Below are 57,671 nucleotides of genomic sequence, written 5' to 3' on the forward strand. Positions count from 1 at the left end.
TATAGGCTGACTCTGTCCATCGCGTTTTTGGCCAGCCCAGGCGGGGTTACCCTGACGGGTATAGACAATGGACTTGGCTAAATCATAGGTAAAGGCAATCGCTTTGCCTCCGTTGGTGCCCACATCGCGCAAGGTTACCGCTGGGTTGGAGGTGGCAGTGTTGGCGGCAGAATACAAAGTCGCCAAGGTTTTCGCTCCGCTTGAGGCAACCAAGGTATAGAGGTTCGCGGTACCATGAAACTGCATCGTTTCGCCCACAATTCCGACACCCGGCCCACTCGCCGTGTTTACCTTTATGTATTGGTCGGAGAGGGTGCCGGTGGCAGGCGCAATTCCTAGCAACGATGCCAGTTGTGCATCCGGTTTAAAGGCGATTAAAGTGCCCCCTGAGTTTACCCAGTTGGTGAGCATCGTCACCTGAGCCCCGGAAAGTGCCATCTCTCCGAGTATAACCACATCATAGCTAGCCAGCGCCGTGCTATTCACCTCCGAGATATGTTTCGCCGCAAACTCATTGAAGCCTTCTGCCCGTAGAATTTCTACAGCGTAGCGGCTAAACGGATTGCTGGAGGTGCTTAGCACCAGAATGGGGCCACCGGGGCCATCGTTAGGTGAAGGCGGTGGCGGTGGCGGTGTAGCACGGGTCGTAAACGACGAGGTAAAAGTAGTTGCCAGCGCATTGCCAGCCACATCTTTTACACGAGGGTCTGTGCTGCCTCCCTTTACCTCAATGGTATAGGTAGTTGAATAACTCAGGGCTGAGGAGGGATTGAGTGTGGCCGTGAGCGAAGTGGCATTGTATGCTACGGTTGCGGCAACTGCCGAGCTGCCTTGGAGCAGCCGAACGGTTGAACTGGTAACCGTGGCAGGGTCCATCGCTTCATTAAATGTCACGCTTACATTGGCCCCTTCGTTCACGTTGGCAGCGTTATTTTGTGGCACTGTAGAAGCAACGGCGGGTGGCGTAGTATCCGCAGTGCCTTGTGTGGTGAAGACAACATCGACAAAGTAGTTGCTGGACTGGTAATTGTCAGTCGGGAAGGTTGGTGAGGCAGCGTATTTATAGATGCCATTCAACCCGTCTTCCCCGTTTGCCAACGCACGCAAAGGACCATTTACCTTCGCCACATCGAAGTATGGATTGGTGGCGGAGTAATTGCCGGCGCTGCTGTGGTAAGAAATGACATAAGTAGTATTTGCCGTGATAGCAACTGGCGAGGCAAAGCCCACTTGCTGCCATCCCGAAGCTGACTCGTTCGTAAACGTAGCCTGTGCCAGCAAACTGCCAGTGTTGCTGTAAAGCTGGCCAATGTGGGTGCCAGTGTTCGCCGCCTGCTTGTAAAAACGCACCCCGGTAATGTACCCATCAGTGGTTGAGCGAAACCTCATACCGAGCTGAATGGCTTGCCCATCGTTGTAAAATGTACTGCCTGACGCATCAGTCGGCTGAAAAACAGAACAGGGGCATGCAACCGGATTGGGGTCCGTTACCGTTACTGCAGTTGTTTTTACCGCTGATATGTTTCCTGAATCGTCAAACGACCTGCTTTTAACGGAGGCTGCGCCTTGGGTTGTGGGGGTCCAGGCATACGTCCAGCTCGTGGTGCCAGAAGCTAAGCGCCAGGTGGTGCCGCCGTCTGTAGACACTTCTACCCCGGCCACTACGTTCGCGTCCGAGGCAGTGCCGGTTATGTTCACCGGGGTGCCGCTGGGAGTAGTTGCGCCGTTACCCGGAGAGGTAATGGTCACAGTCGGCACCTGCGCATCTGAAGACGCGGAGGCAGCCACCAGACCAGACTGGAGTGTGGTCGGCTGTACGCGCATATCTGCAAACAGATTGACCGTAGCCTGCTGCATGGCAGGACTAACCACTTCATTGCCACGGGCGTGATTACTGTCTAAGCCCCAGGCCCATTGTACAGTACCGGCCCCAAAAACTAAGGCGCCGCTGCTGTGCTTGTACAAGGTAAGATGATGCGTTTTCCCGTTGAGCACTGTCTCAGAAAGTATGATTCTGCCAGCTGGGTAAGTTGCGCGATACCCCTCCTGCTCCGGGTTCCATTCATATCCCAGTGAGTTTTGGGTAAGTGCTAAAGATTGTCCATTGCCCAAAGACGCGACGCTTGTGTTGCGCCAGAATCGAAGGTTTTTGTATACGCTAGGCACCTGGATGGTACCGACTGTACCGTCCCAACTTAGCTGCCCAGTCAACTCGTTTTCCGGGTCGCAACCGTCAGACGAGGGATACTCGCAGCCGCTTCGCCACAGTCCTGTCCATTCCGGGCTGGGATCGCATTTGCCGTTGCACTGGTTTTCCCCGAGGAGTCCTTCCTTGTAGCACACCAGAGTGCGGTAAGAGGTGTTGGATCCGTCAATGCTGTTCTCCCAGCGTGTTTTCCAGTATATTTCGTTGCCACTGAAAAAGGCTAAGTTTATACCTTGATCCCGGGCAGCGGTCACGTTGTCGCGCATGCCCTTCGACCAGTACTCGTCGTGCCCAACAGACATAAACACTTTGTGATTCTGAATGAGACTGCCACGGCGGTCCGTATCCGCATCCGTGGTGTAAGAAATATCATAGCCGTTTTTTTCGAGGAAGCGGATCATAGGGTACTCTGCATTGAACAGCCAGTCTTCTTCAGCACCGCCTCCGCCGCCGCCTTCGCGGGTATAAAACGGTCGGTTGTAGCTTACCTTAGAGGCTTTACCCCCTGCACCCGTGTATAGACTCTTGCCATTGTTCGCATCGCCGTACACGTTGTAGGCCTGCCAGGTAGCATCAGATGTCTTAAAAAACAGATCCGCCGTGCTGGCGTCATCCCGCACCACAAAGGCAATATGGCTGGATCCGCCGTTATCGGCTCTGGTGAGTTTGGCTAGGTAAACACCCGACACAGCGTCACTGGGAATCTGCCATTCGGCCGAATTGGCCCAATTGCCGCAGTCCAGCAATCCGGTGCTGCCAACCGTCATACAGGAGGGCTGGCTTTGGGGCAAAGTGGCCGTTACTATTGCGGAACCCACCAAACGAGCCCCTTTACCCTGATAGTAACCCAACCTATATACTTTTATGCTATAGTTTGTAGCGTTGCTTTTAATCTTGAAAAGGGCTTTTTGACCTTTGTTGTAACTGATATCAGTCGCATACCCTTGAATGGTCTTGTCACCAACCCCATTGATCTCCCACTCCGAAGCATCCGTTCCTGTTTTGGAGTTTTCGGTTTGTATAGCATTTTGCCCATATACAGGGGTAACACCATAGCTGCATATCGCGAGCAAAAGCAGCACTATTTTATTTCTAATTTGTAAATAATTTAACATATCGGGCTTGCTTACTTCTGGAATAGAACAAAATGCAAATAATAACACTATGCAGGCGGGATACCTGTGTGGAGGGGGATGTGTGGAGAGAGAAATAATTTAATTAATACAATATTTATTATTACAAATAATATATTATTTGCATATTTTGGCAATAAAATTCATCAAAGCCTTAATCGGCTCCTAAAATTTAACTCGGTCGGTTTTTGAATTATTCTACGTGAAACAAGTAGCAGTTGCAAGAGTCACTACCAATATTAAATTATAAAAATGAAGATAATTTCAACAAATAATTTAATCAGAATAAACCTTAACAGCACAATAAAAAATATTATGATGTTAATAGCATCAGTAGTATTATTAGTATACTTGTCCTACATTTTTTTGAATAGAAAAAATACCCCTAATCTGTAAAGGTGCAGATACGCAGGGTTAAATGTCAGAAAAACAAGTTTAAGAATAATTCTGGTAGTTAATTTTGAGGAGATACTAATTCGCCTAGAAAAGTGACGCTCAGGGTAATCCTGTGACAAATGCTGAATATAGGTTTGTAATCGATAAAACTACCTTGCCTACTCCCCGCAGCAACTTTACAAATCATTGCCTCAGTATGATGTGTATATTTAGTTGCTTAATAATAGACGGATGCGTAGAAAAGGATCTGAATGTGCGTAACTCCGCTGCAATGCCAGCGGTAAACGGTTAACGCAAAAAAGCCGGACCCATCTTCGCCAAAAAGCAAAAGCGGGTCCGGCTTAATAACAGCAGCGAATTCATCGGCTGCTTATGTTTGTTGGCTAAACATAGCTATACTTATATACTATTACTCTGCCATACGCTTACTCAGCCGTCCAGAGCACACGCTCCTGGTCTGCCAGGATCAGGAGCACGCGCGGCGGGTTGGCCACGATCACCACGCGCATCTCCACGCCCGGGAAAGAGTCAGACTCTACCCACACGCCTTCTTTCTCATCGTGCTCCAGATCCGCCTCAGGGTCCAGGGTGCTGGCCAGGTAAGCGGTTGGCAGCAGAATGTCTGCATCAGATTTCAGTTTGCCGTGTACGTCTTCCAGCACATCCTCCAGGTAGTCGCCATACTCCTCGTTGAAGTCATCTTCCAGGTCGTGCAGCGCTTCCTCCATATCATCGTAACGCGCATCGTTGTAGTCCAGGCCGTTTAATTCCTGTTTCTTGGCAAGTATCGCAACGATGGATTCGTTTAAGGCATTTACATTCATGGGATCGTATTTTTTACAAAGTTGACAACATGCGGTAGCAATTGCAAATAATCGGTTTGATAATTTGGCCCGGCGCATCTCCGGTTTTGATAAAGGCTTAAAAAGCGTATTTTTACAACAATCTACCTTTAACCCTTTAAAGCTATGGCTACAGACCTCCTGCCCCTAAACGGCACCGACCATATAGAGTTTTATGTAGGCAACGCCAAACAGGCCGCCCACTTCTACCAAACTGCCTTCGGTTTTAAGCTGGTGGCTTACGCCGGTCCCGAAACCGGGGTGCGCGACCGGGCCTCCTACGTGCTGATGCAGGACAAGATCCGGTTTGTGCTCACCACCTCCCTCGACCCGACCTCCGACATCTCGAAGCACGTGCTGCAGCACGGCGATGGCGTGAAGGTGCTGGCCCTATGGGTGGACGATGCCGAGAAGTCTTTCCAGGATACCGTGGCACGGGGCGCCAAGCCCGCCTTTGAGCCCAAAACCCTTACGGATGCGCACGGGGAAGTGAAGATCGCCGCCATCCATACCTACGGCGAGACGATCCATACCTTTGTGGAGCGCCGCAACTATACCGGCCCCTTTATGCCGGGCTTTGTGGCCAAGGAGTCTGTGCTGGAGGTAGCGCCCGTGGGCCTGAAGTATGTGGACCATTGTGTGGGCAACGTTGAACTGGGCCGCATGAACGAGTGGGTCGGGTTCTACGAAAAGGTGATGGGCTTCCAGTTGCTGCTTACCTTCGATGATAAGGACATCAGCACAGAGTATACTGCCCTGATGTCCAAGGTGGTGTCTAATGGAAACGGGTATGTCAAGTTCCCGATAAACGAGCCGGCCAAGGGCAAAAAGAAGTCGCAGATAGACGAGTACCTTGATTTTTACCGCGGTGCCGGCGTGCAGCACATCGCCGTGGCCACCGACGACATTCTGCATACCGTTTCGGAGCTGCGCAAGCGCGGGGTGGAGTTCCTGTACGTGCCGGAAACATACTATGAGACCCTGTTTGAGCGCGTGGGCACCATCGACGAGGAGATGGAGGCCCTGAAGGGGCTAAACATCCTGGTAGACCGCGACGAGGAAGGCTACCTGCTGCAGATTTTTACCAAGCCCGTGGAGGACCGCCCAACTGTTTTCTTCGAAATTATCCAGCGAAAGGGAGCTAAATCATTCGGAAAAGGTAACTTCAAGGCGCTGTTCGAGTCTATTGAGCGTGAGCAGGCGCTGCGCGGCAACCTCTAGGCAAAAAATCCGCACCAGGCGGTATAAATTGGTTAGAATTGCTTTATTTTGATATTACTATACATCACACCAGTTCCGTTGAACGTACTTCGGGTGCAGAGCGGACTGGTGTGCTGCATTCTATATAACATCGCACTAAAAATTAATCAGCAAGCATAAAAACATGGTGGAGCAATCTATACAGACTAAAATAGACCAGTGGCTTTCGGGCAATTACGACGAGGCCACGAAATCAGAGATCAGAGGACTCGTGGACCGCAACGAGCATGAGGCACTGGCCGACGCTTTTTACAAGAACCTGGAGTTCGGCACCGGCGGCCTGCGCGGCATTATGGGCGCGGGCAGTAATCGCATGAACCGCTATACCCTCGGTATGGCCACGCAGGGCCTCTGCAACTACCTGAAGCAGAACTTCCCGGACCAGAAAATCAGCGTGGCCATTGCCCACGACAGCCGCAACAACTCCGATGTGTTTGCCCGCGAGACGGCTGCCATTTTCTCTGCCAACGACATCAAGGTATACCTGTTCGAGGCGCTGCGCCCTACCCCGGAACTGTCTTTTGCCATCCGCCACCTGGGTTGCCAGAGCGGCGTGGTCATCACGGCCTCCCACAACCCAAAAGAGTACAATGGCTACAAGGCTTACTGGAACGACGGCGGGCAGGTAACAGCTCCGCACGATAAGAATATCATCGCTGAGGTGAACAAGATCACGTCTATCGACGACGTGAAATTTGAAGCCAAGCAGGAGAATATCGAGATGATCGGTACTGCGGTGGATGAGGCCTACATGAAAGAAGTGCTTGGGCTCTCGATCTCGCAGGAGGCCATCAGGCGACAGCATGACCTGAAAATAGTGTTCACGCCAATCCACGGAACGGGTATCACGCTCGTGCCGGAAATCCTGAAGCGCTTTGGCTTCACCAACGTAACCGTGGTGGAAGAACAGTCGGAGCCGAACGGCAACTTCCCGACGGTGGTATACCCAAACCCGGAGGAAAAAGAAGCCATGACGCTGGCCATGAAAAAGGCCGAGGAACTGGACGCGGACCTGGTGCTGGCCACAGACCCGGACTCTGACCGTGTGGGCATCGCGGTGAAAGACCTGCAAGGGCAATTCGTGCTCCTGAACGGAAACCAAACAGGCGCGCTCCTGATCAACTACCTGCTGCAGGCATGGCAAAACGCCGGCAAACTGACAGGCAAGGAGTATGTGGTGAAAACCATCGTGACCACCGACCTGATCAAGAAGATAGCGGACGCCTACAACGTGACGATGTACGAAACCCTGACCGGCTTTAAGTATATCGCTGAGATCATCCGCAACCTGGAGGGCAAGGAAACATACATCGCGGGCGGCGAAGAGAGCTACGGCTACCTGGCCGGCGACTTCGTGCGCGACAAGGATGCGATTTCCTCCTGCGCCCTGATTGCCGAAATGGCGGCGGTGGCCAAAGACAACGGGCAAACCCTGTTCGAGATGATGGTGGATATGTATACCCGGTATGGCTTCTACAAGGAGGAGTTGGTGTCGATCACGAAAAAGGGCATGCGCGGCGCAGAGGAGATTCAGCAAATGATGACCGAGATGCGCAGTATACCACCACAGACCATAGCCGGTTCCAGAGTGCTTGAAGTCCGCGACTATAAGGCAGGCACGCGCAAAAACCGGATCACAGGCGAGGAGAGCACCCTGGACTTTGAGAGCTCCAACGTGCTGCAGTATCTGACCGAGGATGGCAGCAAGATTTCTGCCCGCCCGTCCGGCACGGAGCCTAAGATCAAGTTTTATGTGAGCGTAAACGAGCCAATGGCCTCCAAAGTCGACTACAATGCCACGGCACAAAAACTGAACGACAAGATCCAGCAGACACTGATTGACCTGAGGCTTAAGTAGGTTGAATTGCTAAATTGTTTGATGGCTGCATGGTTGGAGGAAGACATCCCCAACCATGCAGCCTTTTTTATTCAGATCCTTGTGGTAAAAATCCCAACTGGTTCAGAGCCGTTTCGTCTCCTATTCCTGTTATACCACTATCAAATCTATTTTGCGCAGTTAGGTTTGCTCATCTGGGAGATGCAAAACGAAAACCTCCCCCTACCCCCACAATTAACATCAGCTTTCTCGTGAACTCGAGCATAGATATAGGTTAACCTGCTTTCAAATAAGTTTTTCTGCTTTGGAGAAGTATGGTTTAGCTAGATCAGGGCAAAATGATTCCCAGTTTTTCTGGGAGGCGCCGGGGGTAGGGGCCCTCTATTTGTAGATTTCCGGTGCCACGTCAGTGGCAGCCGTTAGGCAGGAAATGTACACAGCGCCGAGCGGGAAAACGCGCCCCAGCTTAAGTAGGGCCCCTACCCCAGGCGTGGAGCGCAAAGCAGGCTATGAAAAGAAGGCTGTTGAAGTTTTGAAATAACCACTATATTTCCGAGTTAACCTAGTTTTACCTCCCGAGGGTATAGGCCCTCTATTTATACCAGATTCCTCTACAGAATGACAAATAGCCTATGGTTTGGCTTGAATAAACCTGTTCCACTCCCATGAAAGATATACTTTCCAATAAGCAAAGAGTGGTATAAAATAGAAAAGCCACTGTCATGAATAACAGCGGCTAATCCTACCTTGGCTTATGGTTAAGTTTGTGTGTTCTCTTTAGAACGGAGGTTCTTCATCAAAATTGGATGACGGGAAACCGCCGCCGCTGTTTCCGCCGTCGTTCATGCGGCTGCCCAGGCGGATAGAGCCCGGCGCATCGGCGTCAAACGTGCTGTTTGGCAGGGCGTTAAAGCCGCCCATCGCATCACCGCTGAAGTCGTTGTCCAGGTTGGTGAATTTGGTATACTTACCGATAAACTTCAGCTGCACATTCTCCAGCGATCCGTTTCGGTGCTTGGCGATGATCACCTCTCCTACCCCAGCGGTCGGGTTACCCATTTCATCCTCTGTGATGCCGTAGTATTCCGGGCGGTAGAGAAAGAGCACCATGTCGGCATCCTGCTCAATTGATCCGGACTCTCGAAGGTCAGATAGCTGCGGACGCTTGTCGCCCCCGCGGGTTTCCACGGCACGACTCAGCTGCGAGAGCGCAATAACCGGCACGTTCAGTTCCTTGGCCAGCATCTTCATCGCCCGCGAGATCGAGGCAATTTCCTGCTCCCGGTTACCGCCGTTCTTGCCATCCGCGTTGCCGCTCATCAGCTGCAGGTAGTCAATGATGATCATCTGGATATCAAACTGGGCTTTCAGGCGGCGGCACTTGGTGCGCAGCTCCCGTATGGAAAGGCCCGGCGTGTCGTCAATGAAGATCGGTGCCTCGGTCAGTTTCGAGATCTTGTGGTTGAGCTGCGCCCACTCATAATCCTCGAGGTTACCTTTTTTGATTTTCTCTGAATCCAGCTCTGCCTCCGATGAGATCAGACGATTCACCAGCTGCAGCGACGACATCTCGAGTGAGAAAATCGCCACACCCTTTTTAAAGTCGACGGCTGCGTTGCGCATACACGAGAGCACGAAGGCGGTTTTACCCATCGCCGGACGAGCCGCCAGAATCACGAGGTCAGACTTTTGCCAACCGGAGGTAACGCGGTCCAGGGCAGCGAGGCCGCTCGGCACGCCCGTCAGGCCGTCTGTCTGCTTGCGCTTCTCTTCCAACTCTTTAATAGCCGAGTGCATCAACGAGCGCATGTCGTCGAAGTTCTTGCGGATGTTGGATTCGGACACCTCGTATAGCTTTGCCTCGGTCTTGTCGAGCAGGTCAAACACGTCGGTGGTGTCTTCGTAAGCGCTGGAAAGCACCTCCGAGGAGATAGAGATCAGGTCCCGCTTGATGGAGTTCTCCGTGATGATACGGGCATGGTACTCGATGTTGGCGGCGGAGTTTACGCGCGTGGTCAGCTGTGTGACGTAGTAGGCCCCGCCTGCCAGCTCCAGTTCGCCATTCTCGCGCAGCTCATGCGTTACCGTCAGGATATCGATAGGCTCTGATTTGTCGAACAGGCCGATAATGGCCTTGAAGATACGCTGGTGCGCCTCCTTGTAAAAACTCTGCGGGCGCAGAATGTCAATCACCGTGGTCAGGGCGTCCTTTTCCAGCATCAGTGCGCCTAACACGGCCTCCTCCAGATCGAGCGCCTGCGGTGGTTTTTTCCCCAACTCCGACACAGCAGGGGCCTTCTTTTGCCACCCGTTGCGGTTGCCCGCAGGCCGCACGTTCATTTTCATCTCCTCCATAGGTACAAATTTAAAAAACATGGCAGGCAAGTAATCCACATCCTCATCTGAGTAATCCACATTCCGGCACAAGATATCAACATATTAGTAGAGGCCTATTTTATATTTGCCGAGGACTTCTAACTTTGCCTGTTAGCAATTAGATATGCCGCGCATGGAGAAGAAGGAATTCCAGTATATACACCTGATAGCCGTTGGGGGGAGCATCATGCACAACCTAGCCCTGGCGCTGCATGACAAAGGCCTGAGAGTGACGGGCTCGGACGACGAGATATTTGAACCCGCCAAAGGCAGGCTGGCCAAGGCAGGCATTCTGCCCGCGCAGGAAGGCTGGTTCCCGGAGAAGCTGGACGCACGGCCTGACGCCGTGATTCTGGGCATGCACGCACGCCCCGACAACCCGGAGCTGAAACGCGCGCAGGAACTGGGCATCCCGATCTTCTCCTTCCCTGAGTTTATATATGAGCAGAGCCGCGACAAGCAGCGCATCGTGATCGGCGGCAGCCACGGCAAAACATCCATCACCTCCATCATCATGCACGTGCTGCAGCAACTTGGCCGCAAGTTCGACTATGCCGTGGGCGCGCAGCTAGAGGGTTTTGACCGGATGGTGAAACTGACGGACGATGCCCCGATCATCATCATCGAGGGCGACGAGTATCTCTCTGACCCCATCAAGCGGGTACCGAAATTCCACTTATACCACCACCATATCGGCGTGATCAGTGGCATCAGCTGGGACCACATCAACGTGTTCCCGACCCCGGAGGTATACCGCGAGCAGTTCAGGATTTTCGCTGAGATGACCCCGAAGGCAGGCACCCTGATCTATAACCAGGATGATGAGCAGGTGCAACTGGTGGCCGTGCCACGCAACCCCGCCGACATCGCCTACGAGGGTTATACCGTGCACGAGCACAGTATCCGCAACGGCAAAACCATCCTCCATACCAAGAAAGAGGGCGATGTGGAGATTCCGCTTTTCGGGGAGCACAACCTCCGGAACATCAGCGCGGCAAAAGAAGTATGCAAAAAGATCGGGGTGAAGGCACACGATTTTTACGAGGCGCTCCGCACTTTCAAAGGTGCCGCCAAGCGCCTGGAGAAGATCGGGGAAAAGGAAAACAGCATCATATTCCGCGATTTTGCCCATGCCCCCTCCAAAGTAAAAGCCACCACGCAGGCCGTGAAAGCCCAGTACCCGCAGCGCGAGCTAGTGGCCGTGCTGGAGCTGCATACCTTCAGCAGCCTGAACCGCAATTTCCTGCCAGAGTACGCCGGGGCGCTGGACAAAGCCGATGAGGCGCTGGTATACTTCAACCCGAAGACCATTGCCCACAAGCAGATGGAGATGCTGACGGAAGAAGAGCTGAAACAGGCGTTTGCCAACCCGCGCATAAAAGTTTATACCGACTCAGAGGCCCTGCAGCAGCACTTGACCAGCCGCAGCTGGCAAAACGCCAACCTGCTGCTCATGAGCTCAGGCAATTACAATAACATGAACATGGAGACGCTTACCAAGGCGGTTCTTTAACCAAAAAAACAGAAAAGCCATGAAGCTGAACCTTAAGCGTCCGCTCGTATTCTTTGACCTTGAAACCACCGGCACCGACATCTGCAAAGACAGAATTGTGGAGTATAGCCTGCTCAAGGTGATGCCCGACGGCCAGGAGATTCTCCAGACCCGCCGCATCAACCCCACTATCCCGATTCCGCTGGAGACGAGCCTGATCCATAATATATATGATGAGGATGTGAAGGATTGTGCGCCTTTCAAGCAGGTGGCCCGCGAGCTGGACCAGTTTCTGAAAGGCTGCGACCTGGGTGGGTATAACCTGCTGCGTTTCGATATTCCGCTGCTGGCGGAGGAGTTTCTGCGCTGCGGCATCGACTTCGACATCGACAACCGTAACGTGGTGGACGCCTGCCGTATTTTCCATCAGATGGAGCAGCGCACCCTGTCGGCCGCTTACCGCTACTACTGCGACAAAAAGCTGGAGAACGCGCACAGCGCCGAGGCCGACACCGTCGCGACCTATCACATCCTGATGGCCCAGCTGGACCGGTATGAGCACACTGCCGTGGAGACTGCAGCTGGTGTGGAGGAGTTCCCGATCCAGAACAACATGGAGCAGCTGCACAAGTTCACCGTGCAGAAATCAGCCGACCTTTCGGGCCGGATCGTGTACAACAACGTTGGCCAGGAGGTGTTTAACTTTGGCAAGCACAAAAACGTGCCCGTGGAGGACGTGCTTCAGAAAGAACCTGGCTATTACGATTGGATGATGAAAAGTGAGTTTCCGCTGCAGACCAAGAAAGTGCTGACGCGCATTCGCCTGCGCAAGGTGCAGCTCTCATAGCTTTTTCGTAGCCCACACGCAGCATACCCAAACACGAAAGCGGCTGCTAACCAAGGTTAGCAGCCGCTTTCGTGTTTGGGGGGAAATACAATAGGCTGTTATTCCCGATGATTTTTGAGTTTGACATCGCGCAGCAGGTTGTTGTTAGGCGCAACCACGTGCGTACACGTGTTGCCTGCGTTGCGCGTGTCGCATTCGCATCCGGTTATTTTGTTTCCGGAGAAGGCAAAATAGCAGAAGTTGCACCCTGCCGAAGCCTTGCAAATCTGCTTTTGGCCTTTACTGCTGAGGTATAAGCTGTTATCGGAGGTCCTGTCCAGAGTGAGGGCCATGGAGCGGAACTGCCCGTTCAGCATCCCAATGCCGACGAGGTAATAAGCGGGCTCATCCTCCTGCGTCTCCTGCACCTTCCGGATCACGACCTGGCTAACCACTGTGCCATCACCGAACTCACGGATAAAAGGCTGAAACAACTCCTGCCGGGCCACGATGTAATCCACGCTATCGAAGACAACCTGGGCCAGCAGCTTTCCATCGTATGCCAATGCCGGCACCTCTTCAATTCCCTCATCTATGTCCAGCAGTTCCATGTCGCTATCGTTGCTGATGGAGCCGGGACCCGAGCAGGCGCCGAGCAGCAACCCCGCTGTAATTATGGTATACAGACAGAGCGTCCGCATCCAGCTACGTGTACTTTTCATCATGTATGGTTGAGGCTGTGTTACCGCCCCTTATAATGTTGGAGCGCCTCAGGCATCCATTTGTTCAGGTCGCTCTGGCGTGTGCCTGAGCTTGGGTGAGTGGACAGAAACTCGGGTGGGGCCTGCCCGCCGCTTTTCGCTTCCATGCGCTGCCAGAACGGTACGGCCGCCTGCGGGTCGTACCCGGCCATGGCCATAAAGATCAGGCCCAGGTGATCCGCCTCTGACTCCTGGTTTCGGCCATACTTCAGCAATCCTAACTGAGAGCCTACCCCATACACCGACATGATCAGGCTGGAGGCGGCTCCGGGCTGTGCGCCTGCCAGCGCAGAAAGCGTCTGCCCGCCAAACTGCTGCGCCAGGGCCTGGCTCATACGCTCGTTGCCATGCTTGGCGATGGCGTGGGCAATCTCGTGGCCCATCACCACGGCAAGGCCTGTCTCATTTTGGGCAATCGGCAGAATGCCGGTATACACCACGGTCTTGCCACCGGCCATCGCGAAGGCGTTTACCTGATCGTCCTGCACCAGGTTAAACTCCCACTGAAAGCCGTTGAGCTCGTTGCTGAGGTTATTGGCGGCCATATACTGCTCCACGGCCCGCTGAATCCGCTGCCCTACCCGCTTTACCATGGCGTTAGCCTGCGCGTCGCGCGAGAGCTGCTTCTCTTTCAGAAACTGATTGTAGGCGGCGTAACTCTGCTGTTGCATCTCAGCATCAGAAACCAGGTTGAGCTGCCGGCGACCGGTAATGGGTACCGTGGTACAGGCCACCATCATGACCGCCACTATAGCGAAGGCAATTATTCTTCTATACATATACATCGTTTTAAAATTTTAGTGGACATGCGGGCTACATCAAAAGTTGAACCACTCTCATGCCCCCTGATCTGACATGCTTAAATTTACTAAAAACTATATTTAACCGACAGCGGCAGAGGCGTATCTTTTTTATCATTTTGAGGCATCCTCAACTTACCTGCCCGCCATTGCATGGGTTATACGTCAGCAATGCCGTAATTTGTTTTCCGGCCGTTCTGCGTACAATATATACCCACGAGCCGGGGTTATTTTATAGAGGGCTTCGTCTCTCCCTGTTCCGACTGAAGCAGAGCGTATACCGGAATAATTTTTAAATCTTTTGCTGCACAGCAACGTTAGAAACCCTATTTTTGGAATTCAGAAATAGCCAAAACAGCATGAAGATACTTGCCATCGGAAGGAATTACGCCGACCATATAGCCGAACTACAGAATGAGGTGCCGGACGAGCCGGTCATTTTCTTCAAGCCCGATACGGCCATCCTGCGCAACAACGAGCCTTTTTACTATCCGGACTATACCTCGGATGTGCACCACGAGGCGGAGCTGATCCTCCGCATCTGTCGGGAGGGAAAGGACATCGACCGCAAGTTTGCGCACAAGTATTACGATGGTATCGGGCTGGGTATCGATTTCACGGCACGCGACTTGCAGGCGAAAGCCAAGGCGAAGGGCCTGCCGTGGGCACTGGCGAAGGGGTTCAACGGCTCCGCGCCAGTCTCTGAGTTCCTTCCCCTCGACCTGTTCCCCGACTTGCGCAACATCAACTTCAGGCTGGACGTGAACGGAGAGACCAGACAGCAGGGAAACTCGAGAATGATGCTCAATCCATTTGAAGACATCATCGCGTACATCTCGCGCTTTATCACCTTAAAAACAGGAGACATTATATTTACCGGCACACCGCAGGGCGTAGGCCCGGTGCAGCTAGGAGACAGATTAGAAGGGTATGTTGAAGATAAAAAATTACTTGATTTCGAGATTAAATAGCAAACGCCTCACGCTGGCGGCACTCACACTGTTCACAGCCTTTGGCGCGGCGGCCCAAATCGCCCCGCAGCCGGGCTATTTCCTTTTCCCGATAAAACCCGGGGAACGCAATTTCCTTTCCGGCAGTATGGGTGAGATTCGCTCCAACCACTTCCACGGCGGGCTCGACATCAAGACCGATCAGCGCATTGGCCTTTCGGTGCACGCCGCAGCCGACGGGTATATCTCCCGCGTGAAGCAGTCGACGTATGGCTACGGCAACATCATCTTCGTCACGCACCCCAACGGGCTGGTGACTACTTATGCGCACCTGTCTGCGTTTGGGCAGCCGCTGGCAGACCATATCCTGGCGAAGCAGTATGAGAAGAAGACCTTTGAGCTGGAGCTCTTCCCGGAGGCGGGCAAGTTTCCGGTGAAGCGCGGCGACGTTATCGGCCTTTCCGGCAACACGGGCGGCTCAGGCGGTCCGCACCTGCACTTTGAGATCCGGGACGAGAAAGACCGCCTGTATAACCCACTGAAGTGCAAGTTTCAGGAAGTGCTGGACACCACGCCGCCCGACATCTACAGCTTGGGCATTGTGCCGCTCAGCATACACTCCCGCGTAAATAACGAATTTGGCCGCGCCGAGTTCCGGACCACCCAGAAGGGCAACGCCTATACCATTGCCGACACGGTGTACGCCAACGGCCTGCTGGGCCTCGAGCTCCAGACCATCGACCGCCTCGACGGGGCCGCCAACAAGAACGGCACGCAGGAAGTGACACTTTACGTGAACGGACAGCAAGTATACAGCCACTACATCGACCAGGTTCCCTTTGAGCTTTCGAGGCAGGTGTCGCAGCACATCAACTATAACGTGTACAAGCGCGAGGGCCGCACGTTCCAGAAAGCGTATGTGGACAATGGCAACGACCTACCCCTCTACAAATCTCCGAACGCGCACCAGGGCCGCATCAGCATCTTCCCGGACTCCACCTACCAGATCAAGCTGGTGACCCGCGACTCGTACGACAACAGCTCGTCACTCAGCTTTGTGGTGAAGGGCCGTCAGCCTTCCTTTACCAAGTCGTTGGCCAGGGATGTGAAAAAGGCCTCGCTGCGCTATGACCTGATCGGCAACATCCTGAAGATAAGCGCCACCGACACCAGCAGCACTCCGCAGAACATAGAACTGCTGAAAGGGGGCAAGGCCCTGATGCTGGTGCCAAGCTACATGAAAAACTCACAGTCGGTGGGCCTCTTCGACCTGCGGGCCGGTCTTCCGGACTCCATGCGTTTCTGTGGCCTCACGGTGCCTTTCGACATCAACAAGCTGGTGCCTCCCGGCCAGGAGATTTCATTCACCAACGAGTACCTGAAGGTGCTCTTCGACAAGCAGTCGCTTTACGACACTCTTTATTTCCAGACCAAGCTGGAGAACAACGTTTATACCGTCGGCGACTTCTTCACTCCGCTGCTCAAGGGCATCCAGGTTACCATCAGGCCAGACATGACGGCGGTGAAAGACAAATCGAAGGCGGCAGTTTACTTTTTAGGCACGGGGCGTGGCAAAGGCTTTGTTGGCGGCACCTGGGGCGAAAACAACACCCTCACCTTCTCCACCAAAAACATGGGTAAGTTTACGGTGCTGGAGGACACGCAGCAACCATACATCAAATTAGTGAGCAAGAGCCGCGACCAGATCCGGTTTAAGATATCCGATAACCTTTCGGGCCTAAACTCATTCAACGCCTATGTGAACGGGCAGTGGCTGCTGATGAAGTACGAGCACAAAACAGCAACCATTTGGTCTGAGAAACTGGACAAGAACACGCCATTGTCCGGTGAGTTTGTACTGAAGGTGAAGGACAACGCCGGCAACGAAGCCACTTATACCACCACTATCTGACAGAACGCATGGAACTGAACATCGGAGACAAAGCCCCGGAATTTGTGGGCAAAGACCAGAACGGTAAAACCGTAAAGCTGAGCGACTACCGCGGCAAGAAAGTGATCATGTACTTTTACCCCAAAGACAACACCTCTGGCTGCACGGCCCAGGCCTGCAACCTCCGCGACAACTACAGTGACCTGCAGCGGGAAGGCTACGAGGTGATCGGGATCAGCACCGACAGCGAGAAATCACACCAGAACTTCATCAGCAAATACGAACTGCCTTTCACCCTTATCGCGGACACAGACAAGGAGATCGTGACCAGCTATGGGGTATGGCAGGAGAAATCCATGTATGGCCGCAAGTACATGGGCACCATGCGCTATACCTTCCTGCTTGATGAAGCGGGCGTGATACAGGACATCATCAGGAAAGTAAAGACAGCAGAGCACACCAGCCAGATTCTGGAAAAATAATCCCCGCATGTCAAGCTGCCGCCATCCTCTGGCGGCAGTTTTTTTTAGGTATGCGCAACATGTTTTAGCCGAAAAGATTTTGGGGCTTCAATAATAAGTGTAATTTTAACTCTTATTATTGAAACGCGTATTGCCGCACCTTTTAATGTATTGTGTTTGCATTATTAGCACCGCCATAGTTGGCATATTTGCAAGGCAATCGTTTAATTGCAGATAAATTCTTAAATTGATAACTAATAACCTCCTATAAAGTGAATCCACACAACAAAAGTATCGAAGAGCTGCAGGAAATAGCATCACAGGTTCGCCGGGACATCGTGCGCATGGTGCATGCGGTTAACTCCGGCCACCCGGGCGGCTCGCTTGGCTGCACCGACTATTTCGTGTCGCTGTACTTCAAAGTGATGAACTACAGCACCGACTTTACCATGAACGGCGAAGGCGAGGACCTTTTCTTCCTGTCAAACGGCCACATTTCGCCGGTATGGTATAGCACCCTGGCGCGCGCAGGCTTCTTCGACCCGAAAGAACTGGCCACGTTCCGCAAGTTGAACTCACGGCTGCAGGGTCACCCCGCCACTGAAGAAGGCCTCGAAGGGATTCGCATCGCTTCAGGTTCGCTTGGCCAGGGGCTGTCAGTTGCCATCGGCGCTGCCCAAACCAAAAAACTCAACAAAGACAAAAGCCTGGTATATGTGCTGATGGGCGACGGAGAGTTGGAAGAAGGCCAGGTATGGGAGGCGACCTTGTATGCCCCACACAATAAAGTGGACAACCTGATTGCCACTGTAGACAGAAACGGCCAGCAGATAGACGGCTCCACGGAGGAAGTGCTTTCGCTGGGCGACCTGCGCGCGAAGTTCGAGGCCTTTGGCTGGCATGTGCTGGAGGCAGACGGTAACAACTTCGAGACGCTGCTTCCTGCGCTGGACGAGGCAAAAGCGGCTACTGGCAAAGGAAAGCCAGTGATGCTTCTGATGGACACGCAAATGGGCTATGGGGTAGACTTCATGATGGGCTCGCATAAGTGGCACGGTGTGGCCCCGAACGATGAGCAACTAGAGATTGCCTTGCAGCAACTGGCTGTAAAAACGGCATCTGACTACTAAATAAACATCTCTTCTTTTTCCGGCGGCGCAGATTGCTGCCGTAAAAAGCTTTTTTCTGGTTTTGCCTTACTTCCCTGCTATGGCCCCTTGGCGCAACCTGTTCGCGGCACTCACCTTGTTGCTGATACTGTCAGGGCAAGGCGCGGCGTTCGGCCAGGAAGACCAGCAGGCCCTGCCGAAGACCCGCATCCTTTTTTTGCTGGATGCCTCGGGCAGCATGCTGGCCAAGTGGGAAAACAGCGACCGCATGTCGGTGGCCAAAGATCTGCTGGCCCACCTTGTGGACTCGCTGGAGCGCTACGACAACGTGGAAGTGGGCCTGCGGGTATACGGGCACCAGTTTGGCAGGGAGCGCAACGACTGCAAAGACACGCGCCTGGAAGTACCGTTCTCAAAGAACAGCACGGAGGCCATCAAGAAAAAGCTGACTGAGATTGTGCCCCGCGGCAACACACCCATTACCTACTCGCTGCAGCTGGCGGCGAATGACTTTGAGGACGAGAAAACACGCAACGTCATTATCCTGATCACGGATGGGCTGGAGTCGTGCGGTGGAGACCCGTGCGCCATGTCGCTGGCCTTGCAGAAGAAGCGTATTTTCCTGCGGCCATTTGTCATCGGCATCGGCATAGACCCCGAGTTTGAAAAGCAGCTCAACTGCATCGGCCATTACTACAATGCGTCCGACGTGAACACGTTCCGGTTGGTGCTGACCGAGATTGTGATGCAGGCGCTGAGCAAGACAACCGTGAGCGTGGAGCTGCTGAACGACGACGGCCGCGCCGTGGAGACCAACGTGAACATGACGTTTCTGAACACCCTGACCGGTGAGCCGGAGTACAACTACGTGCACGCGATGGGAGAAGGCGGCAAACCGGACATGCTGGCTGTCGACGCGCTCATCTCTTATGATTTGGTTGTGAACACCGTTCCGGCCGTGGTGGAGCGCAATATCAGCATTGAGCCCGGCAGGCACAACGCCATCCGGGTGAAGGCCCCGCAGGGCATGCTATACCTGCGCCAGAACGGGCCGTCTCCGTACGGAAACCTGTCTGCCCTCGTAAAGCAGCAGGGTACAGCGCAAACGCTGCATGTGCAGTTGTTCGGGGAGCAGCAAAAGTACCTGACGGGCACCTATGACATAGAGATTCTGACACTGCCGCGCATCTATCTCAAAGCCGTGGAAGTGAAGCAGGGACAGACGAACACCATAACCATCCCGCCACCGGGCCAGCTGGCCGTAGCCTCGCAGATGAAAGGCTATGGCAGCATTTACCTGATGGAGGAGCATGGCGGGCAGCGCTGGCTGTGCAACCTGCCCGAAGAGAACAGCAGACTGACGATGGCCTTACAGCCGGGGAATTATAGAATGGTTTACCGCACGAAGTCCGCCCAGGCGAGTAAATTCACAGACGTAAAAGACTTTACAATTAAATCGGGCGCGACCACAACCGTAAAAATTTTCAACAGATAGATGAAAGAATACACGTATTCAGAGAAGAAAGACACTCGTTCTGGCTTCGGAGCCGGCCTGCAGGAGCTTGGCCGCACCAACCCTAATGTAGTAGCCCTTTGCGCCGACCTGGTGGGTTCGCTAAAGATGGCCGATTTTATCAAGGAAAACCCAGAGCGTTTCTTCCAGATCGGTATCGCGGAGGCGAACATGATGGGTATGGCCGCAGGTATGACCATAGGCGGGAAAATCCCGTTCACCGGCACGTTCGCCAACTTCTCTACCGGCCGCGTGTACGACCAGATCCGGCAGTCGATTGCCTACTCTGGCAAAAACGTGAAAATCTGCGCCTCTCACGCTGGCCTGACCCTGGGCGAGGACGGCGCCACGCACCAGATCCTGGAGGACATCGGCATGATGAAAATGCTGCCGCACATGACCGTGATCAACCCCTGCGACTACAACCAGACCAAGGCGGCCACCATCGCCATCGCCGACCATGAAGGCCCGGTATACCTGCGTTTCGGTCGCCCGGTGATTCCGGTGTTCACAGACCCGAACCAGAAGTTTGAGATCGGCAAGGCCTGGATGGTAAACGAGGGAACGGATGTCAGCATTTTCGCAACCGGCCACATGGTATGGAAAGCGATTCTGGCCGGCCATATCCTGGCTGAGAAAGGCATTTCCGCCGAGATCATTAACATCCATACCATCAAGCCCCTGGATGAGGAGGCAATCCTGAAGTCGGTGGCGAAGACCAAGTGCGTGGTGAGTGCCGAAGAGCACAACCGCCTGGGTGGCCTCGGCGACAGCATCGCGCAGGTACTCGTGAAAAACACCCCGCTCCCGATGGAGTATGTGGCCGTGAACGACACCTTCGGCGAGTCTGCCACGCCCGACGAACTGATGGAAAAATACGGACTGACCGAGAACGACATCGTGGCAGCCGCAGAGCGCGTCATCAGCAGAAAGCGGCAGTAAGCAGCTAAAAGCATCCTATACTAACGCCAGAGGCTGTACAAGAGAACGTACGGCCTCTCGCGTTTATACCCCATCCGTTTTGCTGCTCCCCCACCAGTGGAAGACAAGGAAATCCTAGACAAATTCGACCAGCCCGAGAGCCGAAACCTGGCCTTTAACCAGCTTGTCCGGAAGTACCAGCAGAAAGTATACTGGCACATCCGCAAGATGGTGATCGACCATGACGATACCGATGACCTGACACAGGAAGTGTTTCTGAAAGTCTGGAAGAACCTGGAGAATTTCCGCCGGGACGCCCAGCTCTATACCTGGATCTACCGCATCGCCACCAACGAGTGCCTCTCTTTTCTGTCCGGCAAAAAGCGCAGGTTCTTCCTGCCCCTCCACGACATTACCGCCGAGCTGACCGAAAAGCTCACCTCCTCCCCCGACATCGCCGGAGACGAAATACAGCTAAAGCTCCAAAAGGCAATTTTGCGCCTGCCCGACAAGCAGCGCCTCGTTTTCAACATGAAGTACTTTGATGAGCTGAAGTATGAGGAAATGTCTGAGATACTGGGAACCTCTGTGGGCGCTTTGAAGGCATCGTACCATATCGCGGTGAAGAAAATAGAAGAATATCTGCAACAGGATTAAACTATAGCACGCGTATTGCATCTAACCCACTGTAGGCAAAACCATGAAAAAGCACTTGAAACTAAGCGATATCCCGAAACACAACATCCACCGGGTCCCGGACGGCTACTTCGACCGACTGCCGCGGCGCATTATGGAGCGTACTGCTATGCAGGAAGAGGTTGCGGGTATACCAGCCTGGCTTGCCCATCTTTCCCGGCCATTGCGTTTTGCCGTTGCCCCGCTTCTGCTTCTCTTTGTGTTTGTGGGTGCTTACCTGTTTGGCACACAGCAGGCATCGCAGCAGATGGACTTTTCCATCGCCGCGCTCACTAACACCGAGATCATGGATTACCTGGACCTCTATGCTCAGGTAGAGACCTCGGACATGGAGGAGTTTGTGGATCTGAATCAAAACCTGACTGCCGAGTTCCTGAACGTGAGCCCTTCCGCCGCCGAAGAGGAACTGTATTACTACCAACTAGACGACCTAGACTATTAATTCACCCATGAAACACTACATCATACTAATCGCCATGTGCTGTGCCCTCACCTTGCCCGCCACTACAGTGCAGGCACAGAGCCACAAGCATGAGCAGCGGGAAAAAGTGGAGGCCGCCAAGGTGGCTTTCCTTACCGACAAAATGGGCCTCACGCCAGAGCAGTCGCAGAAGTTCTGGCCGATCTACAACGAGCATGAGGCCAAGCGCCGCGAGTTGGTCAAAGGCTACCGCATCGACTTTAAGCAGGACATCGACCTCCTGACTGACGCGCAGGTAGAGGCCCGCGTGGCCAAAATATTTGACTTGAAAGAGAAAGAGTTGGCGTTGGATAAAGTATATGCCGAGCGCTACCAGAAAGTCATCACCATCAAACAGCTCGTGAAGATGTACCGCGGCGAGCGGGAGTTTATGAAGCTGCTGCTGCGACGGCTCGACGACAAAAAGCAGAATCAGTAGCAACCTTGAATTCCCATTGTAGCCTTTTAGGTATGAAAGCAAGACAGCACCTCCTGTATGGCTGGCAGCAATGTCACCCATACAGGAGGTGCTGTCTTGCTTGACCATCTACGGCCCTATGCATAGATTGTGCTCAGCTAGGCTTGTTTACACAGAAGCACAAAATCCCCCTCCACTAACGCTACCAAAGCGCAGCGACGTGTCGTGCTCCTGCCTGCTAGAAGCGTGCCCATACCCTCACAAGTATAATTAGCTTAACCTCCGGGGGTAGGGTCCTCTATTTAAACCAAGGCAGCTTTAACACTTTCCTGACCTATAGGCATAGCCTAAACAATGGGATTATGGACTGCGACATCCAGCGGAATTTCTAAAGCCCTAATCGTATAACCGTAAAGCACACATGCTGCACGTATTATACGTTTTAATAGGCATCCAGCAGAAAACTGATGTCATCGCCCGGCTCGAACTCCATTGGCTTCTGGCTTTGCAGGAATACACGGGCAGAAAGCGGGCCTTTTAATTCGATCCGATCGCCTTGCACGCGCAGCATGCTTCCCTCACGCAGCCCTACCACGGGCTGGCGGTTGTGGTGATGGAACTCTGCAATCCGGGTTTCGCGGGTTTCGCCCATGTGCGTGGAACCGGCCACCGGATCCTGGTAATGCGGGTTGATGTTGAAAGGCACCAGTTGCAGCGCATCGAATGTTTTCACGTGCACAATGGGCATGTCGTTCGTTGTCCCGATCGTTTTGCCGGCCACGTTGGTTCCCGCGCTTGTTCCCATATAGGGCATGCCCTTCAGCACGCGTTGCTGCAGCGGCTCCACCAGTTTATGGAGGTATAAATTGCGCAGCAGCACGAACGTGTTCCCGCCGCCGATAAAAACGGCTTCCGCCTCGTTCACCGCTTTCGCGGCATTGTCGTGCTCATGCACGCCGCTAACGCTGATGCCCCATTTCCCGAAGGCCTCGCGCGCCGTGGCCGTGTACTCCTGATGCGAAATACCGCCTGGCCGGGCGTAGGGTATAAACAAAAGGCTGGACTTGCCTGCCAAAAGGGCGTTTACTTCCGCTTCGGCATGCTCGAGGTAGCCGGTGCCGTGCGTGGTAGAGGTGCTGATCAATAAAAGATTTCTGCTCATGCCCAAAATTAGAAATTTTGTTTGAGCGAACGCGAGAATAGCCGCGTAGATTTTGCTGGCTATTGCACAGAGCTTCCTTACTGTTTTTTATTCAGCCGCGCCAGTTGGAGCTTGATTGTTTCGAGGTATGGTTCGAGGTGGGTATAATCTGTGAGCGCACGAACGAGGCCTATACTTTTGAGGTCGTAGAGAAACCAGAGCTCCACGTAAAAGTCGTGCATCCAGTAGAGGTCTATCTTGCACCACCCTTTGATGCGATGGTGCAGATAGCAGCCCTGGGTCAGGACCAGTTCGGCCTGCTCGTGCGGGGGCAGTTTGTTAAAGGCTTGTGCACGTGTTATATCCATTGCTGCAGCGGCAAAAAAAAGGCTGCACGGGGCAGCCTTATACGTGAACGATCATTTTCTTCCTGCCTGCCCCTAGTTCAGGTGCAGGGTGTAGAGTTCAAAGCGCGTGGACGCGAAGCTCCAGTGCGATGACGATGGGTGAATCTCAACCCCGTCCTCGTCGATAATGGTGACGGCAAATCCTTCGCCCTGGTTGAGAGGCTCCGTGAAATGCTTGACAGGGTACACCTTCCCTTCCTCTATCCACTCTTCCGGGTCAAAGGCGGGCATGGTTGCGTCTACGCACTTTGCATAAACGGCCATGTAGCTTGGGGGTATAAATAAATTAACCATAGTAGAATAACTTTCCAGTAAGATAAATAATTCCTGCCAAACAGGAAATCATGTTCGCCCAAAATTTAAGAGCACGTTTAAAACTCAACTTTTTAACTGCAAAAAAGAAATTCAAACATGAGCTAAGCGGGTTAATGACCACCTGTCAAATAACATGCCTTACCTAAATAAAGGCATAAAATGTCAGATTCAAAACTACAACACCCAAAACTTTTCAAAGTTTTGGGATCGGCGCAAACTTTGGCAGCCGCTTTCGTACAGACGCCGTACGTTAAACACAGATTATACTCTCAAACTACAACCTTTGTATATGGAGGCCACTAAAAGCAACCACTACGCCAGCAAAAGAGATACTTTTGAGGTGGCGCCCCGCATCTGGGGACTGAAAACGATCTTCGTAAACATGTTTTTCATTGCGGAGCCCGACGGATCCTGGGTGCTGGTGGATACCGGCGTGCCGGGTTTTGCGGCGAAGATAAAGCGGGCCGCGGCTGCGCTGTTTGGCGAGGGTGCCCGGCCCAGGGCAATACTGCTCACCCACGGCCATTTTGACCATTCGGGCAACGTGAAAGAGCTGGCACGGCACTGGGATGTGCCCGTGTATGCCCATCCGATGGAGTTCCCATACCTGACCGGCCTCTCCAGCTACCCTCCCCCCGACGCGAGCGTGGGCGGTGGGGGCATGGCCTACATGGCCTTCACATACCCTAAACAGCCGATTGACATAAAGCCCTACCTCGAGTTGCTGCCTGACGATGGCTCGGTGCCCGGGCTAGCGGGGTGGCACTGGCTGCACACTCCCGGCCATACCCCCGGCCATGTTTCCTTTTTCAGGGAAGAGGACCGCGTGCTGGTGCTGGGCGATGCGTTTGCCACCCGCGACGCAGCCTCAGCCTTCGCCCTGATTACCGAGAAGCGGAAAGTGCACGGGCCACCCACTTTTTTAACTTCTGACTGGGCTGCCGCGCACCACTCCGTGGAGACTCTCTCGAACCTGAACCCGCAGGTGGCCGCCGCCGGGCACGGCATGCCCATGGTGGGCGACGAGTTGAGAAGGCAACTGGATGACCTGGTTAAGAATTTCTGGGTAGTGGCCGTGCCGCGCACAGGCCGTTATGTGCATGCCCCCGCCGTGGCAGACGAGCGCGGCGTGATATCGGTGCCACCGTCCGTAGACACCTCCATGCCCAAAATACTGGCCGCCGCCGGAGCCCTGGCCCTGGCGGGTCTGGCCCTTACGGCTATGCGCAAACGCAGGAAGGTGAAGGATTCCGCCGGGCACATTTCAGGCAACAGGCCATACTCGCATAACCGCGTGGCCCCGGGCTTGCCCCCAACCGTTGACCCGGACCATGATGACCCAAATGAGCATACCAACAATTACCCGTAAACAGAAAGCGGCCCGGAACTGATGCTCCGGGCCGCTTTCTGTTTACGGATTTTCGACCGCTACTTGTCTTTGTGGTTGGCCCTTCCGGAACCGCTCTTCTTGCCGCCGCCGTCTTGTTTGTTCACGGTGGCCCAGGCGCGTTTCTCAGCTTCCTCATGGTTCACGCCTTTGTCTTCGTAGCTGTCTTCTATGTGTTTTGCTTGTCGCTTCTGCTTATCGGTGTAAGCAGACTTATCTCCTTGTGGCATAATTCCTCCTTCTGCTAATGGTAAAACATATGATCGTTAAGAGCGCTTGCTCCAGCTTTTTCTACGTCCGTTCCCGAATTTTGCTTCCTATATTTCATCAATTTTTTGATCCGGCAAAGTACTCCCTTTGGGTATGTTTTCGGCGTATGTGTTTGCCCGTGCGCAGTCAGCAACGCGGGCCTGCAACAGGGTATACCCTCCCCCCGGTTTATACATACACACAAACTTTAAACCTTTTAACCGGTAGCTGCTTGTGTCTCTATACCCATGTTTTAATTTTGCTCAAACCCCAAAGACCAAAAGCCGATGAATACCCCGAGCGTGTTTAACTGGAGTGGCGGAAAAGACTCCGCCCTGTGCCTGCACCACGTGCTGCAGACCGACACCTACAGTGTGCAGAAATTGCTGACGACTTTGAGCGGCGAAACCCAGCGCGTGAGCATGCACGGCGTGCGCCAGGAGCTGCTGCAACAACAGGCCCTGCAGATCGGTTTGCCGCTGCAGCAGGTATTTCTGCCCGAGAACGCAAGCATGGAAGCCTACAACGCGCTGATGGCCCAAACCATGCGGGCGCAACGACAACAAGGCATCACCCATGCCATTTTCGGGGATATCAACCTGGAGGACCTGCGCCAGTACCGCGAAGCACAACTGGCTGAAGTGGGGATGCAGGCGGTGTTCCCGCTTTGGAACCGGCCCACTGGCGAACTTGTGCTGGAGTTTCTGGACCTTGGATTTCGGGCGGTGGTGGTCTGTGTAAACGAGCGTGTGCTGGACGCATCTTTCGCCGGAAGGCCGTTCGACGCGGACTTTCTGCATGACCTGCCCGCCAACGTGGACCCTGCCGGGGAGAACGGGGAGTTTCATACTTTCGTGTTCGATGGCCCTATTTTCCGGGAGCCAGTCCGGTATACCCTCGGTGAAAGCGTTCGCCGCACCTATACCCCTGCCACCGACGCCGACGACAACTGCTTTAAGCAGGATGACAAACCGGTCTACGACAACGCATTCTGGTTCCGGGACCTGCTGCCGCTGTAGCCCTTTTGCCAAGCGCTGATCTTCCGTTCCGGTTTTTCGTAAAAGAACACTTCAAGACCAATTAACACGCACAAAACTACCAAGCATGAAACAGCGAAGAATAGGACAAAGTGATTTAACCGTGTTCCCGATCGGCCTGGGCACCATGGGCATGTCAGAGTTTTATGGCCAGCCCGATGAGCAGGAATCCATTAAAACTCTGCATACCGCCATCGAAAAAGGAGTGAACTTTATTGACACGGCCGATATGTATGGCATCGGTAAGAATGAGGAGCTCCTGCACAAGGCACTCCACGACAGATGGGACAAGGTGGTGCTGGCCACGAAGTTCGGTTTCGAGCGAGAGCCGGGCACCGGGCGTCGCGTTGGTGTGAACGGCAAGCCGGACTATGTAAAGAAAGCCTGCGAGGCAAGCCTGAAACGATTGGGTCGCGACACCATCGACCTCTACTACCTTCACCGCGTGGACCCGGAAACGCCGATCGAAGACACCATCGGGGCGATGGCTGAGCTGGTAAAAGAGGGCAAGGTGCGCTACGTCGGCATTTCTGAAGCGTCCGGCGATACAATTAAAAAGGCGCATGCCGTGCACCCAATCACCGCGATCCAAAGCGAGTATTCACTGTGGAGCCAGGATGTGGAGGAGACGACCCTGCCCACCTGCCGCGCACTGGGTATCGGCTTCGTGGCCTACAGCCCGCTGGGGCGCGGCTTCCTGACCGGCAGCATCAGGCGCTACGAAGACCTCGACAAGGATGATTACCGCCGCAACTCCCCCCGCTTTATGGGTGACAATTTCCAGAACAATCTGGACCTGGTGAAAAAAGTGGAGCAGATCGCTCAGGAAAAAGGCTGCTCCTCATCGCAGTTGGCGCTAGCCTGGCTGCTGCACCAAGGCGACGACATCTTCCCGATTCCGGGCACAACCAAAGCGAAACACCTGCTCACCAATATAGACGCTGTGAACGTGAACCTGACGCAGGATGATCTGCAACAGCTTGGCAACGTGATGAAAGACATCCACGGCGATCGCTATGATGAAAACGGAATGCGCATGGTGAATGTCTAACGGCAAGCCAGTCCTGTATCCATTTAAAACGGCGGTATGGCAGCTTTCTGAGAGCTGCCATACCGCCGTTTATTTTGCTCCATTTCCCTGAAATCATACCCCTGCCCTGACCTGCTTCAACAAAGCGTCTGCTAATTTTTATACGGCGGTGCTTAATGGCGGTAACAGTTTATACCCATTGCTAAAAATGAAAGAAAGCAAAGCTCAGGCTGCTTTATATATAAAATTCTTTATATTAGCTGCCTCTTTCTTTCAACGAGTTATCCCCAACCAAACAAACTAAAGCCCATTCCATGATCAAGCACCTTATCGGCACCCTCCTACTGGCGGTTTCACTTACCCTTGCCGCCTTCGGGCAGGCCACTACCACTGACGATCTGCTGCAAAAAGGCATCGCACTTTATGATGCAGGGAATTATAAGGGTGCGCTGGAGCAGTATGCGCAAGCCCTCAAACTCGAAGCGAAAAACCCCACAGTCAATTACGAAATCTCGCTGACCTACTTTGCCCTGCAGGATATGCCCAACACAATCCGCTATAGTGATGTGGTGATTAAATCAAAAAATACATCACCCTCCATCAAGGCGCAGGCACTGGTCAACAAAGGCAGCGCTCTGGACATTACAGGCAAATCTGCCGAAGCAATCACAGCATATAGGAAAGCCCTTAAACTGGACCCCTCTTACCAGATGGCTTATTACAATCTCGGCCTGACGCTTTATAATCAAGAAGCATATCGGGAGGCTCAGAACAATTTGATAGAGGCGATACAGCTCAGGCCCAGCCACGCCAGCAGCCATCTTCTTTTGGCGTACACCATGCAGGCGCAACACAATAGGGTGCAGAGTTTACTGGCGTATTACAATTTCCTGTTGCTAGAGCCGAATTCAGAACGGGCCTCCACCGCCTTTCAGGATATGCAGCGCATGCAAAATGAGGGTGTATCCAAAAGTGGCGAAAACACCATACATCTCACGGTACGGCCCGACCAGTTGGAGAATAGCCCTTTTTCGGCGGCAGACCTGCTGCTTTCGGCAATGCAGGCCACCAATATTTCTGATGAAAAAAAGGGAAAATCAGAGGAGGAGCTCTTTTACAATAACACAGCGTCTTTTTTCAGTATCTTAAAGGAGCTGAAGAAAGAAGAACAAGGCTTCTGGTGGAGCTACTATGTGGATTTCTTCCATGACATGGATGCGCAGGGAAATACGGAAGCATTCTGCTACTACATTGGCCAGAGCGAGGCCGCAAAGAAATGGGAAGCCAAGCACCCTGAAAAGATAAATGAACTCGCCAGTTGGTATAAAACTTACAAAAGGTAAACCTTAACCCACAGTAGCCATACCCCACAAAGAGACAGTCAACTTTCACACACTGTCTCTTTCGGCCATTCTTGTTACCTTTGCACCATGGTTTCACAAAGACAGCTGTTCCTGCAGCACGTAGCGCAGACTTCGGATTTTCCGTTGATGATCGAGATTGAGAAAGCGGAAGGGGTATACATGTATGGCCAGGAAGGTCAGCGCTACCTCGACCTGATTTCGGGGATCGGGGTGAGCAACGTGGGGCACCGCCACCCGCGCGTGATCAAGGCCATACACGAGCAGCTCGACAAGTACATGCACCTGATGGTATACGGCGAGTTCGTGCAGGCCCCGCAGGCCCGATTGGCGCACGCGCTCAGCACCACCCTGCCCCCATCACTCAATAATACCTATCTGCTGAATTCCGGCACCGAGGCGGTGGAGGGAGCCCTGAAGCTGGCCAAGCGCTATACCGGACGGACAGAGCTCATTTCCTGCTTCAATGCCTACCACGGCTCCACACAGGGAGCCCTTTCCATGAACGGGAGCGAAAGCTTTAAAAACGCGTTCCGGCCCTTGCTGCCGGATGTGCGCCATATCCGGTATAACGCGCTAAAGGATCTGGAGCATATAACCGCGCGCACCGCTGCCGTTCTGATCGAGACGGTGCAGGGCGAAGGCGGGGTGCGGGTACCAGAGAATGACTACCTGCAACAGCTGCGCGCCCGCTGCACGGAAACCGGAACGCTGCTGATCCTCGACGAAATTCAATGCGGCTTCGGCCGCACGGGCACGTTCTGGGCGTTTGAACAGTTTGGGATTGTGCCCGATATTCTGGTATGCGCCAAGGGTATGGGGGGCGGCATGCCGATCGGTGCCTTCATCGCGCCGCAGGAAATCATGGCTGCCTTCAAAACCGAACCGATACTGGGCCACTGCACCACCTTTGGGGGGCATCCGGTAAGTTGTGCTGCCTCGCTGGCCACGCTGCAGGTGATACAGGAAGAAAACCTGACGGCAGGAGTGCACGAAAAAGCGGCTCTTTTCAGGCAGCTTCTCGTGCACCCGCGCATCAAGGAGATCCGGAACCAAGGGCTGCTGATGGCGGCCGAGTTCGAGTCGTTTGAGGTGCTGAAGGCCGTGATAGACCGGGCCATCGAAAACGGCGTGCTGACCGACTGGTTCCTGTTCTGCGACAACTCCATGCGCATTGCGCCGCCCCTTGTGATCACGGAGGAGGAGATAAAAGAAGCCTGCGCCATTATCCTGCGTTCGATTGACGAGGCGGTGGGCAGCTGAATCCGGTAGGCTGTTTCTTTCCGTCAGCGGAGCATGAACCTGCTTCCCTCATACAGGGCGCCTAACTGACTGGTGGTATACAGCACTATTTTTCCAACAATTGATCCATCCGTCTGCGCCACTTGTACGTAAAAGCCCGAAGCTGCACTTGAGCCAAAGGGTTGCTAAATCTGGACTTTTATGGAAATAGCCCTTGTGCTGACACTGCTGGTGATTGCAGTGGTACTTTTTGCGACAGAGAAACTCTCGATCGAAATTGTCACGCTGCTCATGCTCATCATACTGGCCAGCACGCGCATCATCACTGCCGAAGAAGCCTTTGCCGGACTCAGCAGCGACTTCATCATCATCATCGCCTCCATCTTTATACTGAGTGCCGCGTTGCAGGAAACCGGCATTCTCGATTTTGCCGTGGTCAGCCTTGTCCGGCTGGCGCACAGAAGCTCGCACCTCATGCTTTTTGTCGTGATGGTGGTAACAGGCATTGTCTCGGCGTTCATGAACAACACCACCGTCACGGCCATGTTTGTGACGCCGCTGGTTGGCTTGTCGAAGCGCATCAACACCAGCGCGTCTAAACTGCTGATGCCGCTCGCTTTTGCCGCGATCCTGGGTGGCACCTGCACACTCATCGGCACCTCCACCAACGTGGCCGTGAGCGGGTATATCGCCAAAACCGGCCTCGCCCCGATTGGGCTCTTCGAGATTTCCGGTATCGGCTTTGCCATTTTCGCTGTGGGCCTGGTGTATATGATGACGATCGGGCAGCGCCTGCTGCCCAACCGCGACGACCAAGAACTGACTGAGGAGTATAAACTGCAGAAATACCTGACCGAGATTGTGGTGCTGCCCGATTCGCCTTTGGTGGGACAGCTGGTTTTCGCCTCCGACCTGACCTCCCTCAACTTCCGGATCCTGAACATTATCCAGGGAAAGGATAACTTCCTGCCCGATTTCCGAACCCGTATCATGGCAAATGATGTGCTGCTGGTGGAAGGCGACCTGGACAACCTGATGAAAGTGAAGGAAACCAAGGGCATCCAGATCATGGCTGATGTCATCCTGAAGAAAGACCTGCAGACCGATGTCATCCGGCTGGCGGAGATGATGGTGGTGCGGCAGTCGGACCTGATCAACAAGACGGTGAAGGAGGCTAACTTCCTGCAGCGGTATGGCTTGGTGGTGATCGCGATCTCCAGACACGGCGAGACGCTGCGAACCAAAATCGGCAGCATCCGCCTGCAACTCGGTGACCTGCTGCTGGTGCAGGGCTCCTCAGAAAGGCTGAACCAGCTACGCAACTCCAGCAATGTGGCCCTGCTCGGCGAGTTTGAGCCGGTCCTGTTCAAAAAGCGGAAAGGCATTATCGCCATCAGCTGCTTTGTGGTGGCCATCCTGCTGGGCACACTCAAGCTGTTGCCGCTTTCCATCGCCTTTCTGCTGGCCGCCATCTGCACGATTCTCTTTCGCTGCATCAGCTCCAACAAAGCATACGCAGCCATCGATTTTCGCCTGTTGATCCTGATCGGGGGCATGACGGCCTTCGGCACCGCCATGGAAAACTCGGGCGCAGCCGACTTTCTGGCGCAGGGCATCGTCGACTTTTTGGGGCCGATGGGCAAAATGGCTGTATTGGCTGGCTTCGTTATCCTGACAGTGTTGCTCACGCAGCCCATGTCGAACGCGGCGGCGGCGCTGGTGGTGGCCCCCGTCGCTCTGCGGGCTGCCGTAGAGCTTGGCGCCGACCCAAGGGCTTTCGCCATTGCCATCATGCTGGCGGCCTCCGTGTCGCTGGTCACGCCCTTTGAGCCTGCCTGTATCCTGGTATATAGCCCCGGCAAGTATAAGTTCAGAGACTTTATCCAGATCGGCACGCCGCTCACCATACTGCTCATTGTCGTGATCCTGCTACTGGTGCCTGTGTTCTGGCCTTTGTAACCGCTATACCTGCATTGCAGTAGTATAAGGGACGAACTCATACCATAAAATGAAAAACAAGCTATACCTCCTTGCCCTGGCCTGCGCCGCCTTTTCCTGTGGTCCCAAAAACGAAGAAGTGACGGAAGAGCAGGTTACACTCAGCCCGACCGACGAAGCGCTGGACTCTATTGTGGACACACGCAAGGATGCCTTGCAGACTGACGAGAACGAAACGAATCCTACCCTGCCCCTTCCGCCAGAAGTGATGGGATTGCTTACACAGCAATACACCGGCTGGGCACAACCGGAGCTGACCAGCGAAGCGAAGGAACAGGCTGAAAACCACGAGCAGGGCCCCATGATCGTGCGCGGCGACTTTGACGGGGATACCCGCCAGGACGTGGCGCTGCAACTCAGCCAAAACGACCAGCTTATTATTGTGGCTGCGCTCCAGCGCCAGGAAGGCATCTATACCTTACAGAAACTAAAGCAGGATATCCTGTTCAATGACCGGGGGAAACTAAAGAGCATGTATTACCTCTATGCTGTAGAAGAAGGGGAAAAACTGCGGAACGAGCAGACAATGACTGAAACGGAGGCCCCTTACAAAGCGATTGGAATTGGAATTGAGGGAAACGACACCGTCTACCTATACGACAACGGCACATTTGGCACATTCAGCCGTGTGGAGTAGCCTTTTTTACAAAGTATATAACGTGACCTCGGGAATATAGCGGTTATTTCAAAACTCGAATCCCGTTTTTTTATAGCTTGCTTTGCGCTCCACGCCTGGGGTAGGGGCCCTTCTTAAGCTGGGGCGCGTTTTCCCGCTCGGCACTGTATACATTTTCTGCCTAACGGCTGCCACTGACGTGGCACCGGAAAGATACAAATAGAGGGCCCCTACCCCCGGTGCCTCCCGGAAAAACTGGGAATCATTTTGCCCTGATTTAGCTAAATTATTTATACAAACCAGAAAACTTATTTGAAAGCAGGTTAACGTATAGCGATTAACAGGTTCACGTTATGTAGGTCAGTAAGTATAACGACCCTATCTATACCTTTATGTCGGTGCGAGGCGGATTGAACCCTTGTTACGAATGCCTTAATATTAGGGTCATACCGTTTATATCCCCTTATACCCACCCGGTAAACAGGCGTTTTGTTAAGTTGATTAGGAACCTGATGCCTGAATGGCACTAAGTTGACGATACGCCGCTACTGCTTTTAGTTAATAGAAATAGAGCCCGTCCCGTAAAAAAACGACGTACAGCGCCACAAAGAACAGTATCAGTATGCCGGCTCCAAAAGCCAGCCTACCCGTAAACACTGTGTAATAGCGAGCGAGCGGGAGTTGCACCTTGTAGCGGTGCGTGTAGAACATAAAGAAGGAAAGTGTAAACAGCAAACTGACGAACCAAAAAGCGCCAAAGCGAATCAGGAACTGCAATGGCAGCCTGTGGCGCATGGTATGCATGAGGTATTCTTCCCGAGCCAGGAAATAGAAACTCAGGAACATGAGCAACGCGGCATGCAGCATTAACAGGCACAGGCTGTAGTACCGGGTGTTCTGTGTCATAGGTTAGTAGTTCAGGAACGACTGCGCTTCCTGCTTGATGTTGTCGCGGCTCAGGCCGTCCTTCACGCCCATCGAAATTTTACGCACCAGCACCCCTACAATTGTCTTCTTGAAACCGAGCCGGGCCGCCATGTTGATACAGAAGTCCATCTCGTTCTCATCCACGATGCCGTCAGCCAGCATCATCTCCACCAGGTCGTAAATTTGGTCGAAGCGCTCCGAGTCGTTGGCAGGGAGCTGCGGCTCTACGTTGGCCGAATTCGAGACCAGGTTCCGCACATCGGCTGCCTTCATGCCATACCTTTTGCCAATCGAAACGATGTAATTCATTTCCGTTGGGTCCAGGTGCCCGTCGATTTTAGCCAACGCGCCCAAGTTAGTAATGTGGCTCTTTAGCCTCTTTGTTTCTTCGCTCTCAAAAAAACCGAACATATGCTGCCAATAAATTATAGATTATTTAATTCGCCTGTTATTGTGCTAAAACTTTACTTTATGCTAAATTGCGATCTTATGCGCACCGTGTAAGGACAATTGTAATGCGTACCGCAAGAAGTAAAGAGCTGTGATTCGCTATTGCATACGATTTTCTGTTTTTAAGGTCGTGCTTTTGGGGCTTTTTTTAAAAGGCCGCGCAAAGCATTGCTCCAGCAAAAAATAAACCTCCCTCACTAAGCGTAAATTAACAACGACACGCTTGAAAAACAACAGTAAAAATTTAAACCTAACACATCACTCCTCCATGAAAAAAATTGGCGTATTCACTTCCGGCGGTGATGCTCCAGGCATGAACGCCTGTATCAGAGCAATTGTCAGAACTGCTGTATATCATGGTATAGAAGTATACGGAATCAGACGCGGCTACAACGGCATGATAAAAGGGGAGATCTCTAAACTAGAGTCTTACTCTGTAAGTAACATCATCCAGAAAGGCGGCACGATCCTGCGGTCGGCCCGCAGCAAGGAGTTCATGACGAAAGAAGGACGCAAGGCGGCTTACGACCAGCTCAAGAACCTAGGCATCGAAGGCCTGGTAGCCATTGGCGGGGACGGTACCTTCACCGGGGCCAACATCTTCTTTGAGGAGTATGGCATCCCGACCATCGGCGCGCCCGGCACCATCGACAACGACTTGTACGGCACGGACTATACCATCGGCTACGACACGGCCGTGAACACGGCCCTCGACGCCATCGACAAGATCAGGGACACGGCGGACAGCCACGACCGCGTGTTCTTTATCGAGGTGATGGGCCGCGACTCGGGCTACATTGCCATACCCTGCGCCATTGGCGGCGGGGCCGAAATCGTGATGATCCCGGAGACAGACACCAGCATCGACTACGTGGTGGACACCCTGCGCACCGGCTGGAGCCGCTCCAAGACATCCTTCATCGTGATCATAGCGGAGGGGGACGAAGAAGGCAGCGCCACCGAGGTTGCCAGCAAAGTGCAGGAGGCATTGCCCCACATGGATGCGCGCGTAACCATACTCGGCCACGTGCAGCGCGGCGGTTCTCCCACTGCGGCAGACCGCATGCTGGCAAGCCAACTTGGTATCGCCTGCGTGGAAGGACTGCTGGCCGGGCGCCAGAACGAGATGGCCGGCATCATAAACTCCGAGCTGATCTATACCCCTTTCATCGATACCATTACCAAAGACAAGCCGATCAACCCGGAGTTTATCAATATGGTGAACATCCTTTCCAGCTGATACTCTGTCCGAGACAAGGCTCTCCTTTACCCTTCTCTTAAATTTTATACTTCTGTGGCTTAATGGCCCAGGAGTATAAAATAAAACAATACTATCTCCCTTTTCTGCCACATGCTGGCAAGAAAATACTCCTGATTTTTGATTTTACTTAATCATTTCAAAACATCCTATCTATCTCAGGGTATTTGCGTAAAAGCAGAGCGAACTAAAGTTGCACTGCTATCAATTCTACAAGTCATACAGCACGTCTCATCTTGAAAGTCATCCTATGGCCGCTAGCGATCATAGTCGGACTTCTCATACTTATTATCATTGCCCTGCAGTTTCAGCGGGTACAGACATTCCTGGCACAGAAAGGCGCGGATTACCTGGAGAACACCCTGGGTACCCGCGTGGATATCGGGGGATTCACCACCGACTGGCGCAATACCCTCGTGCTAAAGGGCGTCTATGTGGAGGATCAGCAGCAGGACACCCTCTGGTATAGCGAGCGCCTCGGCGTGGACATGGCCATACTCTCGCTGATAAGCGGAGAGGTGAACATCAGCAAGGTAGACCTCGACAACGCCACCCTCAAGCTGCACATCCGGGAGGACAGCACTTCCAACTTTGATTTTATCATGGCCGCATTTGCCACCGACACGGCCGCTGTTGCCGCCCAACCAGCTGACACCGCCGCGTCTATGCCCATCTCACTGGGCATCATCAACTTCGATAATGTGTATGTTGTGTTTCAGGATGAGGCAGGCGGTAATTTTATTAAAACGCGCGTGGGCCAACTCACCACCACCATGGACGAGATGGACCTGGACAAGCAGCGCTACCTGATAGACGAGATAAAGCTGGCCAACACCTGGGTGAATTACGAGCAGACAAAACTGCCGCCGCCAGACACTGCCGCCACAGAACCCCTCGACATGGACTTTGGGCTGAACCGCCTGGCCCTGGAAAACATTCGCGTGAAATACCTCAGCCGCCCCGCAGATCAGCGCATCGAACTGGAACTGGGCGAGGCAGAAGTAGTTTCTGACAACATTGACCTGAAAGCGGCACGCGTGGACCTGGCGAGCTTTATGCTCCATGACACCAACCTGAAGTACGTGCAGGATAAGTTCAAGCCCGTGGACTCCCTGGCCGTGAACCCGGCCCGGACTGTGGAGAACCTGGACAAATCTGTGGAGGAGACGGCTGGCCAGCCCATGGACTGGGTGGTGACGCTGGGCGAACTGGACGTGGCCCAACTGGCAGTCGCGTTCGACAACTTCAACGCTGCGGCACAGCCCAAGGGTATGGATTACGACCACCTGCTCTTTAAAGAGATTAACATGCAGGCGCAGGACATTAAGTATAGCCTGAACCAAACCAGGATGGGGCTGAACCAGCTGACGCTGCAGGAGAGAAGCGGTTTCCGGCTGGAGAACTTCAAAGCCCTGATTGCCTTTGACTCCACCAGCGCCAGTCTCCGCAACCTCGACCTCAAAACAGGCAACAGCCAACTGCAGAACGGCATCGCCCTGACCTACCCTTCCATCGACGCCCTGACCGAAAACCCGGAGCAGGTCGGGCTCGATATTGATATCAACAACAGTTACATCGGTATGCAGGACGTGCTGTATTTTGTTCCCGATCTCACGCAGAACCCGTCCTTTAAAAGTATTGCCAACTCCACCGTAAACGTGACGGCCCGCGCTGAGGGCAAGCTGGACAACGTGCAAGTGCGCACCCTGCAGCTAAAAGGCCTGCAAGGCACCAACGTGGATGTCAGTGGAACGGTGCGAAACGGTATGGACCCCGATAACCTGTATCTTGATCTGGATATAAACCGGTTTGCGACCACCCGCACCGATATACTGGCCCTCTCGCCGGCTGGCACCATTCCACCGGACTTCAGGGTGCCGCCCCAGCTTAGCATGACGGGCAACTATACCGGAAGCCTGACCGCCTTTGACGCCACCGCAGATCTGCGCACCTCGTTCGGAAACCTGAACGCCGTGGTGGACATGGGGGCCAACGAGAGCTTTAACGCTACCGTGAAGTCTGGCGGGTTCGACCTGCAGCAACTGTTCACCGACAGCCTGGGCCTGGGCAAAGTGGCGCTCGTGGCAAAGGCCAGCGGCACCGGCCTGACACCGGAAACCATGCGAGCAAACATACAGGCGCAGGTGCAGCGCTTCGACTACAACAAGTATACCTACAACGACATCGACCTGCGCGCCAGCATCGACAGGAATGTGTATGACGTGAAAGCCACGGCCAAGGATGAGAACCTTGCTTTTGACCTGACCGGAAACTTTAACCTGCGCGACACGCAGCAGCCCGCTTATACCTTTAACCTGGACCTGCAGGGCGCAGACCTGCAGGCGCTCAACTTCTACCCGGACCCTCTTGCCGTGCAGGGGCAATTGGAAGGGCGTTTTACAGGGGCAGACGCCAACACGCTGAGTGGTACGATGAATGGGCAGAGACTGGTGGTGCGCCACAAAGAGGTAACCTACCCGATCGACACCTTGCAACTCAAGCTGCTGCAGTCCGGAGAAATGGCCGAACTGGACCTGAACTCGGATTTAGCCGATGCCAGGTTGCGTTTTGCGAACTCGTTGGCCACGTTCCCGACTGCTTTGCAGAAGCATTTCTCTAACTACCTCGACCTGCAACCCGACGTGCCATACCCTGCCAATACAAACCTCCAGGATTTCACATTCTCCATGCAGCTCAAGAAGACGCTGCTTATCAGTTCTTTCGTGCCGGGCCTCACCCAGCTTCAGATCGACAACCCGATCACCGGCTCCTTCAACGGAAACACAAAACAGCTGGTGGTAGACGGCACCGTGAACAGCATCGTGTATACCGATTACAAACTGAGTGGCCTGGACCTGAAGGTGAGCGGAAACAAGGAGCAACTGGGGTATAGCCTGAACTTGCGCCGCCTTGTTTCGCCTTCGCTGCAGGCAAACAACGTCTCGCTGGACGGTGCAGCCCGCGACAATGACCTGACCGTTCGGCTGGCCGTGGCCGGAGATACTACGCAAAAAGAGCGGTTTGTGATTGGCGGCTTGCTCAACAGCCTGGGCCGTGGCTACCGCTTCGCGTTTAACCCCGAACAACTCGTGATAAACGGCGACCAGTGGACGGTACCGCAGGACAACTACCTGCAATTTGACACAAACTTACTCTACGCCAACAACATCAAGCTACAGCGGAACGACATGTCGCTGGCCCTCAACAGCATTGGCCCCGTGGCTCCGAATGCTCCACTGCAAGTGACCTTCAGCAATTTCGACATCGGCTATATCATGCAGACCTTCCAGCAGCAGGACAGCCTGATTGCCGGAGTCATCGACGGGGAGGCAACGCTGCGCGATATTATGAGCGATGCCCCTGCCTTTACCTCAGACCTGACAGTGGCGGACTTCGCCTATGAGGGCACGCCTCTTGGCGATATCGCCCTGATTGCCAGCAGTGCGCCAGGCAACCGCTACAACATCGAAGCCCGCCTGACAGACAATGGCAACCAGATGCTGATCAACGGATTCGTGGAGACACAGCCCAATGCCACGCTCCTGAATTTGGATGCCAACATCGGCAGCCTGAACCTGAAAGCACTGCAGGGCTTTACGGCGGGTATGGTAGAGGATATGGACGGCCGGGCAACCGGAAAGTTCCGCATCACGGGCACTCTCGATGACCCTGACATCATAGGCCAACTGAACTTCAATCAGGCGCAGTTCAGGATTACCATGCTTGGCTCACTGTACCGCCTCCAGGACGAACGCATCGACTTTAACACGTCCGGCATCAGCTTCCCGAACTTTACAATGACCGACTCCATCGGCAACGACCTGACGGTGAACGGCAACATCCTGACGCAGAATTACCTGGAGTATACCTTCGACCTGAAAGTGAATGCGGACCGGTTCCTGGCCCTCAACTCCACGGCGCAGGACAACGATCTGTTTTACGGAACCCTCTACGTGAATGCCGATGCCAGCATCACAGGCGACATGGTGGAGCCCGTGGTGGATGTTGATGTAAGCGTGCTGGATAACTCCAACTTCACTGCCGTTATACCTGCAGACGAGGCGGGCGCAGCCGAGCGCGACGGCACCGTGGAATTTGTCAACCTTAACGAATCCCTCACCGCGATTATCGGGAGCCAGGAAGAGGCCGACTCAGCCCAGACCGCAGGTTTTGTGGGAGTTGATATGCGGGCCAGGATCCGGGTAACAGACCAGGTGCCGATCACCATCGTGATCGACCCAATTACGGGCGACAACCTGGTGGTGCGCGGCACCGCAGACCCGTTGGTGATCGGTGTCCGGCCGAGCGGCGAGATCAACATGACCGGGCGCTACACGATTTCCGAAGGAAAGTATAGCATGGATTTTTACGACCTGGCCTCGCGTGAGCTTGATATTGCTGAGGGCAGTTACATCAACTGGACCGGCGACCCCCTGCAGGCTAACATGAGCATCAAGGCCATTTATACCGTAGAGGCAGCGCCGATGGAACTGGTGGCCTCGCAAATGGGGGGAGAGCTTCCTTCTGTGCTCCGCAACCAGGTGCCGTTTAATGTATTCGTAAATGTGGATGGGGATATCCTCACGCCGGAAATCAGTTTTGACATTCAGCTGCCAGAGGATGAGCAGGGTAAGGTGCCGTCGCAGGTAGTGGCCAGTCTGGGCAACCTGCGCCAAGACGAGTCGGAGCTGAACAAGCAGGTGTTTGCCTTGCTTGTGCTCCAGCGCTTTCTGGCACCTGACCCGCTCAGCAGTTCGGGCGGGGGTGGCTTTGAGGCCTCGGCACGAAACAGCCTGAGCCAGGTGATGTCGGACCAGCTGAACCAACTCACCAACCGTTACGCCGGCGGGCTGGGTTTGGAGCTGGGCGTGGACTCCTATCAGGACTATTCCTCGGGCTCTGGCCAAAACCGCACGGACCTGAACGTGGCCCTGCGCCAGCAGTTCCTCAACGACCGCCTGACCGTGCGCGTGGGTACAGACATCGGGCTGGAGGGCGGAAACCAGGGCGGCGGCCAAAGCAACACCATGAGCGGCTTCGGCGGCGATATCTCCGTAGAGTACTCTCTGACAGAAGACGGCCGCCTGCGCGTGAAAGGCTTCCAACGCAACCAATATGAGGGCGTGCTGGAAGGCGGCGATGTGCGGGCCACAGGCGCATCGCTCATATTTGTGCGCGACTACAACAACTTCTCCGACCTGTTCCGCGACATGGAAAGCCGTATCGCCCGCGAGGCCGAAAGACGCAAGGAGGAAAGTGAAAAACTAAGAACACAAAACAGCAACCAATAATCCATGATATACCCAATGCGCGCTGCCATGCGAAACAAATATTTTCAGCTGCCCTTTATTCTGCTGCTGCTGGCCATATGGAGCTGCAACAGCACCAAAACAATTCCGGAGGGCGATGCCCTGTTTGCGGGTTACAGTGTGAAAGTAAAAGGGGAGAAAGACAGCAGCAAGCGGCAGGGAGACATGGAGGTGGAACTGAGCCCGGTGGTGCGCCCCCAACCCAACGCCTCCATCCTTGGCTGGCGCCCCAAGCTCGGGATTTACAACGCCTTTTACACAAAGAAGGAGAAAGGACTCAAACATTTTATCATGACGAAGTTTGGGGAGCCTCCCGTGCTGGTTTCGGCAGTAGACACCGGCAACGTGAGCCAGATCATGAGCAACCGCCTGCACAACCGTGGTTATTTCAACAATCAGGTGGGCAGCACCACCACCGTTAAAAAGAAGATGGGCACCATCGATTGGGTGGCCAAAGTGGGCGAGCCATACCGTATCCGCAAGGTAGCCTATACCCTGAACGACTCGCTGCCGGTGCATCAGGACATCAAACAGACATGGAGCGAGTCGCTGCTGAAGCCAAACGACCCTTATGACCTGGGTACCATGACGCAGGAGCGCGTGCGCATTGATGCGGTGCTGAAAAACAAAGGCTACTATTATTTTAGTCCGAACACGATGATTTTCAGCGTGGACACCACCGTGGGCAACCGGCAGGCCGATATACTGCTTCGGGTAAAGCGGGAAGCCAGCGCGCAGGCGCTCCGCCCTTATACCCTCGATGACATCTATATCTTGGCGAATTACTCCGTAGGCGACAGCCTCTCCACGAGCGATACGCTTAACGTGAGAGGCTATCATTATATACCGGATGAGAACTACGTGAAGGCCCGCCACCTGCTGCGTGGTGTTTTCCTGGACAAGGACAGCCTGTATACACGCCAGGAGCATTTGCTTACTACTAAGCGTCTTGCGGGTTTGCCAGCCTACAAATTTGTAAACATCGATTATAAGCCTGACACGGTAAACATTGGCAAGCTGGATGCCTTCATCTACCTGACGCCCGCCTTGAAAAAGTCTATCCGGGCAGAGGTGCAGATGGTCAGCAAGTCCAACAACTTCGTGGGGCCGGGCGTAACTGTTTCCTTCCAGAATCGAAACGCTTTTCATGGGTCTGAGCTGTTGAGCCTGAACCTGACAGGCAGTTTCGAGACGCGGTCAGGAGACACGGGCGCAGGCACCCCGCCGGAGGGTACGGAAACGGTGGGCACCGGCAACCTTACCTCCTTCCAGTTGGGTGCGCAGGCGAAGCTTGCCATACCACGCATCGTCTCGCCATTTAACCTGCGCAACCTGCGTACCGAATTTGTGCCCCAGACGCGCATGGGGCTTGGGTTTGACTTTTTGCAGCGGGTAGACTTTTTCTCGCTCAACTCTTATAATGCCACGTATGGCTACAACTGGCGGCCCTCGCAAAGGTTTACGTTCGACGCCACCCCCATCAACCTGCAGTATGTGCGCCTGAGCAACACCTCCCCGGCCTTCCAAGAGCTACTAGAGGACAATCCATACCTGCGACGCAGTTTCGAGAATCAATTCATTGTCGGGTCCATTTACCAGGTTACATACAGTGATCAGATGCTGCCCGATCGCGCCAACCATTTCTTCGACAACGTGACGCTGGATCTGTCTGGCAACCTGGTGAGCCTGGTGCAGGGGCTGGCCGGTGCCTCCTCTCCTACCGACGATGCGCCGCGCACCCTCATCAGCGACCCCTATGCCCAGTATGTCATGCTCGACAACGACTTCCGCTACTACCTGAACATCGGGAAGGAAAGCCAACTGGTTGCCCGCCTCGTGACTGGCGCGGGGTTTTCATACGGCAACTCCTCTACCATGCCTTATGTGAAGCAGTTTTCTGTGGGCGGACCGAACAGCATCCGGGCTTTCAGGGCACGTAGCGTAGGTCCGGGCACCTACATACCCACTGAGTCAGAGCAGTTTTCATACTTCGACCAGGTGGGGGATATCCGCTTGCTCGGAAACCTGGAGTATCGCTTTCCGATTTTTGGGTTCTTCAAAGGGGCTGTGTTTGTGGATGCCGGAAACATCTGGCTCCTGCGCGACACGTTTAATGACGATGGCACCGTGGTGAAGCCCGGGGGGAAATTTGAGGCAAACAATATCATAAGCGAGCTGGCGATCGGCACCGGGGCGGGTCTCCGCATTGATGTGGAATTCTTTGTGATCCGGCTTGACCTGGGTATACCCGTGCAGGCACCCTACCTGCCCAAAGGCGAGCGCAATGTGCTGAAAGACTTCAACGGAAGTTTCAGTGGAACGAACAGCATGGTGCTGAACATCGGCATCGGGTATCCTTTCTAAGGTATTGTAAAGGGCTGATGTTTGAAGGATTGGAGCAGGTATACAGTATACTGCCTTCCTTATTTTAAGTCGGTTTGCTGGTTAATAAAGGCTACGATCTCCTGTAGTTGCCCCGGGTGAAACCAGGTGTACTCCTCCGGGTTTTTCCGAAACCAGGTAAGCTGGCGCTTGGCATACCGGCGGCTGTTGCGCTTCAGGAGCCGGACGGCTTCCTCCCAGTCACATAGGCCATCCAGATAGTCGAAAATCTCTTTATACCCCACTGTCTGCAGGGCATTGTGTTTCCGGTGCGGATATAGTTCCCGCGCCTCCTCCAGCAAGCCCTGCGCCAGCATCTGGTCCATGCGTTGATTGATGCGCTGGTACAGGTCTTCGCGGTCGCGGGTCAGGCCGATTTTGATGATGTGGAATGGCCGCTCCCGCTGCCCGTTTCTCCGGAATGAAGAATAGGGCGCGCCACTGGAAAGGCACACTTCCACCGCCCGGATCACGCGTTGCGGATTGTCCTTATCCACCTGGGCAAAGTAAACGGGGTCCAGCAGCTGCAGTTGCTCCAACAGCGGCTGGAGGCCCTGCAGTTCATACTGGTGCGTGAGGCGCTCCCGTAGGGCCAGGTCCGTTTCCGGCATTTCGTCCATACCCTCGCACACTGCCCGCACGTACAACCCCGACCCTCCCGTCATTATCACGATATCCTGCTGCTCAAACAGCTTGGGTAGCAGCGCCAGCACGTCTTGCTCATACCCCCCGGCGTTATACTCTTCCGCAATGCTGTGGGAATCGATGAAATGATGGGGTATGCCTTGCTGCTCTTCCGGGCTTGGCTTGGCCGTGCCGATGCGCATCTCCCTGAAAAACTGGCGCGAGTCTGCCGAGATGATCTCTGCCGCATACTTTTTTGCCAGGTATACGCACAGGTCGGTCTTTCCCACGGCGGTCGGGCCCACCACCACCACCAAATGCTTTTCTTTGCCTACTGCTGCCATAGCTGATCGTAAAAATTAAGGAGCTTTGCTTCTTCCTGCTGCCAGTTCAGTGTTTTTTTGGCCGCCTCACAATTGCGGGCCAACTCTTGGTATACCTCCTTATCTGAGAGCAACAGCGCTATCTTATGTTGTATTTCAGTTACAGTTAACTCTGTGAGCAACCCAACCTGGTATAGCGCATTCAGTTTCCGGTACTCCGGGAAGTCAATCACCACCTGGGGCAGGCCGGCGTGGATGTAATCGAAGAACTTGTTGGCCAGTGAGTAATAATAACTCAGCCCCTTGTTCTCGAGCAGCATGACGCCAACAGTGCACTGGCGCGCGATTTTTAGCAGCTCATGAGGGAGCACTTGCCCCCGGAACTCCACTTTGTGCGCCACCCCGATGGCAACGGCCAGTTGCTTAAGTTGGGGGAGCACGTCGCCGTCGCCGCACAGAACCAGCTGAGCATCCAGGCCGACCATTGCCTGCAGCAGTTGTTCCAGCCCGCGCCCCGCGTTCGCAGCGCCCTGGTATAGGATGGTGCGCGGCGCTCTGCATGCTGCAGGCCCCTGCACCTCCAGAAGAGGCATATTCCGGATCACCTCAAACCTTCGGTTATACTTCCGCTCAAAGATATCCGCAATAGACTGAGTGACCGTGTAGACGTGGTGCGTCCGGGTGACGATGAACTGCTCCACGGCCGTCCATACCCACTTGACAAGCGGCCTGTCGGTTACCTCGATCACCTCCGGAAAGTACTCGTGTGCATCATATATAAAGGGCCGCCCGGCCCGCTTTGCCGCCATGTATACCGGCAAAGCCGTATCCAGGTCGATGGCGCAAAAGGCATCGTAGCGGCCGCGCGCAATGTGGCGGTATAACCGAAACATGTACTCCAGGTAAAAAAGTTTGCCCGTGTGGAAGCGGCACTTCAGGCGGTGTTGCCGGTATGGCTGCGGCTGCAGAGGGCCGGAGCCCGGCTTCTCGCGGCCCACCAGTTCCACTGCGTAGCCGTGCCTGGCCAGCGAACCGCAGATGCGCTGCATGCGCTGGTCATGGTTGAGGTCGGTGGTGACGGCAAATAGCAGTTTTCTCATGCGGGGTATGGCAGTGCCACTAACGACATTCTTCCCTCTCCCCTGCTGTTCCCGGCTTGCCCGGAGGCAGGCTCTGGCTGCAAAAAAGGGGCTCTGATCGTGCAAAAAATTTATTTTTGGCCACTATAAAAATCAAAATAGTTTTAGAACAACTACATCCAGATGCTAAAAATGCACATTTTAAGTCAAAAATACATAATTACGATAGCTGGCGAATGTTTATGTGGCACAAGGATAGATAGAGCCGCGATTATTTGCTAATTTAATGCTAAGTTTAGAAACAATTAATAAGCCTTTGGCGCGCCCATACAAGTGCGCCATGGTTTACCTAGTATTAAATTACGATGCCATTTATACCCAATCGGGAAACAAAACCCCCACTTGACCAACAAGCAGACGCCTTGCTCCAGGTATTGGCTCAGCTGTCGCAGCCTTTTCATGGGGTGGCAGTGGCGCTGCCGGCCGGTAAGCTGCTGGCCGCCAATGCCCAATTAGAGGGCTTTTGGCCTTCTGACGCGGCGGGGGCGCCGCACACGGGCACCGTGCAGCAGCTCCTGCACCTCACCCCAGAGGAGTTTCAGGAAATGGTGGGTTTGCTGCAGCAGCGGCTGATCGTTTCCGGGAAAACCCATACCTATACCCCTGACACAGAAAAGCTTGTTACGTATACCTGCCGCTTGGTTGACTTCCAGCAAGAGGTGTTTCTCTGTGTGGAGTTGGCAGACAAGGGCAATCCCACCGCACTTGGATCGAAGCAGGACATCAGCTACCAGCAGGTGTTTGAGGGAAGCACGGAACCGCTTTTTCTGCTCGACGCCTCAGGTTGCTTCATAGACATCAACCGCAGTGCCCTTGCCCTGGTGCAGCAGCAAAAAGACGAACTGGTGGGCCAGCCTATTTTCAACAGCTTCTCGCTCAACCTCTTCGAACGCGTGACGCTGCGAAACCAGATAAAAAAGACCCTGCAAGGCGAGGCGCAGAAGTTTGAGTGGTGGCTCCACGGTATAAGCCACGAAGACCTGCTCCCGGTGGAGATTATGCTGCAGCGAGGCGAGTTTGCCGGACAGCAGGTAGTGTATGGCGCAGTAAAAAACCTGGACGACATCATCGGGACGGAGCAGGATGTGCGCTTCCGCAACCATCAGCTGGAATTTATCAACCACCTGATTACGAACATATCCACTTCCAACAGCCAGTATGAGGTGCTGCAGTTTACGCTGGACGAGTTGCTGGAGAAAAGCGACATGGCGGGTGGCTGCGTTTATACCTGCCTGCCTGAAGGGAAGGCGGTTTTCACGTACGCCACCGGAGACGTGACGGACCAACTGATGCCGGCAGAGCTTGCGCTTGCCCCAGAGCTGATGGCACAGCTCCTGACGCAGGAGAAGCCAACTGCCCTTGCGCAGGTGCAGGAAAAGTTTCAGCGGGAGCTGCGCCGCAAACTCATCCTGGTGCCCGTCACGACGGAACAGGATGTGCTGGCGCTGTTGCTGCTGTGGCAGGGGGAGCAAATCCGCCTTAGTAGCTCATTTGCCGCCCTGCTCGATTTTATCGGGACCACCGTCGGGAATTATATCGCGCGGCACCAGCTCCGGCAGCAACTCGTGCTTTCGGAAGACAGGTACCGTTTGCTCTACGAATCTTCGTACGACGCGATTTTACTTTTCAAAGACGGCCTGGTGGTAGAATGCAACCAAAAAGCATTGGAGTTTTTCCGTTGCACCCAGGAGGAGCTGATCGGCCACAGCCTCCTGGAGTTCTCCCCTGAGATACAGCCAGACGGCCGCCGCTCAGAAACTCGAGCGATGTTGCTGATGGAAAAGGTGCTCGAGACGGGCCAGCCGATGACCTTCGAGTGGCAGAACTGCCGCAAGGACGGCTCGCTGCTGGACGTAGAGCTGAGCGTGAGTCGCATCGTGATTCAGGACGAGCTTTATATACAGGCGTTTAAGCGCGACGTGACCCAACGCAAGCAGGCCCAGTTGGCCAAGCGGCGCGAAGAGGTGCTGCACGAGTCGATGAACCAGTTCCGCAGCTTCCTCGACAAAGTAAACCTGATTTATTTCAGCCTGGATATAAAAGGCAACATCGAGCATACCAACGATTATTTCCTGAAATATGTAGAATATGCGCAGGAGGAGTTGCTGGGTAAGTGCTTCTTCGAAATGCTGGTGCCTGCCCACGAACGGGCACACCAGTTAGAAGAGTTCCAGAAGTCTATAGAGATAGGCAAGGTGAGCTCCTATTACGAGCGGGATATTGTCACGAAATCGGGGCAGGTGAAGACGTTGCGCTGGAATGCCATGCTGGACTACAACCAGGAGGGCCAGATTGTGGGCATCACCAGCGTGGGCAAGGACATGACAGACAAGCGCATTGCCATGGAGGCCCTGAAGGACAACAAAATCCGCCTGCAGGACCTTTTCGACAACGCCCACGACCTTATCCAGAACATCTCGGTCGACAACAAGTTTATCTTCGTGAACAAAGCCTGGAAAGACCGGCTGGGCTATACCGACCAGGATATTGAGACGCTGACGCTTAACGACATCGTCCACCCCTATTACAAGGCCAAGTTTATATACCAGCTGCGCAATCTCTACAAGGGCGAGAATGTAAACAAGATCGAGACGGTGTTCCTGACCAAGGCCGGCAAGCCTGTGCACCTGATCGGCAGTATCAACTGCAGCTGGCAGGATGGCCAGCCGGTGGCCACACGCGCCATCCTGCACGACATCACCGACCGCATTAAGGCAGAGCGCCTGCAGAAGGTATACTATAGCATTGCCAACCTGGCCATCAGCAGCAAAGACTTGAACGCCCTGTACTCGGCCATCCACCGCGAGCTAAGCAAGATTATCGAGACGCGCAATATTTACATTGCCCTGGTGGATGGGGAGCACAAGTACCTCGACTTTGTATACCTGGTCGACCAGCTCATCGATAAAACCAGCAAGACGCATCTGCGCCGCCCTTTCTCCATAGGGCTGTCAGAGTACATAATCAAAACGGGCAAGCCGCTGTACATGCAGAAGCAAGAACTGCTGGAACTGGCGGAGCGCGAGGGGCTGAACCCTTATGGCGCTACCCCGGAGGTTATCCTCTGCTCGCCACTAGCCATCGGAGACCGCATCATCGGCGTGATTACGCTGCAGGATTACCAGAACCCGGATGCCTACGTGCCCACCGACATCGAGATCCTGCACTTCATATCGAACCAGGTGGCCCTGGCTATTGAGCGGAAGCGGAACGAGGAACAGATAAACAACCAGAATGCGCGCCTGAACGCGATCTTTGAGAGCGGCACGCACCATATGTGGTCCCTGAACCGCAAATACGAGCTAACTTCCTTTAACCGCAACTTCGCTGCCAGTTTCGAGGAGCGGAGCGGGCAAACGCTCAAACCTTACACCAGCGTGCAGGACGCTACGATCGTGGACCTGCACGACAACTCGTTCGAGTTCTGGGAAGACAAGTACAAGCAGGTGTTTAGCAGCCGCCCGCAGCACTTCGAGATTTACCTGCCCCACAGCAACGTCTGGCGCGAGGTATACCTGAGCCCGATCTACCTCGACGACGGCTCTTTTGAGGAAGTGTCGGGTATGGCCCTGGATATCACTGACAAAAAGACATCGCAGCTGGACCTGGCCAAGAACGAGGAAAAGTTCCGGCACATTTTCGAGTCGTTTCAGGATGTATACTACCGCACTTCGCTGGACGGCAACATGCTGCTGGTGAGCCCCTCTATTTACCAACTGCTTGGTTTCCGCGAGGAGGAGGTGCTGGGCACAAAGTCGAGCCGCTTTTATGTGCGCCCCGAGCAACAGGATGAGTTGCGCAATCGTGTGCTGGTGGAGCAGTCTATCCGCGACTTTGAGGTAGAGATGCGCACTAAAGACGGCACCCTGAAAACCGTTATCCTCGATGCCCGGCTCGTCTACAACGAGAACGGCGAACCCGCCGCGCTCGAAGGCGTGGCCCGGGACGTGTCGGAGCTAAAGCTCACGCAGATTGCCCTGCTCAAGTCGAAGGAAGAGGCCGAGAACCTGCTGAAGGTGAAGACGCAGTTTTTGGCCAACATGAGCCACGAGCTGCGCACCCCGATGAACGGCATCATCGGCATGATCGACCTGCTCAACCAGATAAACACCGACCCGGAGCAGAGCGAGTACATCGACACGCTGCGGAAATCTTCGGATGCCCTGCTGGCCATCCTGAACGACATCCTGGACCTGAGCAAGATACAGGCCGACAAGCTGGTGCTGCACGAGACAGGCGTGGACCTGCACGAGACGCTGAACAAGATTTATTCGCTCTTCGTGAACAGGGCGCAGCAGAAAGACCTCGACTTCACCTACACGATATCGCCCGATACGCCGCGCCATATCTATACCGACGAAACGCGCTTGCTGCAGGTGCTGTCGAACCTCACCTCCAACGCCATCAAGTTTACGAACGCGGGCAAGGTGAGCATCGGCCTCGACGCTGAGTTGCTGGAGGATGGCTACTACCGGCTGCACGTGCGCGTGAAAGACTCCGGCATCGGCATTTCCCCGGAAGACCAGCAACTGCTCTTCAACGACTTTATGCAGCTGGACAACTCGTCCACGAAAATCTTTGGGGGCACGGGACTGGGGCTGGCCATTTCGCGGCAACTGACAAAGCTGCTGGGCGGCGACATAGGCGTAGAATCCAAGGGTGCGGAGGGCAGCGTATTCTGGTTCCATATTAAAGTGCGGCTGGCCACATGCCCTGAGGTGGCCGAGCAGCAGCAACGGCAGCAGCAGCATAAACTCGAGATGCAGACCCTGCAGAACTCGCCCTATGTGCTGCTGGTGGACGACAACCAAATTAACCAGAAAGTGGCCCAAAAGCTGTTGGAGCGGCTTGGCTGTGTCACCAACATCGCCTCCAACGGGTATGAAGCCATTGAGATGGCGACCACGCACGCTTACAACATCATTTTCATGGACATCCAGATGCCCGAGATGGACGGCGTGACGGCGACAAATATCATCAAGGAGAAATTAGGGGAGAAATGCCCCCCCATTGTGGCCATGACCGCGTATTCTATGAAAGACGACGCCGAGAAATTCATGAGCCAGGGGATGGATGACTACGTGTCGAAACCTGTAAAAAGCATTGATTTGCACACCGTTATCGTGAAGTGGGAGCAGCAGAACTGGTATGGCCAGCAAGCTTCCGAAGCTACTGATGTGGAGGGCGAACAGGAGGAGGAAGCAGTGGAAGGCATGGAGGTGATTGATATGGGCGTGGTGGAGCAGCTGAAACTGATTGGCGGAGATGAGTTTGTGGAGCAACTGTATACCGAGTTTGAGGAAGAAGCCGCCGTACTGCTTGAGGAGATTAAAAAAGATTTGGAGTCTCAAGATTACAAAGCTATATTGAGTACATTGCATCAGTTGAAAGGCACTGGCTTCACGCTCGGAATAACCTCAGTCGCGGAGCTGGCCAAGCAAATGGAGCATGATATTAAAGCAGATCATTTGGAGCATGTAGAAGAAAATTTCTCCAAATTGCAGTCCTATTACGAAACTTACAGAAAATCATATAAAGAAATTATACTCTCTTAGCACATGGCTGAAAATAAGACTATTTTGATCGCTGAGGATAGCTCGGTAATCCTCAACCTGACGAAAAAGATTCTGGAACTCCAGAAATACAAGATCCTGACCGCCAAAAACGGCGGCGAGGTGATCAAGCAAGTGGAGAACAACAAGATTGACGCCATCCTGATGGACCTCAACATCCCCGTGAAAAGCGGCATGGACTGTACCCGCGAGATTAGGGCACACGAGAACCCGGAGATCGCCAAGATTCCGATCATCGCCGTGACGGGCAACGCCAACAACTACAGCATGGACGACTTTAAGGAGGCAGGCATCAACGACTACCTGCCCAAGCCGTTGGACTTCGACGCTCTGGTGACCACCGTTAAAAAATACACTGCAGAATAAATGGTACTAAAGTACACGCGGCCATTCTTAAGCAAGCTGGAGGATATTTTTGCAGAGTCCGACTTTGTGCTGCGCTACGAAAAAGGGAATTTCAAGGCGGGCTATTGCCTGCTGAAGGACATGAAGGTGGCTGTGGTAAACAAATACTACAGCCTGGAGGGCAAGATCAACTGCCTCTACGAGATCCTTCGCACCATTGCAGTAGACGAAAGCCGGCTGAGCGATAAAAACCGAGCTTTATACCTAGACATTCGCAAACAGGACAACGCCACTTGAGAGTAACGTTATTAGGCACTGGCACCTCGCAGGGAGTACCCGTAATCGGGTGTACCTGCGAGGTTTGCCGCTCTGTGGACTACCGCGACAAGCGTCTGCGCGTTTCGGTGCACCTGCAGGTAGGCGGCAAGAGCATCATCATCGACACAGGCCCTGATTTCAGGCAGCAGGTGCTGCGCGAGCGCATCAAAACGCTGGACGCCCTCGTGTTTACCCACGAGCACAAAGACCACACCGCCGGCCTCGACGACATCCGCGCCTACAACTTCTCGCAGCACAAAGACATGCCCATTTACGCCGAGGAGCGCGTGCTGGGGCAGCTTAAAAAAGAGTTCGCTTACATCTTCTCCGATTACAAATACCCCGGCATCCCGAAGGTGCAGTTGCACCCGATCGATAACCAGCCGTTTGAGGTGGAGGGCGTACCGTTTATACCTATCCGGGTGATGCACTACAAGCTGCCCGTGTATGGGTACCGTGTCGGCGACTTCACCTACATCACCGATGCCAACTATATATCCGAGGAGGAGAAAGAGAAGGTAAGAGGCTCTAAAGTGATCGTGCTGAACGCACTGCGCCAAGAGCCGCACATCTCCCACTTCTCGCTGCAGGAGGCCATCAACCTGCTCGAAGAGCTTCAGCCTGAGAAAGCCTACCTCACGCACATCAGCCATCTGCTCGGGCAGCACCGCGAGGTAGAGCCACAACTCCCCGACTTTATACGCTTAGGCTACGATGGCCTGCAGATTGATTTGTAGCACGTACACGTAGCACGACACACGTATCACGAAATACGATACACGATAGAGGCGTCTGTCGATGTCATAGGCCATTTTTCTTGAAAGATAGAATCCATAAACGGGAGAGGCTTTCAGCGATTTTATACTTATTCGTGTATCGTTTATCGTGTGTCGTGCTACGTGCTACGATTGAAAGCACTTTCATCCCTGAACCATGCACCAGAACTACTACTTTTTAAGGCAACTGACACAGGCGCTGCGCCCCACGCTGCTGGGGATGCAGGCCGTCACTGCTTTTAGCCAGAACAAAGACGAGCTTGTGCTGGGCTTCGCCAAAGACAGTCAGGAGATCTATATTCGTGTCCTGCTCACCTCTCATTTCTCGTCCCTCTCCTTCCCCACTGACTTTAGGCGCGCACGCGCGAACACCGTGGAGCTGCTGCACCCGCTGCATGGGCAGGCTGTGGAGGATGTGGTGCAGCACCTGAACGAACGGAGCTTTTACCTGAGCTTTACGGAAGGTTATACCCTGCTTTTCAAGCTTTTCGGCAACAGGTCTAACATTGTCCTCTATCAGGATGGCGCGCCGCTGGAGTTGTTCCATAATAAGTTCGGCACTGACGCCGACCTGGACCCTCTTGCCATGAACCGGCCCCTGGCGCAGAACTACGAGGCGTTTGTGGCGGCAGCTGGCAATGTGCGCAAGCTATATCCCACGTTCGGCGATCTGCCGGCGGCCTACCTGGCCCAGCAGAACTACAGCCAGCAACCGCTTGCGCAGCAATGGGAACTGGTGCAGCGGATGCTTGAGATACTCGAAGCGCCCGCGCGCTACTACATCATCCGGTGGGGCGGGAAGTTACGGCTCTCGCTGCTGGAGCTGGGCGAAGTGGTGGAGACACTGCAGGATCCGGTGGAAGCGCTCAACGTCTATACCCGCCGGTATCTGTCCGAGACCGGCTTTGAACGCCAGTATAGCCAGGCCAGGCAGCAACTGGAACGCAAGCTGCACATCACACAGGCGGTACTGGAGCAGGCGGGAGAAAAACTGCAGGAGCTGCGCCACAACAAGTCGTACGGCCAGACGGCAGACGTGATCATGGCCAACCTGACCAACATCCCGCCAAGGGCCACTGAGGTGGAGCTGTATGACTTTTATACCGACCAGCAGCGGATGTATAAGCTAAAGCAGCACGAAACGCCCCAGAAAGTAGCGGAGCGCCTCTACCGAAAAGCCAAGAACCAGCACGTGGAGGTAAAGCAACTGGAGGAGAAAACCGAACGCAAGCTGGAAGAGGCCATCGTGCTGGAAGACGCGCTGCAGGCACTCGCCACCGTGCAGGACTACAAGCAGCTCAAGCAGTACCTCCGCGACTACAGCCATCTGCTGACCACCAAGCAGCAGGAGCAGCAGGAGATCCCGTTCCGATTGTTTGAGACGGAGGGTTTCCGGATACTGGTGGGCAAGAGTGCCCGCAACAACGACACCCTTACGCAGCGGCATACCTACAAAGAGGACCTCTGGCTACACGCCAAGGACGTCTCCGGCTCGCATGTGGTCATCAAGCACCAGGCGGGCAAAACCGTGCCTGTAACTGTGCTGGAGAAGGCCGCGCAGCTGGCCGCCTATTACAGCAAGCGCAAAAACGACACCCTCTGCCCCGTCATTTATACCCCTAAGAAGTGGGTGCGCAAGCCCAAAGGGTCTGCGCCCGGAGCTGTGGTGGTCGAGCGCGAGAAGGTGCTGCTGGTAAAGCCCGAGAACCCCTTCGCAAACCTCGCCCGATAGGCAATACTGATTTAACGTGAATTCGGGAATTGCTGTACGATAACCTGCATTCAAATGAGTTTTTTTGCTTTGGGGAAGTATGGTTTAGCCAGATCAGGGCAAAATGATTCCCAGTTTTTCCGAGAGGCGCCGGGGGTAGGGGGTCTCTATTTGTAGATTTCCGATGCCACGTCAGTGGCAGCCGTTAGGCAGGAAATGTACACAGCGCCGAGCGGGAAAACGCGCCCCAGCGGGCGTGGAGCGCAAGGCAAGCTATAAAACAACCGGTTACGAGTTTTGAAATAAACGCTATGATTCCCGAAGATCACGTAGATTTATACCTGTATGAGATGACGCTGAAACCGGCGCGTATACCAGGCGGTATTTTTGGATCGGAAATTATTAGTGGGAATTAAAACACAAAAAGCAGCTTCCGCTGCTTTTTGTGTTTAGCTGATGGAGGGCATCAGCAGTAAGATGTGCGCGCGGGGAGATTCGAACTCCCACACCCGAAGGCACCACCCCCTCAAGATGGCGTGTCTACCAGTTTCACCACGTGCGCAGGTAAAATGTGGTTGCAAAAGTAAAGAGGCCGACTGACATTTGCAACGTCTCTTCGCCATATTTTAAGGATTATTAGCCCCAAAAAGCTAAATATCGCATTGCTAGAACTTTAAATTCGCAGCTGTGTTAATACTTATACAGCATCAGCATACCTGTGGTACAACAGAAAGTATAAACATTACAAGAACCTGCCTTTTCTTTTTGTAGGACAACAATGGCTTTATACTTACTTTTATACCCCGCTGCCCACCCGGCAGATGCGTAAATTTGAGTAGCCATTTCTTACAGAAAAAGATATGAGTATAGCTATAAGCGGATTATCAAAGGCGTTTGGAAGAAAACACGTGTTAAAAGACCTCTCCGTGACCGTCGAGCCGGGCCAATGCTACTGCCTCCTTGGCAAGAACGGTGTCGGGAAAAGCACTTTACTGAATTGCATTCTTGACCTGATCCCGCCGGATGCGGGTTCAATTTCGCTTTTTGATAAAAATTATACCCACAATGCGCTTGCCGTGAAGCAAAATCTGGGGGCCCTTTGCGAAGACAACCCACTGATTGAAGAGTTCACCGGTTTGGAGTACCTCAACTTTGTGGCAAAACTCTACCGCCTCTCCCCCCAGGAAAGCGAGCAGCGCATTGCCAGCCTCACGAATTATTTCTTCTCCGACCAGGACGCTTTACACAAGAACATCGCGGGCTACTCTACGGGCATGAAGAAGAAAGTGGGCATTGCCGCTGCCATCCTGCACAAGCCGCAGGTGCTCGTGCTGGACGAGCCTTTCACTGGCCTGGACCCGATTGCGGCGCAGCTGCTTGTTCACCTCATCCGCAGCTACCGCAACGCCAGCCGCGTCATCCTCATCTCGTCGCATGACCTGAACTATGTGGAGAAGGTGGCCACGCACATCGGCGTGCTCAACGACGGGCAACTGATGTATAACGGCTCGGTGCAGGAGTTCACCATGAACGGGGCCAACGTGATCGACCAGGCCCTGTTTCAGCTGCTTCTCCCGCACCACAACCCGGAAACCAACATGGACTGGATGCTTAGCTAACCTTTCGCTATGGATTTATTACTTTTCTCCTGCCGCGCCAGAGTGGCGGGCTTCTTCCGCCACAAAAAGGAGCAGCGTGCGATGCTGCTTTCGCTGGGCATTGTGCTGGCAGGCGCGTATAGCTGGCTATTCACGTATCTACTGCAACAGGCACAGGACGGAGGCGCGCTCAAACAGAGTGTGCCCCAATTGCTGGAGTATACCAACCTCATGCTGCTGGCGATCATCATCCTAAAGGGGTTTTTCCCGTCCTACGTTCAGAAGGCCGCCATCATCCAGCGCATATACCCCATCCCGCCCTTACAAAAATTCCGAACCGAGGTTTTAGTAGAGTTCGTCTCGCCGTTCTATTTCATCGTCCTGAACTTCCTTTTCTTTCTGTTCATGATGTCGCCTGCGTATGGGGTAGCAGCGCTGCTACAGAGCCTGCTCGTAGTCCTGACGGCGCACATTACCTTGCGCTCCCTGCAAGTGTTTGTAGAGCGGAAAATGCGCTGGGGCCACCGTTATTTTTTTATGGCGGCGGTTATGGCGGCGGCCTTTGTGGCTTTGCAGGCGCGGGTGCCCATGTTCAGGCCAAGCGCCGACTGGCTGGTACAGATCGTGCACATGGCGGCACTCGGCTTTTTTGTCGCCGCCAATTATTTTCTGGAGCTGGCGGCGACAGAGCCACGGCGCAAAGAGGTTAGTTACAGCAGCACGGCCCGCCGCAGCCTGGGCTGGCGTCTCTTCAAAAACCATCGGCTTGCCAAACAGATGCTCCTGTTTGGGCTGATCTTTAAGGCCATTATCCTGGCGCTGGACGCCACTGTATACCTTCGCAAGGGCGATCACCTCTTTGACCAGATCGCGTCGATGTGGATGTTTGTGGGCCCCCTGGTGATTTTCACCTATGTGTTTAACAACAGCTGGGGTTTCTACCGCAACCTGTGGCTCACAGTGGAGCGCGGCAACGGCACGTATAGAGATGTGATCTGGGCGAGCCTGCTGCCTTTGCGTGTGCCGCTGCTGATGGACGCCGTGCTGACCTTTGCGTATGTCACGTTCTTCAACCACGAAAGCGCCTTGTTCATCGTCCTGATGTACCTCGCCGCCATTCTGGTGCTGACGCCACTGGGGATTATTGCCTCTATCGTGAGCCCGAAGCCGGTGAAAGGGGGTATCTTTAGCTTCAGCGCGAAAACCTCATACCTCTACAACTTCACCTCCATCGCCTTGTTCAGCCTGCTTTTTCTGCCCCGTATCCATCCGCTGCTTTACCTGTTATACCCCTTGCTGATCGGCGGGGCGTTTTTCGCGCTGGTAGCCGTTCTGAGAGAGTATGGTGCGTATAAGCACAAACTCTTCGAGGCACTGTATAAAGTAGATGCGTAACGGCGCTGTTCGCTTTGATCGCGGGAAACGGGATGCTATACCAGCAAGCACAGTCGCTGGCTTCGGCAAAAAGCAGTGGTTTGTTTTGAAGAAGCCGGTGCGTCTCACGGCAGGCGCTGTTCAGAAGGGGCAATGCTAGCTTAATGCAGCTAGGCTGGCATGAGGCTGAGCAGATCCGAAATGCTTACCTCCAGGCTTCCCTGCAACTCAAACGTAAGCGTCACCTGATCCGGTTGCGGCACGATGTCCTGCATAGTTACCTCTTTTACCTTCCCAAGCAGCGTTGCTCCTTTCACGTCGAGGCCTTTTTCTAACATACCGTTTACTTTTTCAATCTCTGCTGAGATAATCTCATTAAGATGAACCCGCGCCTTGTTCAGAATCTGGGTATAGGCCACTTTGTTTGCCAGCA

The 57,671-nt window shown here is 54.0% G+C and carries 44 protein-coding genes and 1 tRNA gene (2 of these 45 running past the window's edge); 30 read left to right on the forward strand and 15 right to left on the reverse strand.

What is annotated here, in order from left to right:
- Both MKJ04_RS07210 and MKJ04_RS07215 read right to left on the reverse strand, forming a co-directional pair.
- A protein-coding gene (locus tag MKJ04_RS07210; RefSeq protein WP_317246709.1) for a N,N-dimethylformamidase beta subunit family domain-containing protein crosses the window boundary here: on the reverse strand, positions 1–3,321 show its beginning. The gene continues 5,193 nt to the left of window position 1, outside the view; 3,321 of the gene's 8,514 nt are visible here — the first part of the coding sequence; its start codon is at positions 3,319–3,321; its stop codon lies off the left edge, out of view.
- 839 nt (positions 3,322–4,160) lie between these two features.
- Positions 4,161–4,559: a hypothetical protein gene (locus MKJ04_RS07215; protein WP_241640914.1), complete on the reverse strand. Its 399-nt coding sequence runs from the start codon at positions 4,557–4,559 to the stop codon at positions 4,161–4,163.
- Positions 4,560–4,703: 144 nt separating this feature from the next.
- Here MKJ04_RS07215 and hppD point away from each other — a divergent pair, with 144 nt between their 5' ends.
- Positions 4,704–5,798 carry a 4-hydroxyphenylpyruvate dioxygenase gene (hppD, locus tag MKJ04_RS07220; RefSeq protein WP_241640915.1) on the forward strand — a complete coding sequence of 365 codons (1,095 nt, stop codon included), beginning with the start codon at positions 4,704–4,706 and terminating at the stop codon, positions 5,796–5,798.
- Between the two features lie 163 nt (positions 5,799–5,961).
- Complete coding sequence (locus MKJ04_RS07225) at positions 5,962–7,695, forward strand: phospho-sugar mutase (RefSeq protein ID WP_241640916.1); 1,734 nt, start codon at positions 5,962–5,964, stop codon at positions 7,693–7,695.
- A gap of 756 nt (positions 7,696–8,451) precedes the next feature.
- Here MKJ04_RS07225 and dnaB read toward each other — a convergent pair.
- Complete coding sequence (gene dnaB / locus MKJ04_RS07230; RefSeq protein ID WP_241640917.1) at positions 8,452–10,029, reverse strand: replicative DNA helicase; 1,578 nt, start codon at positions 10,027–10,029, stop codon at positions 8,452–8,454.
- Between the two features lie 154 nt (positions 10,030–10,183).
- Here dnaB and MKJ04_RS07235 point away from each other — a divergent pair, with 154 nt between their 5' ends.
- Positions 10,184–11,563 (forward strand): UDP-N-acetylmuramate--L-alanine ligase, encoded by a 1,380-nt coding sequence (locus tag MKJ04_RS07235; RefSeq protein ID WP_241640918.1) that lies wholly within the window; start codon positions 10,184–10,186, stop codon positions 11,561–11,563.
- A 19-nt stretch (positions 11,564–11,582) separates the two neighbouring features.
- A complete protein-coding gene (locus tag MKJ04_RS07240; RefSeq protein ID WP_241640919.1) occupies positions 11,583–12,389 on the forward strand; it encodes a 3'-5' exonuclease in 807 nt (268 codons plus the stop codon).
- A 98-nt stretch (positions 12,390–12,487) separates the two neighbouring features.
- Here MKJ04_RS07240 and MKJ04_RS07245 read toward each other — a convergent pair whose 3' ends face one another.
- Both MKJ04_RS07245 and MKJ04_RS07250 read right to left on the reverse strand, forming a co-directional pair.
- Positions 12,488–13,093, reverse strand: coding sequence for a hypothetical protein (locus tag MKJ04_RS07245; protein ID WP_241640920.1), 606 nt, complete (start codon positions 13,091–13,093; stop codon positions 12,488–12,490).
- Between the two features lie 17 nt (positions 13,094–13,110).
- The gene (locus MKJ04_RS07250; protein ID WP_241640921.1) at positions 13,111–13,908 is read right to left on the reverse strand and encodes a M48 family metallopeptidase; all 798 of its coding nucleotides are present in this window, start codon (positions 13,906–13,908) and stop codon (positions 13,111–13,113) included.
- Positions 13,909–14,288: 380 nt separating this feature from the next.
- Here MKJ04_RS07250 and MKJ04_RS07255 point away from each other — a divergent pair, with 380 nt between their 5' ends.
- The 9 genes from MKJ04_RS07255 (at position 14,289) to MKJ04_RS07295 (ending at position 22,369) form a co-directional block, all read left to right on the forward strand.
- Complete coding sequence (locus MKJ04_RS07255) at positions 14,289–14,900, forward strand: fumarylacetoacetate hydrolase family protein (protein ID WP_241640922.1); 612 nt, start codon at positions 14,289–14,291, stop codon at positions 14,898–14,900.
- On the forward strand, positions 14,881–16,791 hold the full coding sequence (locus MKJ04_RS07260) for a M23 family metallopeptidase (RefSeq protein ID WP_241640923.1): 1,911 nt from the start codon (positions 14,881–14,883) through the stop codon (positions 16,789–16,791). The genes MKJ04_RS07255 and MKJ04_RS07260 overlap by 20 nt, the downstream gene beginning before the upstream one ends.
- Before the next feature lie 8 nt (positions 16,792–16,799).
- A complete protein-coding gene (bcp, locus tag MKJ04_RS07265) occupies positions 16,800–17,252 on the forward strand; it encodes a thioredoxin-dependent thiol peroxidase (protein ID WP_241640924.1) in 453 nt (150 codons plus the stop codon).
- 251 nt (positions 17,253–17,503) lie between these two features.
- Entirely contained in the window at positions 17,504–18,361 is an 858-nt protein-coding gene (locus MKJ04_RS07270; RefSeq protein WP_241640925.1) for a transketolase, read from the forward strand.
- A 79-nt stretch (positions 18,362–18,440) separates the two neighbouring features.
- On the forward strand, positions 18,441–19,835 hold the full coding sequence (locus tag MKJ04_RS07275) for a vWA domain-containing protein (RefSeq protein ID WP_241640926.1): 1,395 nt from the start codon (positions 18,441–18,443) through the stop codon (positions 19,833–19,835).
- Positions 19,836–20,795, forward strand: a complete 960-nt coding sequence (locus MKJ04_RS07280; protein ID WP_241640927.1) for a transketolase family protein — start codon at positions 19,836–19,838, stop codon at positions 20,793–20,795. It begins immediately after the preceding gene.
- Positions 20,796–20,891: 96 nt separating this feature from the next.
- On the forward strand, positions 20,892–21,431 hold the full coding sequence (locus MKJ04_RS07285) for an RNA polymerase sigma factor (protein WP_241640928.1): 540 nt from the start codon (positions 20,892–20,894) through the stop codon (positions 21,429–21,431).
- Between the two features lie 43 nt (positions 21,432–21,474).
- Positions 21,475–21,912, forward strand: coding sequence for a hypothetical protein (locus tag MKJ04_RS07290; RefSeq protein WP_241640929.1), 438 nt, complete (start codon positions 21,475–21,477; stop codon positions 21,910–21,912).
- A 7-nt stretch (positions 21,913–21,919) separates the two neighbouring features.
- Entirely contained in the window at positions 21,920–22,369 is a 450-nt protein-coding gene (locus tag MKJ04_RS07295; RefSeq protein WP_241640930.1) for a hypothetical protein, read from the forward strand.
- Between the two features lie 421 nt (positions 22,370–22,790).
- On the opposite strand, the gene pepE is transcribed toward MKJ04_RS07295, so the two are convergent.
- From pepE to MKJ04_RS07310, 3 genes are all read right to left on the reverse strand, one after another.
- Positions 22,791–23,510, reverse strand: a complete 720-nt coding sequence (gene pepE / locus MKJ04_RS07300) for a dipeptidase PepE (protein ID WP_241640931.1) — start codon at positions 23,508–23,510, stop codon at positions 22,791–22,793.
- A gap of 77 nt (positions 23,511–23,587) precedes the next feature.
- A complete protein-coding gene (locus MKJ04_RS07305) occupies positions 23,588–23,857 on the reverse strand; it encodes a hypothetical protein (RefSeq protein ID WP_241640932.1) in 270 nt (89 codons plus the stop codon).
- A gap of 72 nt (positions 23,858–23,929) precedes the next feature.
- Complete coding sequence (locus tag MKJ04_RS07310; RefSeq protein WP_241640933.1) at positions 23,930–24,160, reverse strand: hypothetical protein; 231 nt, start codon at positions 24,158–24,160, stop codon at positions 23,930–23,932.
- Between the two features lie 340 nt (positions 24,161–24,500).
- Between MKJ04_RS07310 and MKJ04_RS07315 the strand changes: the two genes are divergently transcribed.
- On the forward strand, positions 24,501–25,580 hold the full coding sequence (locus tag MKJ04_RS07315; RefSeq protein ID WP_241640934.1) for an MBL fold metallo-hydrolase: 1,080 nt from the start codon (positions 24,501–24,503) through the stop codon (positions 25,578–25,580).
- A 59-nt stretch (positions 25,581–25,639) separates the two neighbouring features.
- Here MKJ04_RS07315 and MKJ04_RS07320 read toward each other — a convergent pair whose 3' ends face one another.
- Positions 25,640–25,828: a hypothetical protein gene (locus MKJ04_RS07320; protein ID WP_241640935.1), complete on the reverse strand. Its 189-nt coding sequence runs from the start codon at positions 25,826–25,828 to the stop codon at positions 25,640–25,642.
- A 306-nt stretch (positions 25,829–26,134) separates the two neighbouring features.
- On the opposite strand from MKJ04_RS07320, the gene MKJ04_RS07325 reads away from it, so the two are divergent.
- From MKJ04_RS07325 to MKJ04_RS07350, 6 genes are all read left to right on the forward strand, one after another.
- Positions 26,135–26,866: a diphthine--ammonia ligase gene (locus MKJ04_RS07325; RefSeq protein ID WP_241640936.1), complete on the forward strand. Its 732-nt coding sequence runs from the start codon at positions 26,135–26,137 to the stop codon at positions 26,864–26,866.
- A gap of 85 nt (positions 26,867–26,951) precedes the next feature.
- A complete protein-coding gene (locus MKJ04_RS07330) occupies positions 26,952–27,935 on the forward strand; it encodes an aldo/keto reductase (protein ID WP_241640937.1) in 984 nt (327 codons plus the stop codon).
- Between the two features lie 293 nt (positions 27,936–28,228).
- A complete protein-coding gene (locus MKJ04_RS07335) occupies positions 28,229–29,257 on the forward strand; it encodes a tetratricopeptide repeat protein (RefSeq protein ID WP_241640938.1) in 1,029 nt (342 codons plus the stop codon).
- Between the two features lie 87 nt (positions 29,258–29,344).
- Entirely contained in the window at positions 29,345–30,538 is a 1,194-nt protein-coding gene (locus MKJ04_RS07340; protein WP_241640939.1) for an aspartate aminotransferase family protein, read from the forward strand.
- A gap of 180 nt (positions 30,539–30,718) precedes the next feature.
- On the forward strand, positions 30,719–32,476 hold the full coding sequence (locus tag MKJ04_RS07345) for an SLC13 family permease (protein ID WP_241640940.1): 1,758 nt from the start codon (positions 30,719–30,721) through the stop codon (positions 32,474–32,476).
- Positions 32,477–32,525: 49 nt separating this feature from the next.
- Positions 32,526–33,152, forward strand: coding sequence for a hypothetical protein (locus MKJ04_RS07350; protein ID WP_241640941.1), 627 nt, complete (start codon positions 32,526–32,528; stop codon positions 33,150–33,152).
- Positions 33,153–33,689: 537 nt separating this feature from the next.
- On the opposite strand, the gene MKJ04_RS07355 is transcribed toward MKJ04_RS07350, so the two are convergent.
- Both MKJ04_RS07355 and MKJ04_RS07360 read right to left on the reverse strand, forming a co-directional pair.
- Complete coding sequence (locus MKJ04_RS07355) at positions 33,690–34,037, reverse strand: hypothetical protein (protein ID WP_241640942.1); 348 nt, start codon at positions 34,035–34,037, stop codon at positions 33,690–33,692.
- A 3-nt stretch (positions 34,038–34,040) separates the two neighbouring features.
- The gene (locus MKJ04_RS07360) at positions 34,041–34,403 is read right to left on the reverse strand and encodes a TerB family tellurite resistance protein (protein ID WP_241640943.1); all 363 of its coding nucleotides are present in this window, start codon (positions 34,401–34,403) and stop codon (positions 34,041–34,043) included.
- Positions 34,404–34,776: 373 nt separating this feature from the next.
- Here MKJ04_RS07360 and pfkA point away from each other — a divergent pair, with 373 nt between their 5' ends.
- The 3 genes from pfkA to MKJ04_RS07375 all read left to right on the forward strand — a co-directional run bounded on the left by pfkA (position 34,777) and on the right by MKJ04_RS07375 (position 43,439).
- Entirely contained in the window at positions 34,777–35,748 is a 972-nt protein-coding gene (pfkA, locus tag MKJ04_RS07365) for a 6-phosphofructokinase (protein WP_241640944.1), read from the forward strand.
- Between the two features lie 254 nt (positions 35,749–36,002).
- Positions 36,003–41,057 (forward strand): translocation/assembly module TamB, encoded by a 5,055-nt coding sequence (locus tag MKJ04_RS07370; RefSeq protein WP_241640945.1) that lies wholly within the window; start codon positions 36,003–36,005, stop codon positions 41,055–41,057.
- Positions 41,058–41,084: 27 nt separating this feature from the next.
- The gene (locus MKJ04_RS07375) at positions 41,085–43,439 is read left to right on the forward strand and encodes a BamA/TamA family outer membrane protein (RefSeq protein ID WP_241640946.1); all 2,355 of its coding nucleotides are present in this window, start codon (positions 41,085–41,087) and stop codon (positions 43,437–43,439) included.
- A gap of 59 nt (positions 43,440–43,498) precedes the next feature.
- Here MKJ04_RS07375 and miaA read toward each other — a convergent pair whose 3' ends face one another.
- The gene (gene miaA, locus MKJ04_RS07380; RefSeq protein WP_241640947.1) at positions 43,499–44,425 is read right to left on the reverse strand and encodes a tRNA (adenosine(37)-N6)-dimethylallyltransferase MiaA; all 927 of its coding nucleotides are present in this window, start codon (positions 44,423–44,425) and stop codon (positions 43,499–43,501) included.
- Positions 44,413–45,504, reverse strand: a complete 1,092-nt coding sequence (locus MKJ04_RS07385; protein ID WP_241640948.1) for a glycosyltransferase — start codon at positions 45,502–45,504, stop codon at positions 44,413–44,415. The genes miaA and MKJ04_RS07385 overlap by 13 nt, the downstream gene beginning before the upstream one ends.
- Positions 45,505–45,905: 401 nt before the next feature.
- Here MKJ04_RS07385 and MKJ04_RS07390 point away from each other — a divergent pair, with 401 nt between their 5' ends.
- From MKJ04_RS07390 to MKJ04_RS07410, 5 genes are all read left to right on the forward strand, one after another.
- Entirely contained in the window at positions 45,906–51,098 is a 5,193-nt protein-coding gene (locus MKJ04_RS07390) for a PAS domain S-box protein (protein ID WP_241640949.1), read from the forward strand.
- A 3-nt stretch (positions 51,099–51,101) separates the two neighbouring features.
- Positions 51,102–51,482, forward strand: coding sequence for a response regulator (locus MKJ04_RS07395; RefSeq protein ID WP_241640950.1), 381 nt, complete (start codon positions 51,102–51,104; stop codon positions 51,480–51,482).
- A complete protein-coding gene (locus tag MKJ04_RS07400; protein ID WP_241640951.1) occupies positions 51,483–51,758 on the forward strand; it encodes a hypothetical protein in 276 nt (91 codons plus the stop codon).
- Entirely contained in the window at positions 51,755–52,516 is a 762-nt protein-coding gene (locus MKJ04_RS07405; RefSeq protein WP_241640952.1) for an MBL fold metallo-hydrolase, read from the forward strand. The genes MKJ04_RS07400 and MKJ04_RS07405 overlap by 4 nt, the downstream gene beginning before the upstream one ends.
- Positions 52,517–52,712: 196 nt before the next feature.
- Positions 52,713–54,287, forward strand: coding sequence for an NFACT RNA binding domain-containing protein (locus MKJ04_RS07410; RefSeq protein WP_241640953.1), 1,575 nt, complete (start codon positions 52,713–52,715; stop codon positions 54,285–54,287).
- 459 nt (positions 54,288–54,746) lie between these two features.
- On the opposite strand, the gene MKJ04_RS07415 is transcribed toward MKJ04_RS07410, so the two are convergent.
- Positions 54,747–54,828 (reverse strand) — tRNA-Leu (locus tag MKJ04_RS07415).
- Between the two features lie 298 nt (positions 54,829–55,126).
- On the opposite strand from MKJ04_RS07415, the gene MKJ04_RS07420 reads away from it, so the two are divergent.
- Together MKJ04_RS07420 and MKJ04_RS07425 are read left to right on the forward strand one after the other, a co-directional pair.
- Positions 55,127–55,885 (forward strand): ABC transporter ATP-binding protein, encoded by a 759-nt coding sequence (locus tag MKJ04_RS07420; RefSeq protein WP_241640954.1) that lies wholly within the window; start codon positions 55,127–55,129, stop codon positions 55,883–55,885.
- Between the two features lie 9 nt (positions 55,886–55,894).
- On the forward strand, positions 55,895–57,259 hold the full coding sequence (locus MKJ04_RS07425; RefSeq protein WP_241640955.1) for a hypothetical protein: 1,365 nt from the start codon (positions 55,895–55,897) through the stop codon (positions 57,257–57,259).
- 149 nt (positions 57,260–57,408) lie between these two features.
- Here MKJ04_RS07425 and MKJ04_RS07430 read toward each other — a convergent pair whose 3' ends face one another.
- On the reverse strand, positions 57,409–57,671 hold the 3' end of the coding sequence (locus tag MKJ04_RS07430; protein WP_241640956.1) for a DUF4403 family protein. It continues 352 nt past the right edge of the window; 263 of the gene's 615 nt are visible here — the last part of the coding sequence; its start codon lies beyond the right edge, outside the window; its stop codon occupies positions 57,409–57,411.

The organism is Pontibacter sp. E15-1, assembly GCF_022601975.1.
GTDB lineage: Bacteria > Bacteroidota > Bacteroidia > Cytophagales > Hymenobacteraceae > Pontibacter.

Excerpts from the sequence above, each read along its gene's own strand:
- MKJ04_RS07215 (WP_241640914.1), bottom strand. The coding sequence starts at position 4,559 with ATGAATGTAAATGCCTTAAACGAATCCATCGTTGCGATACTTGCCAAG.
- hppD (WP_241640915.1), top strand. The coding sequence starts at position 4,704 with ATGGCTACAGACCTCCTGCCCCTAAACGGCACCGACCATATAGAGTTT.
- MKJ04_RS07225 (WP_241640916.1), top strand. The coding sequence starts at position 5,962 with ATGGTGGAGCAATCTATACAGACTAAAATAGACCAGTGGCTTTCGGGC.
- dnaB (WP_241640917.1), bottom strand. The coding sequence starts at position 10,029 with ATGGAGGAGATGAAAATGAACGTGCGGCCTGCGGGCAACCGCAACGGG.
- MKJ04_RS07235 (WP_241640918.1), top strand. The coding sequence starts at position 10,184 with ATGGAGAAGAAGGAATTCCAGTATATACACCTGATAGCCGTTGGGGGG.
- MKJ04_RS07240 (WP_241640919.1), top strand. The coding sequence starts at position 11,583 with ATGAAGCTGAACCTTAAGCGTCCGCTCGTATTCTTTGACCTTGAAACC.
- MKJ04_RS07245 (WP_241640920.1), bottom strand. The coding sequence starts at position 13,093 with ATGATGAAAAGTACACGTAGCTGGATGCGGACGCTCTGTCTGTATACC.
- MKJ04_RS07250 (WP_241640921.1), bottom strand. The coding sequence starts at position 13,908 with ATGTATAGAAGAATAATTGCCTTCGCTATAGTGGCGGTCATGATGGTG.
- MKJ04_RS07255 (WP_241640922.1), top strand. The coding sequence starts at position 14,289 with ATGAAGATACTTGCCATCGGAAGGAATTACGCCGACCATATAGCCGAA.
- bcp (WP_241640924.1), top strand. The coding sequence starts at position 16,800 with ATGGAACTGAACATCGGAGACAAAGCCCCGGAATTTGTGGGCAAAGAC.
- MKJ04_RS07275 (WP_241640926.1), top strand. The coding sequence starts at position 18,441 with ATGGCCCCTTGGCGCAACCTGTTCGCGGCACTCACCTTGTTGCTGATA.
- MKJ04_RS07280 (WP_241640927.1), top strand. The coding sequence starts at position 19,836 with ATGAAAGAATACACGTATTCAGAGAAGAAAGACACTCGTTCTGGCTTC.
- MKJ04_RS07290 (WP_241640929.1), top strand. The coding sequence starts at position 21,475 with ATGAAAAAGCACTTGAAACTAAGCGATATCCCGAAACACAACATCCAC.
- MKJ04_RS07295 (WP_241640930.1), top strand. The coding sequence starts at position 21,920 with ATGAAACACTACATCATACTAATCGCCATGTGCTGTGCCCTCACCTTG.
- pepE (WP_241640931.1), bottom strand. The coding sequence starts at position 23,510 with ATGAGCAGAAATCTTTTATTGATCAGCACCTCTACCACGCACGGCACC.
- MKJ04_RS07305 (WP_241640932.1), bottom strand. The coding sequence starts at position 23,857 with ATGGATATAACACGTGCACAAGCCTTTAACAAACTGCCCCCGCACGAG.
- MKJ04_RS07310 (WP_241640933.1), bottom strand. The coding sequence starts at position 24,160 with ATGGCCGTTTATGCAAAGTGCGTAGACGCAACCATGCCCGCCTTTGAC.
- MKJ04_RS07315 (WP_241640934.1), top strand. The coding sequence starts at position 24,501 with ATGGAGGCCACTAAAAGCAACCACTACGCCAGCAAAAGAGATACTTTT.
- MKJ04_RS07320 (WP_241640935.1), bottom strand. The coding sequence starts at position 25,828 with ATGCCACAAGGAGATAAGTCTGCTTACACCGATAAGCAGAAGCGACAA.
- MKJ04_RS07325 (WP_241640936.1), top strand. The coding sequence starts at position 26,135 with ATGAATACCCCGAGCGTGTTTAACTGGAGTGGCGGAAAAGACTCCGCC.
- MKJ04_RS07330 (WP_241640937.1), top strand. The coding sequence starts at position 26,952 with ATGAAACAGCGAAGAATAGGACAAAGTGATTTAACCGTGTTCCCGATC.
- MKJ04_RS07335 (WP_241640938.1), top strand. The coding sequence starts at position 28,229 with ATGATCAAGCACCTTATCGGCACCCTCCTACTGGCGGTTTCACTTACC.
- MKJ04_RS07340 (WP_241640939.1), top strand. The coding sequence starts at position 29,345 with ATGGTTTCACAAAGACAGCTGTTCCTGCAGCACGTAGCGCAGACTTCG.
- MKJ04_RS07345 (WP_241640940.1), top strand. The coding sequence starts at position 30,719 with ATGGAAATAGCCCTTGTGCTGACACTGCTGGTGATTGCAGTGGTACTT.
- MKJ04_RS07350 (WP_241640941.1), top strand. The coding sequence starts at position 32,526 with ATGAAAAACAAGCTATACCTCCTTGCCCTGGCCTGCGCCGCCTTTTCC.
- MKJ04_RS07355 (WP_241640942.1), bottom strand. The coding sequence starts at position 34,037 with ATGACACAGAACACCCGGTACTACAGCCTGTGCCTGTTAATGCTGCAT.
- pfkA (WP_241640944.1), top strand. The coding sequence starts at position 34,777 with ATGAAAAAAATTGGCGTATTCACTTCCGGCGGTGATGCTCCAGGCATG.
- MKJ04_RS07375 (WP_241640946.1), top strand. The coding sequence starts at position 41,085 with ATGCGAAACAAATATTTTCAGCTGCCCTTTATTCTGCTGCTGCTGGCC.
- miaA (WP_241640947.1), bottom strand. The coding sequence starts at position 44,425 with ATGGCAGCAGTAGGCAAAGAAAAGCATTTGGTGGTGGTGGTGGGCCCG.
- MKJ04_RS07385 (WP_241640948.1), bottom strand. The coding sequence starts at position 45,504 with ATGAGAAAACTGCTATTTGCCGTCACCACCGACCTCAACCATGACCAG.
- MKJ04_RS07395 (WP_241640950.1), top strand. The coding sequence starts at position 51,102 with ATGGCTGAAAATAAGACTATTTTGATCGCTGAGGATAGCTCGGTAATC.
- MKJ04_RS07400 (WP_241640951.1), top strand. The coding sequence starts at position 51,483 with ATGGTACTAAAGTACACGCGGCCATTCTTAAGCAAGCTGGAGGATATT.
- MKJ04_RS07410 (WP_241640953.1), top strand. The coding sequence starts at position 52,713 with ATGCACCAGAACTACTACTTTTTAAGGCAACTGACACAGGCGCTGCGC.
- MKJ04_RS07420 (WP_241640954.1), top strand. The coding sequence starts at position 55,127 with ATGAGTATAGCTATAAGCGGATTATCAAAGGCGTTTGGAAGAAAACAC.
- MKJ04_RS07425 (WP_241640955.1), top strand. The coding sequence starts at position 55,895 with ATGGATTTATTACTTTTCTCCTGCCGCGCCAGAGTGGCGGGCTTCTTC.